The sequence below is a fragment of the uncultured Winogradskyella sp. genome, assembly GCF_947498345.1.
Taxonomy (GTDB): domain Bacteria; phylum Bacteroidota; class Bacteroidia; order Flavobacteriales; family Flavobacteriaceae; genus Winogradskyella.
On the sequence record NZ_CANMJY010000003.1, the window covers coordinates 57,672 to 115,342 of the forward strand.

Genomic DNA, 57,671 nt, shown 5'->3' on the forward strand with positions numbered 1-57,671 from the left:
TATATAGTATCATCGTTTATCGTGGCACCAAGAGCACACGGAGCGTAAATATCCATAGGCTCACTATAAATATCATCACCGCTATATATATGAGCCCCATATTTTGAGCGCACTTCCTCTAATCGTTCTTGATTGATATCTGAAATGGTAACCTTAGCTCCTTCATTAACTAAGTGCTCTACCAAAGCTTCACCAACATGACCAATACCTTGTACAAATACGTTTCTATCTTCAAGTACATCAGAACCATACTGAAATTTAGCCGCAGCCTTCATTCCCATAAACACTCCATAAGCAGTAATTGGAGACGGATTACCTGCACCACCTCTGCTTTCTGAAATACCAGTGACATATGGTGTCACTTCTCTTACGGTATCCATATCTGCAGTAGTCATACCAACATCCTCAGCAGTAATATATTTACCACTCAAAGAATGTACAAATTCACCAAATCGCTTCATTAATTCTGGTGTCTTCTGCGTTTTGGCGTCGCCTATAATTACAGCTTTACCACCACCAAGATTTAAGCCTGTGATTGCAGATTTAAATGTCATACCACGAGATAAACGTAATACATCATTAAGCGCTTCCCATTCGTTGTTATAATTCCACATTCTTGTACCTCCAAGCGCAGGACCTAATATCGTATTGTGAATACCAATTATTGCTTTTAAACCAGTATCTTTGTCGTTGCAAAAAACGATTTGCTCGTGATTGTCAAAAGAATTTTGACCAAAAACCGGATCTATTTTTGAAAGTTCCTTAGAACTTATTATTTCTGAAGTCATTATTGATTAAGATTTAAGGCTGTTTGAAGATTATCTAAAAACAACGAGCAAAAATAAATTATTATTGGAGGATTAGCAAAATATTAACGCCAAAATAAGATTATCGTAATATTTTTGTCTGCCTAAAACCTTTATGAAAGCACTAAAACATCTAAATAAATACTTCTATAAATACAGATACCGATTAATTATTGGCATTATTATTACCATAGTTGCAAAGATTTTTGCACTTTTCACGCCAAGGTTTGTTGGTGATGCAATCAATATAATTTCTGATAAGAATAATGGAAATATTACTTACGAAGTATTTAAAACAGAATTAATCACTATTGTACTCTATATTATCGGAGCAGCAGTCATTGCAGGATTATTTACGTTCTTGATGCGCCAAACAATTATTAATGTTTCTCGCCATATAGAGTATGATCTTAAAAATGAGATTTACCACCATTACCAAGTGCTCTCTTTAAATTTTTATAAGTCTAATAGAACTGGTGATTTAATGAATCGTATCAGTGAAGATGTTGGTAAAGTGCGAATGTATGTTGGTCCTGCTATAATGTATACTATGAATACTATTACATTATTTACTGTAGCAATTATATATATGGTAAATACTGCACCAAAGCTAACGCTATATACATTGTTACCACTTCCAATACTATCTGTAGCTATTTATAAATTAAGCAAACTAATAAACAAACGTAGTACTATTGTCCAACAATCACTATCAACACTTTCAACATTTACACAAGAAACGTTTAGTGGTATTTCGGTAATAAAATCTTATGGTATAGAGCCTAGAACCAATGCTGAATTTGATACGCTTTCTGCAGAAAACCGCCAAAAGCAAATCAGCTTAACCAAAGTACAAGCTTTGTTTTTTCCAATGATGATACTACTTATCGGAGTAAGTAACCTTATTGTGGTATACATAGGAGGTATGCAATATATGAATGGTGAAATCAAAGATATTGGTACCATTGCTGCATTTTTAATTTATGTAAATATGTTAACTTGGCCAGTAGCCATTGTAGGTTGGGTAACATCTCTAGTACAACAAGCTGAAGCTTCACAAGAACGTATCAATGAATTTTTAAAAACTGAGCCAGACATAAAGAATACGGTTAATGAGCTTACACCTATAAAAGGAGACATAGAGTTTAAAAACGTATCTTTTGTATATCCAGACACTAATATTGAAGCTCTAAAAAACGTGAGTTTTACATTAAAATCCGGACAAACACTTGCAATACTTGGAAAAACTGGTTCGGGAAAATCTACAATTCTAGATTTAATTGGTCGATTATACGACGTTGAAAATAATGGGGTTCTGGTAGACAATACTTCAGTTTCAAAATTAAACTTATATAGTTTGCGTGAAGGCATTGGTTATGTACCACAAGATGCTTTCCTGTTTTCAGACAGTATTAAAAACAATATTAAATTTGGAAAAGAAGACGCCACCGATGATGAAGTTATTGAAGCTGCCAAAAATGCAAGGGTCCATAAAAACATTATCGATTTTAAAAAGGGGTACGATACTGTTCTTGGAGAACGCGGCATTACATTATCTGGTGGGCAAAAACAACGTGTTTCTATAGCTAGAGCTATTATTAAGAAACCAGATATTTTACTATTTGATGATTGTCTTTCTGCTGTAGACACCGAAACAGAAGAAAAAATCCTTAAGAATCTTGTAAAGCTTACAAAAGACAAAACAACAATTATTGTAAGTCATCGTGTATCTTCGGCAAAGAACGCAGATCAGATTATTGTTCTGGATGATGGTAAAATTATTCAATCTGGGAACCATGAAAATCTAATAAATGTTGAAGGTTACTACAAAGAACTTTACACAAAACAACTCTCTGAAAAAGAAATGCAATAATTTGTTTGTTAGTTTAGATTTTTTTTAGATTTTTGATTTGAATTTTAAAAAAAATATTAGCTATGGGTGATTATGGAATGATGGACAAGGAAGAAATATACTCTAAAGTATTACGCGCCGGAAGACGAACTTATTTCTTTGATGTAAGAGCAACTAAAGCAGGTGATTACTACTTAACCATTACCGAAAGTAAAAAGTTTACCAATGATGATGGGTCTTACCATTATAAAAAGCATAAAATCTATCTCTACAAAGAAGACTTCGCTGAGTTTAGAGAAATTTTAGCCGAAATGACAGACTATATCATTACAGAAAAAGGTGAAGAAGTCATTAGCGAGCGTCATCAAAAAGATTTTAAACGCGATGATGATTTTGTAGCTCAAGAAGCAAAAACATCAGAAGATACACAAAGTACAGACAACTTTACAGACATTAGTTTTGATGATATTTAAACTTTAACTTCTGTTAAATTATAATAAAAACTGTTACGCTTCGTAACGGTTTTTTTATTTTTAGGCTTTAACCAACTAGAATATTTATGCAACGTATTGCTCTACTAGTATTTATAGCAACCTCTACACTTTTTTCCCAGACAAAAACCGACCTGTCTTATTATTTACCTCAGGATGTTTCATATAACTCAGCTATACCAACACCAAAAAGTGTTATTGGGCATGAGGTTGGTGAATGGCACATTACACACGATAAGTTAATGCAATATATGTATACACTGGCAGAAACTTCAAATCGTATTACCATAGAAAATAGAGGTAAAACTTATGAGGATAGACCTTTACTATTATTAACCATAACATCACCAGAAAATCATCAGAATATAAATGCTATTCAGTCAGCACATATCCAAGCCACTGAAAATGATAGTGCTAATTTAGATAGCAGACCCATAGTAGTTTACCAAGGGTTCTCTATACACGGTAATGAACCTAGTGGCTCTAATGCAGCTTTGGTTACAGCTTATTATTTGGCTGCTGCACAAGGTCCAAAGATTGATAACCTATTAAACAATACTGTTATTTTATTAGATCCTTCAATGAATCCTGATGGCTTACAACGTTTCGCTTATTGGGCAAATACTAATAAAGGTATAAATCTTAATCCTGACCCAAACGATAGAGAGTATAGTGAGATTTGGCCAGGAGGACGCACCAATCATTACTGGTTTGACATGAATAGAGACTGGCTACCTGTACAATTACCAGAGTCTAGGGCTCGAATCGGAACTTTTCATAATTGGATGCCAAATATCTTAACTGATCATCACGAAATGGGCACCAATTCCAGCTTCTTTTTTCAACCTGGCATTCCTTCACGCACGCACCCATTGACACCAAAACTAAATCAAAAACTAACTAAGGGAATTGCCAGGTATCATGCTAAAGCTTTTGACAAAATTGGGTCATTGTATTATTCTGAAGAAAGTTTTGATGATTTTTATTATGGTAAAGGCTCTACCTTTCCTGATATTAATGGAGGAATAGGAATTTTGTTTGAACAAGCGAGTTCTCGTGGTCATATTCAAGAAAGCGAAAATGGTATATTAACCTTTCCCTTTACAATAAAGAATCAATTTACTGCCACATTATCTACACTTGAAGCCGCTAATAGTATGCGAAAAGAGATTTTAGAATACCAATACATTTTTTTTAAGAATGCCCGCAATGAAGCTTTAAAAGAAAGTAATAAAGCCATTGTATTCGGAGATGAAAAAGACGCTGCAAAAACATATCACCTAGCTGAGATATTAAAGAGGCATCAAATTAAATTTCATAATATAAAATCAGACTTCTCAGCTGACGGAAAGAATTATAAAAAAGGTTACAGCTATATTGTTCCAAAAAATCAGAAGAATACAAGATTGATAAATGCTATGTTCGAAAAGCGTACTCAATTTCAAGATAGCTTATTCTATGATGTCTCTGCATGGACTTTTCCATTAGCATTTAATCTCGATTATACAGAAACTACAACTGCCAATGCTGGCAACGAAATTAAAGACCTAAAACATTTAAAAGGCGGTATAATAACTAAAAGCAATTATGCCTACCTCTTTGAATGGAACGAATATTATGCACCAAAGCTTCTGAATCAAATTTTAAAGAAAGGCTTGAGAGTTAAAGTTAGTATGAAGAACTTTAAAGCAAATGGTAAGTCTTATGATTATGGTACAATAATGATACCTGTAAAAAATCAAGATATGCTCTCATCAGATATGTATTCGTTTTTAAATACTGTTGCACAAGAAAGCCATATTAATATTGATGGAGTTTCAACAGGACTTAATGATGGTATTGACTTAGGGAGTCGTAATTTTAGAGCTTTAGAATTACCCAAAATAGCACTCTTGGTTGGCGATGGTATCACCTCTTATGATGCTGGTGAGATTTGGCATCTACTAGACACACGTTACAATATCATTGCTACAAAATTAGATGTTAAGAATTTTAAACGTACAGATTTAAGCAGGTATAATACCATAATTATGGTAAACTCAAATTCTGGACTAAATGAAGATAACACTAAAAAGCTAAAATTCTGGATAGAAAGTGGTGGTACTTTTGTGGCTTACAGAAATGCTTTACGCTGGTTGAATTCTAAAAAATTAATGAAAATAGATTTTAAGAAAAATAATATCACCGCTAAAAATATTAGTTATGAGCAACGTGGAAATTTTAGAGGTGCTCAAGTTATTGGAGGTGCCATTTTTGAAACAGAATTAGACCGTTCTCATCCTATCAATTTTGGATATAAAAACACTACTTTGCCCGTTTTTAGAAATACAACACTATTTGTAAAACCAAACAAAAACAGTTATAATAACCCAATAAAATATACAAAAAACCCTTTAATGAGTGGTTATATTTCTGAAGAAAATCTAGATAGCCTAAGTCTCTCTGTGCCTTTAAAAATTAGCAGTGTTGGTCGAGGAAGCATTATTGCTTTTACTGACAATACTAACTTTAGAGCATTTTGGTATGGTACCAATAGATTGCTGATGAATGCGATTTTCTTTAGAGAAGAAATGTAATGATTTAGTTGTGTAATTAATAAAATCAGCCATTCATTAAGACACCTGAGTTCCATTTTTAACCTTAGCCTCAGGGTGTAAAAGAAACACATCATTATCTTTAACAACACCCATCACTAAGCATTCGCTCATAAAGTTAGCAATCTGTTTTTTGGGAAAGTTAACAACCGCCACAATTTGCCTATTCACTAAATCTTCTTTGTTATATTGAGTAGTGATTTGAGCTGAAGACTTTTTAATACCCAAATCTCCAAAATCAATAGTGAGCTGGTAAGCTGGTTTTCTGGCATTTGGAAAATCACTAACGTGAATAATAGTGCCTATACGTAAATCTACCTTTGTAAAGTCTTCAAATGTTATTATCTTTTCCATATTTCTTGCCACAAGAGCGTGGTAGCATTAATTGAATTTTAAAAATACTAAAATATAATGGCATTAACACCATCAAACATGTTACCCTTGGGCACTAAGGCTCCTGGTTTTAGTCTAATTGACACCAAGGATGATCAAATAAAATCTCTAGATACATTAAAAGGAAATACAGCAACCTTAATAGTATTTATCTGCAACCACTGCCCTTTTGTAATTCATGTCAACCCTGAGCTAGTAAAACTAGCCAATGACTATAAGACCAAAGGTATTAATTGTATTGCTATCTCTAGCAATGATGTAATTAACTATCCACAAGATGGACCAGACAAAATGAAACAACATGCCAAAGCCAATCACTACCCTTTTCCATATCTCTATGACGAAACCCAAGATGTAGCAAAAGCTTACGATGCAGCATGCACACCAGACTTCTTCTTATTTGATAGTAATTTAAAACTAGCCTATGCAGGACAATTAGACGATTCCAGACCAGGAAACGGCATACCGGTTACAGGAAAAGATTTAAGAGAAGCTATAGATGCTTTGGTTAGTAACAAAACGGTAAACCAAATTCAAAAACCAAGTATGGGTTGTAATATTAAGTGGAAGTAATTTTTTATGCTGACTGATGAAGAAAAAATATTGAGAAAAGAAAATCTATTCCGTTAACAAAATCAGAATCACTCACTTTCTTTTTTATACCTTTTGCTTTCTTTGGAAATAGCGATAAAAAAACAACGATTTTAATGAATCTGAATTAGAACGTTTTAGGCGTTATGGATTTGATTTAAAATTGAAACAAGCTAATGAATTGGCTATTTATGGTAGAATTTTTTATATATCACTAATAATTATTATTACATATCTGATAAACTATTAAAATGAGCGCACTTATTGAAACCAACCGTCTTTTCCTAAGACCAGTAACTATAGATGATACCTTGGATTTCTTTGAAATGGACTCCAACCCTAAGGTTCATATGTATTTGGGTAATAACCCTGTAACATCTATTGAACAATCAAAAGCATGGATTAAGGATATTTTAGAGCAATACGAAGACTTTGGTATCGGCAGATTGGCTATGGTAAAAAAAGACACCAATGAATTTGTTGGCTGGTCTGGTCTAAAGTTTGAGCGTCAGGTCCGTAAAGCGTTTGATTACTATGACCTTGGTTATAGATTAAAAGAGCAATTTTGGGGAAATGGTTACGCTACAGAAGCTGCTATAGCTTCATTGAATTATGGTTTTAAGGATTTAAAATTCAACGAAATTTGTGCCGCGGCTGAAGTTGGTCATATCGCTTCAAACCATATTCTTAAAAAAATAGGCATGCAACCTTCGGGTACTTATACCTATGAAGATGATTTATGTAATTGGTACACTTTAAAAAACCCATATGCATAACAAAACCTCTCTTACGAGAGGTCTTATTATCAATCAAAATCAGTCTAAGTTAAGTATTATAGTTCATTGATGTTTCAGTTTAAAACTTATAGGAATACTATAAGGCACTCCGACTGGTCTATTACGTTGCTTACCAGGCACCATTTCTGGAAGCAAACTTATAATACGTTCTGCTTCGACTTCTAATAACTTATCTGGTCCTCTGGTTTTAATTCTTGTCACCTTACCAGTTTTATCAATTAAGAAATATACAAATACTTTACCTTGTATATTTAACTCTTTAGCGGTTTCAGGATATCTAAAATGCTTTTGCAAATGCGCTTTCATTTTTTGTTCAAAACACGCCTTTAACTCAGCATTATTACCAGTACAACCAGGAAATTGAGGTACTCTTTCAATTACTGTAAAAGGCACTTCAATATCTTCCTCTACTTCTGCAACTCCAACATCCTCTATACTAACTACTTGAGCACGTACTTCTATGACATCATCTTGTCCTACTTCAGAGCTTTCAACAAAAGTTTCTTCTATATCTGCTACGTCTTCAACAATCGTTATGGCTTCTGTTATCAAAGGTTTAGGAGGTGGCGGAAGTGGAATATTAATCTTAGTAATAGGTATATCTTCCTCTATTTGCTCATTTACCATTAAGACATCTATTTTGGTAGCTTCTTTTTCGTAAGTCTTATGTTCTAATCCTATATATGTTAGGACTAACATTACGTTTAAGCCAACAGCAAAATATAAACTGCTGTTTCGACCTACATTGGCTCTTGGGTTTTTCTTGAGTTCCATGACATTTAATTATATATCTTAAAGTTAAATATCAAAAAGCAAAAAAAGTATGATATTTATCATGTTCACCTCAAAACCAATGATTTAACTAATACAAGTCAATTGATAAGTCTCTAAAAGATCTCGTCATTATATAAGAAAATTGTCAATAATGACACTGTCAATGGAATTAGAATCGGTTACTTCTGGTATAAACAATAGGATTTCTATTAGTGATACTATTGAAAATTTATTACTATATCCTAACAGATGTGATTGATAAATCTTATACATTCTGCAATCAGTTAGATATTTTTATAAATTATCTAACTGATTATCTTGCCCATCTTCACTTATAGTCCAAAAGAAACCTATAAAAAAGAATTGATCAGTGGCTGGTCTTAAAGCTCGTCTATTAAATTGCCCATTAAAATCTGGTGTGTCGGCATATTGATAACCATTAACGTTTCTAATACCAAGTACATTATTAATCGAAAAGTATAATATTTTTTGTTGGTCTAACAAATAAGCCCAATTAAGACTTAAGCTGTTAAAAGCTATTGTGCGCTCTCCTAAGAACTCATTAGTGTTTGGATTAGTATAAGGTCGCCCTGAAGAATAACCATAGGCCACACCTACTTGACTTTTCCAACTATCAATCCAGTACTTACCTACTACAGAAAGGTTATGTTTGGTAGCAAAATTAGGTTGTGCGGATTTTTCGAAATTTCTGTGATTACGCTTTGTGTCTAAATACGAGTAGCTTATCCAATAATCTAAGTTTTTAATACCTGTGTTATCGCGCCAAAATAGATCAATACCCTGAGCATAGCCATCACCAGATGAGTCAAAATTACTATCAAAACTTGTAAACTCAGTATCAAACTTTACTAGATTATCATAATCTTTTCTATAAGCTTCAGCTCTAAATATTTTACCATTATTAACATATTGGTAATTGAGAATGTAATGTGATGTTTTTTGTGCTTCAAGATCTTGTTCAAACTTTAAAATAGAACTATTTGGGTTTTGAAAAAAGTTACCATAAGCTAACGAAACTTGTCCTTTTTTTGAGGTTTTATATGCCAAAGCAGCTCTAGGTGCTACATTACTAGCATTAAATATTGAGCTATAGTCTGCTCTTAATCCTACTTTTAATGCCAGATCTTTTGAAAAAATCAGATCGGCTTCCATAAAGCCTGCGGTAATGTTATTATCAAAACCATAAGTCACGTCATTGGAATTATCGTTAAAGTTTTCATCAAAATCGGTAATGAATTGCTCTGCACCAAAACTTAACTTAAATCTACTACTGAATCGCTTTTTCAATTTTAACTTAATATGTGCAGAATTTTCTTTATTATTAATATCATCTGCCATAATTCCCACTTCATTTTTAGCATAAGTATAACTCAGTCCTGTATTAATAGTCCAGCCATTTCCAAAGACACCTTTATAAGAGGTATTTAAGTAAAAGTTATTGTTATTTAATTTAAAATTTACACCATTTTCAAAATTAATGTCTTCTTGAGTCAGTTCAAGGTTTGTAACATCGAAAGCTGCATAAAACTTTAACATACCATTGTCTAGACGCTTTCTGTAAACGGTTTCTCCCTGGGCAGCCTGAAAAGGTTTTTCCCAATTATTACGATTATTAAAAATTTCGAAATAAGGTCCTAAATTAACATAGGAGGCACTAAAACTTAATGATGACTTTTCCCATTTTTGAGTGTTTCCTACGGTTGCACCAACTGTCATAATACCAATATCTGTTTTTTCCTGATCTGGTTCATCAATAGTATTTAGCAATAAAACACTCGATAAAGCTTGCCCAAATTCTGAAGAATATCCGCCTGTAGAAAAAGTGATACCATCAAACAAAAACGGAGAATAGCGTCCTCGAGTTGGAGTATTATTTGGTGTTGGGGAGTATGGTGTAAACACACGAATGCCATCTATAAAAATTTGTGTTTCTTCAGCATCACCTCCCCTAACGAATAATCGTCCATCTTCTGCAACATTAGAGGTTCCTGGTAAGGTTTGCAAAGCACCTACAAAATCCCCTAATGCACTTGCTGTTGTAACAACGTCTAGAGGTTTTAAAACTGAAACTTTACTATTGTCATTAGCTTCAAATGTACCTGCACTTAACACTACAGCATCCAAGGATTCTACATCGTCACGTAGTTTTATAATAAGATTAGATAGTTTTGCAACATCGTTGACTATGGTTTTAGTTTCAAAGGACAAAAATGATATAATCAGAGATTGTGTACCACTTTCTTCTGTAGTAAAGCTGAAGTTACCTGTATCGTCTGTAGTCGCTCCGTCATAAGTACCATCGAGATACACATTGGCTCCGATTATGGGTTCATTTTTATTATCAACTACCTTACCTGAAATGGTAGTTTGAGTATAGCTTAAGTTGATGAGAAATAAGCTGATAATTGTGATTAACTTGTTCATTTTTTAATTTTATGCTCCGAAGTTTAGACTAAGGAAGGTTGGTTTACAAGGCAAACATCCTTGTTTTAGCACATTTTGAAAATTCTATTTTACCGAACTGTAAAATTTAAATGATGAATTGAATATCTTTAATTATAATGACCGTTTGAAAAAACAAATTATGCGTACTCAAATAGAGAAGTGGTTTTCAATATTATTTTTTATAATCGTTCTACTCGAACTTATTACAGCAAATACAAAATCCTTACTACATGTTCACTACATTGTAAAACCAGCAATTGTAATAAGTCTTATATTTCTATTTACTAAAACCTCAGGGCAACTTTCCAAGCCCATAAAACGGGTTACACTTTTAGCCTTAATCTTTTCTTTGTTAGGAGATGTTCTACTCATGTTTGTAGATATGTTTCAAGAATTTTTCACCTTTGGCCTAATCGCTTTTCTACTGGCGCATATGATGTATATCTTAATATTTCTTAAACATATAAACAGGAAGGAATCTAAGTTAGGATTTATAGCACTACTTTTAATATATGCCTTGGGCTTATTTTATTTTTTAAAAGATGGTTTAGGAGATATGCTTATCCCTGTTGTTGTGTATATGATTGTAATTTTAACCATGGCAACCACAGCATTCTTAAGACAGAGAAATGTGAATCGATTAAGTTATCTCCTTGTTTTTATAGGCGCCATATGTTTTATGGTTTCTGATAGTATATTGGCGCTTAATAAGTTTTATCATCCCATACCATTATCTAATATTAGTATAATGATCACTTATGCTTTAGCTCAATACTTGATTGTATTAGGCATTTTAAAGCTTAAAGAGAAGTGAAATTTACTTTTTAAAAGGCCTAATGATAAGCCTGGCAGCTTTATCAAAATTGATATAATTATAGGTCCAGTTAAACAGTACAACTATACGATTTCTAAAACCTACTAAAGACATTAGGTGTATAAACATCCAAATAAACCAAGCAAAAAAACCGCCAAACTTATAATGTTTTAAATCCACAACAGCTTTATTTCTGCCTATGGTCGCCATTGACCCTTTATCTTTATACTCAAAAGGTACCATAGCTTTTTTGTTTATAAGCTTTATTAGATTCTTACCCAATAATATTCCTTGCTGAATTGCTGGCTGTGCAACTTGCGGATGGCCTTTAGAATACGATTTGGTTTCCATAAGTGCTATGTCTCCAATGGCAAAAATGTTATCATAACCTTCGACCTGATTAAAATGATTAACACGATAACGGTTTGCATTTTCCATTAAAGTATTAGCATTCAAACCTTTTATTGGAGCACCTGTAACACCAGCAGCCCATATTAAAGTTTCTGATTGCATTATTAAACCAGAATTTGTAGTTACAGAAATACCATCATAATCCTTAACAAAAGTGTTACAATGCACTTCTACACCTAAAGCTTTCAAAAACTGTTGTGCTTTTTTAGACGCATGGAAACTCATCGGAGGTAACACCCGATCTGCTCCTTCCAAAAGATGGATGCGCATATCCTTTGTATCTAAATCATGATAATCTCTTGGTAGAATATGATTTTTAAGCTCTGCGATAGCTCCTGCAAGTTCAACACCAGTAGGTCCAGCACCAACAATAACAAAGTTTAAATACGCCTCACGCTCTTCTTTTGTACTAGCGATTGCAGCCTTTTCAAAGTTCTGCAAAATAAGACTTCTTATATCCAAGGCCTGTGACACAGTTTTCATTGGCATACTATTAGATTCAATAGTTTTGTTACCAAAAAAATTAGTCTTTGTTCCAGTAGCTATAACCAAATAGTCATAGTTTAAATCTCCGATAGTAGTAACAATTTTGTTTTGCTTAGGTACAATCGTTTCTACTTCTGCCAAACGAAAAAAGGAGGTTTTATGTTTTTTAATAATTTTTCGAAGTGGATATGCAATAGAATCGGGTTCTAATCCTGAGCTAGACACCTGATAAAGTAGCGGTTGAAACGTATGATAATTATGCTTGTCAATTAAGACAATCTGAATATTTTTATTTGCTAATTTTTTAGATAAACTAACACCTGCAAAACCCCCACCAATAATTACAACTCTGGGAAGATTAGATTTAGGAATATTCATTTGGGATAGATAAAATTTCTTATGCAAAGATACGCATTACCTATACTAAAATTTTATTTTTGAACAATTATGTAACATAACTTATGTTACAACTACTAATGTGGTAACTAACCATTATATCAATTGAACAAAGAGCTCGAACATAGTTTTGTTGAACAGTTGCAAAAGCATCAAAACATTGTACATAAGGTATGTCGCTTATATACCAATAATGCAGATGCTCATAATGATTTGTTTCAGGAAATAACAATTCAATTATGGCGTGCATATCCTAAATTTAGAGGAGACTCAAAATTTAGCACATGGATGTATCGTGTAGGCTTAAACACAGCTATTACACTTTATAGAAAATCTAAGCGACGTATTAACACGCAAGAGTTTGACAGTGTTGAGTTTAAAATAAAAGCTGAAGAGTATGATGATACTGAAGAAAAGCAATTGAAGCTTTTATACCAAGCAGTACATCAGTTAAATGATATTGAAAAAGCGCTGGTGTTCTTATACTTAGAAGACAAAGACTATAGAGAGATTAGCACGACATTGGGTATTACAGAAGTAAATGCCCGTGTAAAAATGAATCGTGTAAAAAAGAAATTAAAAACAATATTAAATCCGTAAGATTATGGATGAATTAGAATTATTAAAGAAAGATTGGAATAAAGAAAAGGCAACCTATAAAAGCTTTTCAGATTCAGACATTTATCCAATGTTACAAAAAAAATCATCTTCTATTGTAAAGACCTTATTTTATATAAGTATTGCAGAACTTGGATTTTGGATTTTGGTAAACACTTTACCTTATTTTATCTCAGAAGCTTATAGAGAAAAATTAAATACTAGTTATGAAAACCCGTTATTTATGGCTTTATCTATTTTAAGCTTTGTAGTAATTTTGGTATTTATCTACTTACTCTTTAAGTCCTACAAATCCATTTCTATTACCGATAATGCAAAAAAATTGATGGAGAGTATTTTAAGAACGCGTAAGGTTATTAAATACTATGTTATCTATAATCTAGTGATGATTTTTATTTCAATTCCATTATCACTCTATTTTGAATTTAACCAAAATACAGTATTTCACGATCAGGTGGCGTCTATGAACTCTACACAAACCATAAAACTCTATGTAGTTACTGTATTTATAACTGGTATATTCTTATTGGTATTTTGGCTATTCTATAAATTATTATACGGTATACTTTTAAAACGCCTCAATAGAAATTACGACGAACTTAAAAAGCTAGAAGTTTAAATGTAGATTTAAGGCTAAACCTTTTTACCAATCCCTTAGTTCTTTATTTAGACGCTCTTTCTCTTCTAATTCTTCTTGCGAAATTACCTTTAAAAATGATGGATGCTGCTCTATAGCAAATTCAATTTTTTCAACGATGTCAGCTATAGATTCATTTTCATAATCTATTTCCAGAGGTGGTTTTACTTCAAAAGATTGATAGATATTTTTCTTTTTAATTCTAAGCCCTTTTTTATCAAACGAACGTCTAAAACCGTCAATAACTATAGGTACAACTATTGGTTTGTAAGTTTTTATAATATGAGCAGTACCTTTTCTAATCGGCTTAAACGGTGTTGTTGTACCTTGCGGGAAGGTTACCACCCAACCATCATCTAAGGCCTTTTTTATGGCAGTAATATCACTCATTTTCACTTGACGATTCACATCTTTACCTTGAGAACGCCATGTACGTTCAATACTAATAGAACCTGTATATGCGAAAATTTTAGGAATAAGACCAGATTTCATAGTCTCTTTGGCAGCTACATAGTACATGTTTAACTTGGGGTTCCAGAGATAACCTACATTTTTAATATTATCTAACCGACCACTTAAACTGGCATTAAATACATGAAACATAGCTATAACATCAGCAAAATAAGTCTGGTGATTAGAGATAAACAACACATTAGTATCTGGTAAGTTTTTAATGATTTCAGAACCTTCAATTTGTAGGTCGTTAAAACCTCTAAAGCGTCTGTGTGTAAGCAGACCTAAGATTCTAATCAACCATTTTTTTACCCAAAGTATATGTCCGAAAGGATTTTTTTTAAATAATCCCATAGTTAGTATTCAGTTTTAGTCAATCACAAAAGTAACAAATAAGGAACGTTACAAAACTTGTTTTAACAAGTCTTTTACTTCGCCAAGCATCATAGCAGTGGCTCCCCAAACGATATGTCCATTTAATTTAAAAGCTGGTACATCTACCTCAACCCCAAAAGAGGTTGACACTCTGGTCGTTGTCGTATTTATATCATGTAAAAAATCTTGAAGCTTAATCTCAATAATAGCTTCAACTTCTTCATCTTGTTTTATAAAATTTGGTGTACTTTCAGAAACGGCTACAAAGGGATGCACCATAAAGTTACTTGGAGGAATGTATAATGGTGACATGGTTTTAATCACCCGAACCATATGTTCTGGCACACCAACCTCTTCTTCAGTTTCACGAATTGCAGTTATCATCAAGCTTTCATCTTCATCTTCAAATTTTCCACCTGGAAAACCAACTTGTGCAGAGTGTACACCTTTATAAGTTTTGCGAAGAATTAAAACCAAATAGGTTTTACCTTCAGTATTTGGATAAAACAATGCCAAAACACCTGCTTTTTTTGCTTGTTTTGCTCTTTCTTTCATTCGTTCTGCTAGCTCTAACCTATATGGTGGAGACATTTTTGCATGCGATGCTTCTCCAAAAAGCTCGAGGTACTTAATTTTTACTACAGATTCTAAAAATGTTTCAAAAAGCATTTATAATTCAAAATTAAATAGGTGTCAAGTACTTATTATTTAACAAAAATACGTTTTAAGTTTTATATAATTTTTCTTACTTTCACAAAGCTTTAGATTTAATTCTTGTTGACTACAAGATTGCAAGCTCCCTTAAAGTTGCAATGTTTATAGTGTGTTATTATTAATAATTAAATCTAAATACGATGAACTACAAGAATTACAATTTAATCTTGCTATTGTTTATAGTTTTTTGCTATAAAATTAATGCACAAGCAAGTATCACTCTCACAAATACGGACTATGTCATTTGCGACATGCAACCTATTGATGTTACCGGAGTATATTCTATTCCTATTGGTAACTCTGCAAATGTTTCAATCGTCTTAATTGAACAAGGCTGTGGATCAGGTACAGCGACACTAACTAATACATTTAGTAATAATAGCTTTTCATTTACTATAGATCCAGTAGCAATGGGGCTTAACCAAAATTGTTCTTACGAAATAGCAGCTTCGTTAAGCGGGTACGGTGTTGGAGATAATGATACTGCTAATAACACATCGTTACCAGATATTGTCTTTAATTCTCAATGTACCAGTATAGCTTTAACTAATACAGATTATATAATTTGTAATATGCAACCTATTGATATAACGGGTAGTTTTTCAGTTCCGAATCCAAACTCCGTTAGCATTTCAATAGTTTTAATTCAACAGGGTTGTGGGTCAGGCACAACAACAATAACACAAACATTTAGTAATGGCAACTTTTCATTTAATATAGACCCAATTGCTTTAGGATTAAATCAAAATTGCACATACGAAATAGTAGCCTCATTAAATGGGTTCGGCACAACAGATAGCGATACTGCTAATAACACTTCTCTCCCGGATATAATCTTTGATACTGACTGCAATATTGTAGATCCTTGTTCTCTTGAAGGCCTGGAGTTAGTTGTTGATCCATTTACTCGTATACTATCGTGGAATAATATTGCCAACCGTTATCGTATAGAATTTGTAGTAGATTACAAATGTATTGGACCAAATCCTAACCCATTTCTAGACGGAAATACAGAACTATATTCTACAGTAAATAATTTCATTGATTTAGACAATGTTCTAACTGACACTGGTGGAAGATCATGGAGGTTTAGAATTAAAGCTGGTAGAGGCTGTCCATGGTCAGATTGGTGTTGCATCACCTTAGTACCTAATCCAATTAATACAGATTACTATTCGGCTTGTGTTTCTAGTCAAGAAAGACTCTTGCCTAATAAAATAACTACAAATATTGATGATGCGAAAATATCTGTTTCTTCAGAAAACTTAAATATAGAATCATTTACACTTTATAACATCCACGGGAAAATTGAAAATAGAACGAATAAAGCTCGTAAAAACAATCATTATTTATATACAGATAACTTAAAACAAGGTATTTACATACTAAGAATTAGATTAGAAGATAATTCAATTGTAACTAAAAAAGTTTATATAAAATAATCTTCTATTAAAAGTTCAAACGAAAGCTGATTAAACATATTTAATCAGCTTTTTTTTATTTTTGGCTTTATGAAAAGAAGTCTATTCGTTATTCTAATCTTGCTTTTGTGGAACTGTGAAGATAAATCATCTTCAAAACAAACCGATAACACTACTGTCAAAGATTCTATAGTTAATAAACCTAAGGCAACAGCAGAGAAAAAACCAGAGCCTATGTTTCCTCCGCTCACGGACAATAATGCTATGGATTTTTTTTTAAACTACGAAAAAGAACACAAGGAGAATAAAATACGGATTGTTACTGATTTTGGAAATATAGATATTTTACTTTACGACAAAACCAAGTTCCATCGTGCTAATTTTATTTACCTGACCAAACGTAAATATTTTGATGGCACGCAATTTTATAGGGTGGTAAAAGACTTTGTAATACAAGGAGGAAGTAGTGATGATGTTAACTTATACAAAAAACGTCGAAAAATAGGAAGATATTTATTACCTCCAGATACCAAACGTGGTTATACCCACAAACGCGGTGCCGTTTCTATGCCAAGCAGTGAAATAGAAAATGCTTATAAATTGGCATCTCCTTTTCAATTTTTTATCATTCAGCGACCGGATGGTGCTACTTATTTAGACAAGGAATATACTGTTTTTGGTGAAGTGATTTCTGGCATGGATGTGGTCGATAAAATCAATATTGTAAAGACAGACGATGGAGATTGGCCATTGAATAATGTATATATTAGGACTGTAGAAATTATAAAATAATTAAGACTTCCTTTTTTTAGTTTTTGTACCTTGTTTTCGTAATCTCGAAAAACTAACACATCATGATTTTTAAATCAATCAAAGCTGTTGCTCTAGGCAGTATTATCTTATTGGCAAGTTGTAAAGAAGAACCAAAGACTGAAGATAAATTAATGACAGATAATATCTTATTACAAGAATGGGGAGGGCCATTTCAAGGAGTTCCTGCTTTTGACAAAATGGATGTAGCCGATGTAAAAGAAGCTATAGAAAAAGGTATGGAACATCAATTAAAACAAATTGATGCTATTGCTAAAAATGAAGAAGATCCAACTTTTGAAAACACCATCGTTGCTATGGAAAGTGCTGGCAAACCTCTTAATCGGGTATTTGCATATTATGGCATTATGAGTAGTAATATGTCTTCTCCCGAGTTTAGAAAAGTTCAGGCAGAACTAGCACCAAAACTATCTGATTTTAGATCTAAAATTTCTCAAAACGAAGCGTTATTTAAACGCATTAAAACGGTATATGATGCATCTCAAAAAAATCCTCTTGAGCCACAAGCCCAACGTGTTGTAGATTTAACGTATAAACAATTTGAAATGAATGGGGCCAATCTGGATGCCGAAAAGAAAAAACGTTATGCAGAAATCAATAAAGAGTTATCCACACTTTACACTAAGTTTTCAAATAATGTACTGCATGATGAAGAAAACTATGTTACCTACTTAACTAAAGACCAGCTCGGTGGTTTATCCGAAGGTTTTATAAAATCGGCTGCTAAAATAGCATCTGGCAAAGGGCAAGATGGCAAATATGCTATTACAAATACAAGATCATCAATGGATCCTTTCCTTATCTACTCTACAGAACGTGAGTTGCGCAAACAAGTATGGGAAAATTATTATTCGAGGGGAGATAACGGAGACGAATACGATAACAATAAAATTATCGCAGAGATTTTAAAACTTCGTAAGGAGCGTGTTGGTTTATTAGGATACAATAATTATGCACAATGGAGATTACAAGATCGCATGGCAAAGAATCCTGAAAATGCAATGGATTTAATGCTCAAAGTATGGCCAGCAGCAACCGCGAGAGTAAAAGAAGAGGTTGTAGATATGCAAGCTGTTGCCAATGAGCTTGGTGATAACATTACTATTCAACCTTGGGATTATCGCTATTATGCCGAAAAAGTTAGAAAAAAGAAATACGATTTAGATAGTGACGAAGTAAAACAATATCTGCAGTTAGATAAGTTAACCGATGCTATGTTTTTTGTGGCTGGGGAATTATTCAATTATAAGTTTACTCCAGTTGAAGAAGGTTCCGTTCCTGTATTTCATGAAGATGTAAATGTTTGGGAAGTTACCGATAAAGATTCTGGTAAGCATATTGGTCTTTGGTACTTAGACCCATACGCACGTGAAGGAAAACGCTCAGGAGCATGGGCCACGACTTACAGGAGTTCAACAACTTTTGAAGGCGAAACTAACGTCTTGGCCTCAAACAATTCTAACTTTGTAAAACCTGCACCAGGAGAAGCCGTTTTAGTCTCCTGGGATGATGCCACAACATTCTTTCATGAGTTTGGTCATGCACTACATTTCTTTGCTGCTGATGTTAAATATCCAACACTTCAAGGCGGTGTTAGAGATTATACCGAATTTCAATCGCAGTTATTAGAACGTTGGTTATCAACAGACAAAGTGATCAATCAGTTTTTAGTACACTATAAAACTGAAGAACCTATCACAGCTGAATTGGTTGAAAAAATTAAAAAAGCATCTACATTCAATCAAGGCTTTGGAACTACCGAATATTTGGCATCTGCATTAATCGATATGAAATTACATTTAGCAGATCCTACAGATATTGACATTGACAAATTTGAACGTGAAACTTTAGATGAATTAGGTATGCCTAAAGAGTTGCCTATGCGTCATCGCACACCACATTTTGGCCATGTCTTTTCTGGCGAAGGTTACGCAACAGCCTATTACGGTTACATGTGGGCAGATGTACTTACCAGTGATGCTTCTGAAGCGTTTAAAGAAGCACCTGATGGTTTTTACGACAAAGATGTGGCAGATAAATTAGTAAAGTATTTGTTTGCTCCACGTAATGCTATGGATCCAGCAGAGGCTTATAGAAAATTTAGAGGTCGTGATGCAAAGATTGAAGCTTTGATGAGAGATAGAGGCTTTCCTGTACCTTAAACAGAATAAATAGATTACACATATAAATTCTCGTTATCAGATAAAATATTTGCTGACGAGACTTTTTTATTGAACATGTACAAATGTTTCTAAAATTTATATAACTAAATGTTGTCAATTGAATATAGAAATTTCAAAAATAAATTCTCAATCTATATCGCTTTCAAATTCATCCATAGTGTCTGGTGGAGGTAATAAACCCAGAAAACGAGCAAATACAACTAATGTCATAAACAATCCAATTATTGCTTGAGCTGTAAATACTGCAAACCCCATATTAGTAGTTGCTACATATTGACTTGGACTAAATGAAAACATCAATAGCATACTTTCATGAAATACTTGTAAAAAAGTTAATTCAGGGCTATTAGGAGGTAATGATATATGACCACTTCTATAAAACCACATATAAGCCACACCAAACCAACAAATAATCTCGATATAGTTATGCAATAATAGCAAAACCATTCTTCTGTAACTTCTTACTGCATACTTATCTTCATTTAACTTGGCTCTATATTCATCAAATAATAATACATTGATTTGATAGATAATAATTTCAAAAGTTCTAAAAAAACCAAAACACATTACAAAGAATAGCAATAGATTTTTGTCATATTCTCTGCGATAGGTTACGATAAGTAATGTAATAATCGATAATAAAGTATTAAAAGTAACGTAGTATTCAACAAATGAATATGATTTTGACTTTTTAGGAGCTAGCCTTCTAATAATTGTAAATATCGATATATAACTCAGAACTCTAAATACTTGTGACCAAAAATGCACAAGCCAACTTTTATTCTTTTTTTTCTTTTTCTTTTTTGGCATAACTAAAAATATTATTATTCGGTGTCATTCTTATACAAAGTAGGTAAACTAATTTTAAACTTTACAGCTATTAAACGTATAGTTATCACCACCAAACCCGCAATAACAAAAAGATAGTTTTGGTCTTCTAAAAAATGACGCAGTAAGAAATAGGTTAATCCCCCCAAAATACAAGCTGTAGCATAAACTTCTTTTCTAAATATTACTGGAATTTCGTTACATAAAATATCTCGTATTACACCACCAAAACAAGCAGTCATGGTTCCTAATGCGATGCAAATAATGGGGTGTAAACCTGCAACCAACCCCGTTTCTATTCCAACTACAGTGTAGAGTCCTATACCAATTGTATCAAATAAAAATAAAGAGCGACGCAAGTGTTTTAAATAATCTCTAAATACTACAGCAAACACTGCAGATCCTATAATTACATAAACAAACGTCATATTCTGCATCCATGACACAGGCTCTACTCCAACCATAATATCACGTAAAGTGCCTCCACCAACAGCTGTTACAAATGCAATAATGAGAACACCAAATGGGTCCATACGCTTATTCATGGCAACCAAAACCCCAGAAATAGCAAAAGCTATGGTTCCTAATATGTCTATAGTTTGGAAAAACATTACATGTTCTGGGTATAGTAGTTATAATCCTTCAAAATGGTATCTATAAACTGTACATCATATAACTTAGTTTCAATACCTAAGGTATCGCAAATCTTTTTCTTTAATGCCGTTAAGGTCTTAAAATCATTATTTTTTTTCGAAATGGTAAAAGCCTCTTTAATGATTCTAACATCTTTATCTGTAAGTTGTGTAACGTTACTAAATACAGGCTGGTAATCATCATTAATATCTTCGAGAATTGTACTCGAAATTTTATGCTTTTTCTTTACACTAATAACTACTGTGCCAGCAGCAGAATCACCTACACGTTGTTTTTTATCTGATAATAAAATACTTAATATTCCAATTGATGAAAAAAACAACCAAATATCTATAATTCTCAGCATCCAACGTACCATAAAATTATACCATTGCGTTGGTGAACCGTCAAAACGCACTACTTTAATTTTCATTATCATTTTCCCAACGGTTTGTCCACCAAAAATGATATGACACAACACAGAGTAAAACAACGCTGGCAAGGTGAGCAGGCCTAAAAAACCACGTCTTGTCCAACCGTCAGTATCAAATATCTCTGATAGGTTTACAAGATTTTCCATAATGGTCATATAGGTAATCAAAATGACACCATCAATTAAGAAAGCCACCATGCGTTCACCCAAACCTATCAGCTTATAATCTAGGTTAACATTTTGTGCCGTGTTAATTGCTAATTTGCCCATGGAAATGTATATTCGTTTTAAATTAAATGATTTATGCGCGAAGCGTCTTTCGTGAAGCAAAATAAGGAAAAATGGATTGGTTTTGAAAACGCATTAGATAATAATGCAAAAATAAATCCAGACGACTTAGCTTCTTACTACATACAACTTACCAACGACTTATCTTATGCCCAAACCTACTATCCAGGGAGTAAGACTTTGTTGTATTTAAATTCTTTAGCTTCGCAAGCGCATCAAAAAATATATATTACCAAAAAGGAATCTAAAAACAAGATTATTTCGTTTTGGAGACATGAATTCCCTTTATTCTTTAAACAGTATCATAAAACATTACTTTATAGCTTTCTCATTTTTATGACGGCAGTTATTATAGGTGTTGTTTCTACATTAAATGATGATTCTTTTTTGAGACTTATTTTAGGTGATGCTTATGTAAATATGACCATTGAGAATATTGAAAAAGGTGAACCCATGGCTGTCTATAAAAGTGGCAGTGAAATAGGTACATTTTTAGGTATTACCATTAATAATATCAGAGTAGCTATTGTTGCATTTGCTTTGGGTGTGTTTTTTAGTGTAGGTACAATTTGGGTGCTTTTTAGTAATGGTATAATGCTGGGTGCTTTTATTACGTTCTTTTATAACTATGGTATTTTAGAAAAAACTTCAACGGTTTGGTTGCATGGCACTATCGAAATTTCAGTAATTGTTATTGCTGGTTGTGCTGGTTTGGTAATGGGTAATAGTTTTTTATTTCCAAAAACCTACTCGAGACGTATCGCCTTTATGAAAGGTGCTAAGGATGGACTTAAAATTGTGGTAAGTACCATTCCGTTTTTCATTATAGCTGGGTTTATAGAAGGTTTTATTACACGCTATGGTGAACAAATGCCATGGTTTTTAGCTTATGGTATCATTTCTATTTCCCTTTTTATTATCATTTATTATTATATCATATATCCAATATTATTAAATAAAGCTGTCAATAAAGAGCTTACCAAAGTAAATTCTGGATTAATACCCAAACCATATATATCGTGAACGAAAAGTATATTGAACTGAGGACAAGAAGTACATTTGGAGATATTATTAACACTTACTTTTTATTCTTAAAACATAATTTTAAAGCTTACACCAATTTATATTTAAGGTATAATGCAGTAAGTATTATATTAACACTTATATGTTCATACCTTTTGGTTACTGGCTTTATGGGTTTAGCTAGTCGCGATTTTAGGTTTGGTATGGGAAATAATATAGCTTCTGACAGTTATCTTATAGCTGGAGCAATTATTCTATTTTTAATTGTTTTTATCACCTCATTAATAAATTATAGTTTTTCCAGCGCTTATATAGCAGAATATGTTAATAATGAAGGTAAAATCGTCTCTAAGAATGTATGGAAAAGCATTTTAAACAATATTGGCACCATCATAATATTTATTCTCATTGGTGGCCTTTTATATGTAGTCTATCTTGTTATTTCTGGCCTATTAGCATTTATTCCCTTCTTAGGAATGTTAATTCAATATGGTTTAAGTTTTACAATGACTGCCATTTTTGGATTAACATTTATGTCTATTTTTTCGAATAAGAAAGGATTTGGAGAAGCAATTTCTGAGGGTTTTGATTTTACGTTCTCTAATTTTTGGAGAGTTATACTATATGGTTTAGTAATAGGTATACTAAATCTTATGATTACTGTTTTAATTATATCCATACCTAGTTTTATAGTTGGTATTTACACCTATTTTTCGGTAGAAAGTAATGTTGACCTTAGGACTAGCACCTTTGCAACATTAGTCTTTACTTTTGGTTTTGCTGCATTTTTATTGTCATTTATCTACACACAAGCCTTATCACAATTATCTTACGGGATTCTTTACTACAACTTATACGAAGTAAAGCATAATGTATTTCTTCAGAAGAAAATAGATCAAATCGGTATTAATGAGTGAGTTAAATTTAAGACATATTAATACTTGCATCTTTACCTTTTTAAGTTCAGTTGCTTTAAGTGCTCAAGATGCTATTATAAAACGTGATTCTAGTGTTCTCGAAGTGACTTACTTTAAAGATAATTTTAAAGATAATTACTCGGGTAACGATTTTAATTACTCTATTAACGATACAGGAGGTATTAATTTAATACAACGTGTTCTTAGATCATTTTTTAACTGGTTAGGTGATGTTTTTGGGTTTGATATTGATTGGTTAGATTATCAAACCATGGAATATATAGTCTATGGTTTATTAGGAGTTATTGTGCTTTATCTTCTCATAAAATTCTTATTACAAAATCCTGTTAGTTCGGTATTTAAAACTGAAGATAAAACTATAGAAGGTTTTAGTTATGTTGAAGAGCATATTGAACAAGTCGATTTTGATAAGCTCATAAGACAAGCGCTTAAAGAAAAGAATTACAGATTAGCAACACGCTATATGTATCTAAAATCCTTAAAGGTTTTAGCTAACAAAAAAACAATTGAATGGCATTACGATAAAACTAATTCAGACTATCTCAATGAAATAAAAGACTCGAAACTAAAAAACTTATTTAAAAGAGTTTCTTATATCTACGACTATGTATGGTATGGAGAATTTCCTATAGACGAAGTAAGCTTCAATAAAAATAAAGACGATTTTAATCAACTTATAAAAACAACTCAGCATGGATAAGCGTTCAAAAATAGCGTTCTATATTATTGGTGCGGTTATTGTTTTTATGATGATAGCCGAGGTAACCAAACCCAAAGCACTTAATTGGAGAGACTCCTACTCTGCTGCCGATAAAATTCCATTGGGTTGTTATATTCTTTTTAACGAGTTAGACACATTTTCTTCTGGAAAAGTCTTAACCTCAGAACGTTCTATATACGAATACTTAAAAGATATTGACACCTCTACCTCGAAATCTTTAGTTTTTATTAATAACTACATCAGTTTTGATAGCGAAGAATCTAAAGCAATAATGGACTTCGCCGAAAACGGAAATACAGTTTTTATAAGTGGCAATTATTTTTATGGTAATGCCATAGACTCACTAAATGTTGCAGTACAAAGGCAATACGCTAATCTTTATAAAAAAGAATCAAATCATAAATTTACCAGCCCAAGCCTCCAAAAAAACAATCGTAAGTTTAAAGATGTTATAGAGAACAGCCACTTTAGTTCTTTAGATACTTTAAAAGCTACAATCTTAGGTACTATAACAACAAAAGATGAAGATGACATACAAGAAGTCCACCCCAATTTTATAAAAGTCGATGTAGGTGAAAAAGGAGGGCAATTTCTATTGCACACTAACCCTTTTGCATTTACCAATTACCATCTCATGGCTGACAAAGAAGATTATGCAGCTACTGTTTTATCTTACCTGCCCAAACAGCAAATCATATGGGATAACAACTATAAGAGTGGTCGAAAAACAGTAACTAGTCCATTGCGTTACATACTTCAAAATACTGCCTTAAAATGGGCTTTCTATATTAGTATGTTTGGTCTCATCTTATTTGTAATCTTTAGAGGGAAACGTACACAACGTATTATTCCTGTCATCGATAAGTTAGAAAATGCAACGGTAGATTTTACAAGAACCATAGGAGAATTGTATTATCAACATGGAGATTTCACCAATATTATTGAAAAAAAGATACAGTACTTTTTAGAATATGTGCGTAGAAATTATTACTTAGACACCAATCAATTAAATCAAAATTTTATTGAAAAACTAGCCGTAAAATCAAGCAACCCAAAAGAAAACACTAAAACATTGGTAGATTATCTGGTTTTTTTAAAATCTAAAATAAATCATACCGAACAAGAACTCATAGAACTCAATAAAAAAATAGAACACTTTACAAAACATACACAATAATGGAAGAACAACATACACCATCTTCAGAAAATATAGAGGATTCTAACACTACTTCACCTAATAATGAAGCTAACGAACAACCCACTGAAGATTTTAAAAGTAGAATAGACCTTAAACCTCTTCAAGATAGTGTTGAGCAAATAAAGCAAGAAATTGCAAAATTTATTGTTGGCCAAAATGAAATGATCGAATTGTTAATCATTTCTATTCTTACTAATGGTCATTCATTAATAGAAGGAGTGCCAGGTGTAGCAAAAACGGTTACAGCCAAATTACTGGCTAAAACCATGGATGTGGATTTTAGCAGAATTCAATTTACTCCAGATTTAATGCCAAGTGATATTTTAGGCACTTCGATTTTCAATGTTAAAACCAGTGAGTTTGAATATAAAAAAGGACCTATCTTTTCTAACATTGTTTTAATTGATGAAATAAACAGAGCACCAGCAAAAACACAAGCCGCTTTATTTGAGGTTATGGCTGAGCGCCAAATTACAATGGATGGCACACGCTATGATATGGAATTACCATTTTTGGTGTTTGCCACCCAGAATCCTATAGAGCAAGAAGGCACATACCGTTTACCTGAAGCGCAATTAGACCGTTTTTTATTTAAAATAGAAGTAGATTATCCATCATTAAAAGATGAAGTTCAAATTTTGGTAGACAACCACCATAGACAAGACACTATGGATTTTAATACTATCGTACCTGTATTATCATCAGATGTTATTAAGAAATATCAAGATGTCATAAAACAAATCGTTGTAGAAGACAATCTTTTAAATTATATCGCTTCAATAGTAAATAACACACGTAATAACGCTAATCTTTATCTGGGAGCCTCCCCAAGAGCCTCTATTGCTATCTTAAATGCCGCAAAAGCAAATGCAGCAATAAACGGAAGAGATTTTGTAACTCCCGATGATATAAAACGTTGTACAAAAGCTGTTCTTAAACATCGTTTGGTTTTAACTCCTGAGCGTGAGATGGAGGCATTTACTGTAGATAAAGTTGTAGATCAAATCCTTGAAACTATTGAGATACCAAGATAGTGAAACGCTTTTTTAAACATACCTATTTAACCTTTCGGTTTTTCCTTGTAGCAATGGTGTTTGTAGTACTGTTTATCCTTTCCTATATATATCCAGGTTTGCTAAGCATTATCACTTCTATGTTTTTTGTAGCTGTTGGATTAGTGGTTATAGACCTTATTCTATTATATAAACAAAAAGGTATTTCAGCTTCAAGAGTATTACCAGAAAAACTGAGTAATGGAGATGATAACCCTATAGAATTAACGTTAAAAAATAACTACAATTTTAAGACCTATTTGTTATTAATTGACGAACTACCGTTTCAATACCAAAAGCGCGATTTTGAAATTAATGCCCAACTCAATACGCATCAAAAAAAGAAAATCACCTACACGTTACGACCTCTAGAACGCGGTGAATACTATTTTGGTAACCTAAATATCTACGTCAACTCACCTATTGGCTTAGTAACAAGACGTTATCAATTTGCTAAAGATGCCATGGTACCTAATTACCCCTCTTTTTTACAGCTTAGAAAATACATGCTTATTGCATTTTCTAACAAACTTTTTGAGTACGGGTTAAAAAAAATTCGCCGCATTGGTCATACAATGGAGTTTGAACAGATTAAGGATTACGTTACCGGAGACGATATTAGAAATATTAATTGGAAAGCTACAGCTAAGCGTAATCAATTAATGGTTAATCAATTTCAGGATGAACGCTCGCAGCCTATCTATAGCGTTATTGATAAAGGCAGAGCCATGAAAATGCCTTTTGAAGGTTTAAGTCTTTTAGATTATGCTATTAACGCTACACTAGTTATTAGCAATGTAGCATTAAAAAAACAAGATAAAGCTGGTATGTTTACCTTTTCAAAAAAGGTTGAAAATAAAGTTGCGGCTGAGCGTAGACCTTCGCAAATGCATAAAATTCTTGAAACCTTATACAATGTAAACACAGATTTTTCCGAATCTGATTTTTCAAGATTATATATAGATATAAAACGAAGTATTACGCAACGTAGCCTACTCCTTCTCTACACTAATTTTGAAACCTTAGATGCTTTGCATCGCCAACTGCCATATCTACAAGCTATGGCTAAAAATCACCTTTTAGTTGTTATATTTTTTGAAAATACAGAATTAGAAAAACTCACCAATGTTGAAGCCCATAATACTTTCGAAATTTTTCAAAAAACCATTGCTGAAAAGTTCATGTACGAAAAGAAACTTATCGTAAATGAACTTCAAAAACATGGTATACAGTCTATTTTGACTGCTCCAGAAAACTTAACAATTAACACCATCAATAAATATTTAGAAATTAAAGCCAGAGGATTGATATAGTTAAATGCCAATAGCAAAAATTACAATTCATCCTGTTTAAATCACAATTCGGTAATGTCATTTATTTTTTTTTGAAATTTTACTTGATATTTGAATCATCTATTCGACTACATCTAAAATCTGTTGAATTCAGATGAATAACCATTAAAACAAGATATTATGAAACATTTATTTTTAACTTTCGCTTTAACCTTAACCACTTTATTTGGGTTTTCTCAAGAAGAAAAAGGTATTACCATTACAGTGACCATAGATAACGTAAAAAATGACATTGGTAAGGTATTAATGTCATTACACAGTTCGGAAACATTTATGAAAGGGAGAGGTATTCAAGATGCTGAAACTGAAATTAAAGACGGAAAAGTTAGTATTACTTTTAAAAACGTCTTACCTGGAGAATACGCTATAATGGCCTTACATGATGAAAATGGAAACCAACGCATGGATTTTAGAGAAAATGGCATGCCATTAGAATCTTATGGAACCTCTAATAACGCTATGGCTTTTGGACCACCTCAATATGACGACGCAAAGTTTAAAGTAGAAGAAAAAAATTTAGAAATGATTATCCGTTTCTAAAGCATCTATCATTAATCAAAAAACAAAAGACTGAGTATATTCTATATAAAATTGCTCGGTCTTTTGTTTACAATCCTAGGTTATATTTTACCAATAAAGTCTCAGCATAAAATTTGGCGTAATACCAATAGAATAACGCTCAATAAGCTCAACAGAGTCATTTAAACTATTATTACCTCTGTACTCTCTTGAAATCAAATTATTTCTATTATAAAGATTACGTACAGAAACACCTACTTTACCTCTTAATTTATTATGCTTGGATAGCTTAAAACTATAAGTAGAAGATAAATCTAAACGATGATAAACAGGTAATTCTGCAGTGTTAATACCTTCATTAAAACTATAACTTCCATCAGTTTCATTAGCCACGGTAAATGGTCTCCCTGTTTGCCATTTCCAACCTAATGCTATTTGAAAACCATCTAACTTATAACTCAATGCTGTAGATATAGCATGTGTAACATTAGATTTAGACTTAAAAGATTTATTATTATTAAGATTTTTAAAGCGACTACGTGCACGATTATACGAGTAGCTTGCCCAGGTTGTAAATCCATTAAATCGTTTTCTTAAAAAAGCATCCACTCCAAGAATATTCTGATCACCAATATTAAAACCACCTCCTTCGGGGTTTAAGAAACCTAATGACAAAGCTGTAACATTTTTTAATTTTTTATAATAGGCATCTGCATCAATATTCCATCCGTTTTTTGAAAAAAGAAATCCCGCGGAAACATGTTTACTGTTAATTATTGGAAAATCGTTATTGTTTGCCAAACGCCAAACCCTGTTTTCTAAGGAGAGGTCACTAAAAACGGTTTCATCAATCTCGCTAATAATCTGGTTCTTAATTTCTCCACTGGCCTGAAACTTAAAATGCGTATTAAGCGCTTTAAAAATAATTAGTCTTGGCTCAAATCGTGTTGCATCTAACTCTTGAAAATAAGTACCTCTTAAACCAAAAGAAAAATCGAATAATTTAGGATTCTTATAGTCAAAATTACCATATACACTATGTGATTGCACAATCTCTTGTTCTGTATCCAAGATAATTCTTAAGTCTGCAGTATTAACAAAAGCATAGGACACATCCTTTAATGTGTATTGATATCCAAATGTGTAATTATTTTTATGCGATGGATTGTAGTTAATCTCTGTAGAAATACCAGAGTCGAATACGGCATTCCGTTTTTCAAAATCAGAGATTTGCTCATTATTTTCTGTAGTTATGAAATTATAATTAAGTGTGTAATCCGAGAAAAAAGCTTGTGTGTCTTGGTTAAGTTTTTCATTCCATTTATGATTCCACCCCAAACCATAACCTCTATTTTCAATAGTCATAACATCTTGAAAAAACCTATTGTTTTCATCATCATTAGACACATAATCAAGTTGATTATCTATCACAATCATACTCGCAAAAAATGTATTGTTATTATTGGGTTTATAATTCAATTTTACATTATAATCTAAAAATGAAAAATCGTTATCCCCATCTTCATCTTGACTAATTTTAGTGCTATCAAATACTTTATCAGATAGCTGATTAAATGTAAATGTTTCAAAAATATCGGTATAACTTCGTCTTAGTGATGCTTGCAAATTGAGTTTATCTTTAATAAGCGGCAAGTTTATAATAGCATCCGCATTTACTCCATTAACACCCATTTCTGCTTTTAAAGTATTATCAATAACAGCGCTTGATCTTATATCTGTAACACTAGACAAACGTTCACCATATCTAGCATGAGAACCTTTATTAACAAATTTAATCTCTGAAGCCACATTTGGGTTTAACGGAGATATCATGCCAAATAAATGTCCTTTATGGTATATATTGATGCCATCCCAAATTAATCGGTTTTGATCTGAAGCCCCACCACGGACAAAAAAACTTGAAGCGGTTTCGTTTGGACTTAATACGCCAGGTAATAATTGAATACCTTCTAGAACATCAGGTTCTATAAGTCCTGGCAAAATGCCTAATCGCGAAGGGTATAATTTATAAGCTCCATCGCTGTTCTTTTCGATACCTTTAGCTAAATAACTTCTAACTATAACTTTACCTAATGTTTCTGCTCTAGTGCTTTTATCATTAGATAAACTTATAATTATGTATCGGTTGTCTAAGACTTTGTAGTATAAATTTGTATTTTTTTGAAGCTCAATAAGCACATCAGATAAGGTTCTTTTTTCTCTATCTATTGTTATGCTTTTACCAGTTATATAATCATCTTTATATGAAAAAAGTACTTTATATACATCTTCTATATGTTCTAATGCATCATATAAAGGTACATCTTCAAACTCAATGTAAAAAGCCTCTTCTTGAGAAAAGGCTAGTGTAGGAAGTAACATTAAGACAAAGATATAGATCAACCTCATTCCTTATATCTAAGTTTAATGTTACGGTTTTCTTTTTCAGTATATATTATATTAAGTGTCTCAAAGACAGTCTTTAAAGCAATGTTTAAGTTGTTATACGGAAAACTACCTGTATAAACATCTGTATCATTTATAGCCTGAGCATCAAAATTAATTTCATATTGGTCTTCTAAAGCTTTGATAACATAACGTAATGGTACGCTTTTAAACGTACTTTCACCATCTATCCATGTTGGTTTTTTTAGCAAATTTTTGGTTTCTTCAGATGGATAGCCATTTACTTTTCTAACAGCGTTATTTGGTAAGAGTATATGCTCAGATTCAAAGGTTTTTACACCTACCTTGCCTTCGTAACATACCACATCAAAAAAATCATTTTTAGAAATCACATTAAATTGTGTCCCTAACACAGTAACTGAACCATTATCGGTTTTTACAGTAAACGTCTTACCCTTTGCGACTTTAAAATAAGCTTCACCATTGAGACTCAATGTGCGCTCAGTTTCCCATAAATCTTCATCATACGAAACTCTAGATTTTGAATTTAATATAACTTCAGAGCCATCTAGAAGAACAATGGATCTACTTTCTCCAAAACCTGTTTCAATGGTAATCTTATTATCATCTAATAAGATAAACAAACCAAATAACACAACAATAGATGCTGCAACACCAATTACCCAATTGGTATAGAGTGGTCTAACACTTGGCTTTTTATTCTCTATTTTATTTTGAATTTTGGCAAAAGTATCATCAATGGGAGCATTAAGCTTTTCGCTAACATCAAGCCCTTTTCTAATCTTTAAATAGACAGTATATTCATCCTTGCTTACTAAGGTCATTAATTCCTTATCAGTAAGTTCACCATCTAGCCATTTTGCTAAAAATGTGTTTGAATCGTTATGTGTATTATTTGTTTCCATGCTGTTCTATAGTTAATACAACTTAATGATAAAAAACCCTACTTTTAATTTAAAATTAAACATTTCCTATCTCTTTTCGCATTATAATCAAAGCTTGATGCATACGCTTTTCTACAGCTTTTACAGAAATGTCTAACTGTTGAGCTATGTCTTTATATTTTTTCTTTTCAATTCTATTCATTAAAAAAACTTCGCGTTGTTTTTCTGGTAAGCCAGCAATTGTTGCTTCTAATTTTTGCATAAACTCTTTTTCTAGCATAATAAATTCTGGCGATTCATTGGTACGCTCTTTAACATTATGCTTATTAAAGTTTTGCACTACTTTTTGATGCTTAATATCATTTAAAAACATGTTATTGGCAATACTATATATGTAACTCCTTACTTTATCATAATCAACATTACTACAATTATCCCAAAGTTTAATAAAAACATCTTGTAATATATCCTCTGCCTTATCTATGCTTTGTGTTTTAAAAAATAAAAACCGCCTAATCTCTTTTGCATAAGTATTATAGATGTTCTCAAAGGTTTTTGAGTGACAGATATTACGAGTATCTTTGGTCATTAGTAGTTTTGAAGTTGATACGTCAAAGCTATGAAAAAAAAAACTTGAGAAAAAAAGTAGGGTTTTTATTTTATAGGTTGTCTTACTAACGATTAACCTCGATAAACTAATTTTAAACCTAAAAATTTATTTGAAATGAAAAATTTAAAGTTTGCATTCTTTAGCATGTTCATGGCATTATTCTTAGTAACAGCCTGTACCAATAACGAACCTGTAGGAGAAGACCCACAACAACAAACCGAGGAGAGTCAATCCATAACGACTTCTTTAGATCAGTTACGAACACAGTTTGATGCCAATGGAAATGTAACACAAACTGATAACCCTTCTGGGAATATTGTTTTAGATTTCTGTTTTGACTTTGTATACCCATTAACATTATCGTATAACAATGGAGCTACAGTGACTGTTGAAGATTTAGATGACTTAATTGATGTGATGTTAGCGTCAACAGATGAGTTGTATATCGATGGTATTGCATTTCCTTTTGATGTAGAAACATTTAATGATGATACCGATTCTATAGAAATAGAAACAATTAACGATGAGGAAGAATTCATTGACTTATTAGAAGATTGCGATTTTGATGAAGAATATGACGAATGTGAAGATGAATATGATCCAGTTTGTGTTGAAGTAACTGGACCAGACGGCGAAACTTTTATTGTAACGTATCCAAATGAATGCTATGCAGAATGTGACGGATTTGATGAGGATGATTTCTTAGATGATTGCGAAGATGATTACTATGTCGGTGGCTTTGAGTGCTTCTCTTTAAACTTTCCTATATCAGTAGTTACTGAAGATGGTGATGTCATAACTGTAAATTCTGAAGAAGAATTAGGAAATGCGCTTTACGATGTATATGTTTTTGATTTTGTTTATCCTTTTACAGTAACAGTTTATGAAGATGATGATGATGATGACGAAGAAGAAATTGTAACGATCAATAGTGCTGAGGATTTTGAAGATGTATTAGAAGATTGTTATGATGACTATTATGATGATGATGACTATGAATGTGAAGAATGTGAAGATGAGCCTGTAGATCCGGTTTGTATTGAATATACAACACCAGCAGGTGAAACTATAGTCACTGTTTTCCCAAATATGTGCTTTGCAGAATGTGAAGGATTTACTGAGGATGATGTTGTAGAATGTGATGATAATGTCGATAATTGTACAAATGAAGGAGTAGCAGAAATTTTAACTGAATGTCCTTGGGAGGTTGAATATTTTAATGGTGAATATGCCTACATATTTAATGAAGATGGAACATTTGAAGTTACTGCAGAAAATGGTATCATTACAACTGGCACATGGTCTGTTGTAGAAGGAAATACTGGATATCCAACAGTAATTTTAGATGCTACTTCAGGAAATTTTGACGATGAATGGGCTTTTATTGATTGCTACTTTGACGAATTAATAGTGCAAAGTTTAAATGACAATGATGCTGAGATTGAAATTGAATGTAATTAATAAAGTCAATAAATTGATTAAAGACTTTTAAAATAATAGAGTTATAGAAATTAATATTGATTTTTAATAGCTTGCCCCTAAAAACCTTCAGAGTAATTCTGAAGGTTTTTTTATTTAAATTACATTAAAAGTTCAAAATAGTTTATTAATAAATTATAGTTTTTATAAATAGTTTTTTGTAATTTTATAGTCTAAATCAATCACAATGACAATTACACAACTCAAATACGCTCTAGCTATCGCAGAGCATCAAAATTTTACTAAGGCTGCAGAAAAGTGTTTTGTAACACAACCCACACTTAGTACGCAAATACAGAAATTAGAAGACGAACTTGACGTTATCATCTTTGATAGAGGAAAAAAACCTATAGAACTTACTGATGTTGGGAGAAAGATAGTATTTCAGGCAAGAAATATCGTTAATGAAGCCGAGCGCATTCAAGATATAGTAGATCAACAAAAAGGTTTTATTGGAGGAGAATTTCGTTTAGGTATTATACCAACTATAATGCCTACACTTTTACCTATGTTCTTAAAAAACTTTATAAAAACATACCCTAAAGTAAAACTAAAAATTGAAGAACTTACCACAGAAGAAATCCTAACAAGAATAAGAGATGGTCATTTAGATGCTGCTATAGCGGCTACACCTCTTGAAAGTGAAAATATTAAAGAACGCGTATTATATTACGAGCCTTTTGTTGCATATATACCAGATAATCACAGACTAAAAGATGAAAAAACCATTGAGGTTGCCGATCTACAGATTGAAGATATGCTCCTTCTAGAAGATGGTCATTGTTTTAGAGATGGAGTCATCAATCTTTGTAAAACTTTTAAGGACCAAATTGATGATAATTTTCAGTTAGAAAGTGGTAGCATAGAAACCTTAATTAAATTATCTAATGAGGGGATGGGAATGACACTTCTTCCATATTTACATACCTTAGACATAAAAGAAAAGTTAAACCCAAATCTTAGACATTTTGCAGAGCCTTCACCTGCAAGAGAAGTGAGCATTATTTTTCATAAAAGTGAATTGAAAATGCAGATTATTGATGCGTTACATAATTCAATATCGGGCATTATACGTGGGGCAATAGCATTTAGTAATGTTGAGATTATAAGTCCATTACCTAAATAAAAAATCCCTCAATTGAGGGATTTTTCATAATTATATGCCATAATTAAAATGCGTACTGTAATCCAACAGTAACTGTTTCTTTTGTTTTTAATTGTACAGCATTAACATCTTGTACTAAAGGTGTTGCAAACTCAAAGCCTAGCCTTAAGTCCTTTAACACACCTTTTGGAGCATAAAGGTTAAAACCTAATCCAGAGTTTACAAATGTTCCACCTGAGTTATCTGTATCCGCAGTTATCACCATATTTGGATTTAATTCTGGATTGTCTCCATCAATTTCTCCAACAATAACTCCTTCTATTCTCGCTGAAAAACTCAACCAACCCGTAGCTTTAATAGCTAACCAATTATTAAGCGTATAGCGATTTCCCAGACGATAGTCATTGTCGTTTTTTCCTAATCTAAAAATGCCTCGTAATTGAGAACCAAAGGAGAATAAATCTCCTTGCGATAGATATGTTAAGGCAATCTCGGGATCAAAAGTACCACTACCTATTTGCATAGGATAAGGTAAAATAACATCCTCCCCATTAGAAGCAGGGGTTACATCTTCATTTTCGATTGAACCTGTAGGAATTGACAAACCTAATTGTCCATGTAACTGCTGTTTGTTTTTATTAAAAAAGCGATACAACGTTGATACTTTTGTATCTCCAAAACCTCTAGATTCAGTTGTAAATCTTCCACCCATTCCTGTAAGATGGTCCATTTCCATACTCAAATAGCTTAACATGGCCATTAATGTTATCTTATCACTAGTCGCATACATAGCCCCAAGCATATGCATGCTCATTGGCATACGTGTTGGAGTTACCATATAATCACCCCCATTAGGCACTAAGACATCTGCAAAATCTTCATCACTATCACCTCTGCGTAAATCTTCCATGTTCATATACATATAGCGATAAGAGAACATCCAACCTCCTTTGTTATGCATATGATCACCCATTACAGAAATAGGTGCGTGACCATCTGGTCGCTTACTTTTCCAATGTTCTAAACTTTCTTCCTTTTCTTGTGCATATAGCACTAATGTTGCCATAAGTATTATGGCAATTATATAATTTTTCATTTTAAGATTTTAATACTGTTATTAAAGTATAGACATAGAGAGGTATGGCATTTAGTCATTTACGCTATGCCTTACTTTAAAATTGAAATGTTAATTAAGCCAAAAGGCTTATCAAAAAAATGGAAGTATACCTTGGAGGGTGAAAACAATTATATAAAAAAGTGGATTTTAAATTCGATTGGTACTTCCAGTTGTTTAAACCATCTATTGGAGAATTACCTTTTAGTATATCTTGAGCGGTAATTTGAAAATACAATGGGTAGAACGCTTCGTAAACTAAACTAATACTAGACTTTTCAATGGATGTATTATTATCTACAATTTGAAGCTGTTTGGCAAGATGGCATTTCCCATTACACTGAAGTTCTGGTTTGTCTTTGTTTACACAATAAGCTTCGATGATATAATCAATATTCAATTGATAATAAAGGACGTTACCGACATAGTAAATCGGACGTATAGCAAATGATAAAAGCAATATGAAAACGACTAGCTTTTTCAGCTTTAAAAATTTTATGCAAAGATAAGTTTAGGAATTAAAAAAAGCGACTAAAACGTCGCTTTTCTTTATGCTTTTAAATAGATTAAACATTGATTTAATTCTGGGTTTTGATTGATTAGGGACTGAATAAATATTCTTAATTCTTCTAGTTCGTGAGGCAGTAAACGCTTTACTGCTTTTTGCACTTCCTTACAGAATAATGTCGCATCAAAACTAACCTTGCTAAGTACAGTTTTTGTGTACTCATACATTGCTCTCGCCATAGGTAATTTTAAGTTTAAGGTTTAAAAAAAAGTAATTTTCTCTATAGGCTATTGTTTCAATTCTGAATTAAAGTTAGAAAAAAAACATGTAAAAATTAAAAAACATATAAAGTTTAACAGCATATTATGTTAAAAGTTTATAATTACTCGATTACAATACAACATTATAAAAGTAAATTCTCACAAGCCAACACACTGATTTACTTATATTTAAAACTAAAACCGATTGTCTCCATCCAACAAATCACCTAAACCTCCAAGTATACTCCCTTCTCCTTTAGAGCTACCTCCAGACTTAGGGGCAGATGCCAATATACGATCCGCTAATCTACTAAATGGTAAAGATTGTATATATACTTTACCTGGTCCACGTAATCTTGCAAAGAACAAGCCTTCGCCTCCAAAAATGGAATTTTTAATACCTCCCACAAATTCAATATCATAATCTACTCCTTGTGTAAAACCCACAAGACAACCAGTGTCTACCCTAAGCGTTTCACCAGCTTGCAATGTCTTTTCAGCCATAGTGCCACCTGCGTGAACAAATGCCATACCATCACCTTCTAGTTTTTGCATGATGAAGCCTTCACCACCAAAAAGTCCTCTTCCAAGTTTTTTAGAAAACTCAATACCTACACTTACTCCTTTAGCCGCACATAGAAAAGCATCTTTTTGGCAAATAAACTTGCCTCTAAATTCGTTAAGATCAATAGGAATAATTTTACCAGGATACGGAGAGGCAAAAGATACATTTCGTTTTCCTGTAAGGTCATTATAGAAAGCTGTCATAAATAAGCTTTCACCAGTTAATATACGCTTACCTGCACCTAATATCTTACCAAAAAAGCCTTTGTCTTTTTGAGAACCATCACCAAATATGGTATCCATTTTTATACCATCGTCCATCATCATAAAACTACCCGACTCCGCAATTACTGCTTCTTGTGGATCTAATTCTATTTCTACATATTGCATTTCTTCACCGTAAATGCGATAATCTATTTCGTGAGCATTTCTATCTGTAAAATCTGGTAATTTTTCCATTGTTAAGTATTTAAATGTTTTTGATTAATTCGTTTATTGGTTGGATAAAACTAACTTTTGTTACATAAAGTTATTATTAAAACATTACCGCGCATAGCTAGTAATAATTTTATTTAACTTTCAAAGTCCATTCAAAATTAAAAGAAGACACTTGTACTCCATCACTATTTATACCGTTTGAATTTAACCAAACTGTTTGTCCTTTGCCAGTTTCAATAGCTCTAGTAATAGCTTCATCTATTTTTGAGCCTTCATCACATTTAAAAGTAATTCTTCCTGTAGCTTTTTTTGTAAAAGAAGCATTATTATTTGCGACAAGCATAGATATCCTTTTACCGCTTTCTCTAATCTTTTTAATTACTAAAGCACCAGTAGTTAATTCAGCAGCCATACCTTGCACTGCCCAAAACATAGAATTAAATGGATTTTGGTTTATCCAACGATGTTTTACAGAAACTACACAAGTGGTATCATTAATTTGTTTTGTTCTCACACCCGTAAAATAAGCTGCTGGCAATTTAAACATTAGAAATGTATTGAGCTTAGATGGTGATATCTTCATACTAAATAATTATAATTTTCACTAAAATAATTGAAATATTTCATCCTGACTAATGTTAAAAAAATGTTAATTTTTAGTACTATGTGTAACATAATACCTTCCAAAAGACATATATTTGTATAAGCAACTATTATATACTTTTAAAAATGGTAGACAATCATCATAAAAATTTAGCGACATTTATACATCTTTCGACGTTTTCAAGATTTATAATTCCGTTTGGCAACTTTATTGGTCCAATAGTATTATGGGCAGCTAACAAGGATAAATCAGAATTTGTAGATCAACATGGTAAACAGGCTATAAATTTTCAAATTAGTGTTTTACTCTATGCAATTATTATAGGCACCATTAGTGTTCCATTTTTTATTTTTAAATTATTTGATGGTATGGATGTTATAAACTTTCATGGCTTTAATAATTTTCATATAAATGTAGGAGAGCCTTCTCCTTTACTCTATATAGGTGGCGGACTTGGGGCTCTGGCTATTATAGCTTTTATAGTAGAATTAGCGCTTATCGTAAGAGCAAGTTTATCTGCTAGAGATGGAAATATATACAAATATCCATTAACCATTAATTTCTTAAAATAAATCAAAGTATTCATCAATAATCAATCAAAAAATGAACAGTTTAATCGAATTTAAGACACTAATAATATGAAGATAGAAAACACAAAAGCACAAATGCGTAAAGGAGTGCTGGAATATTGCATCTTATCCATCTTAAAAGATGAAGATGCCTATGTTGCAGAAATTCTGGGCACACTAAAAGACGCAAAAATGCTTGTTGTAGAAGGAACCATATATCCACTATTAACAAGATTAAAGAATGCTGGGTTACTCAATTATCGTTGGGAAGAATCCACATCCGGGCCACCAAGAAAATATTATGGTCTTACCGAAACAGGTAAACTGTTTCTTAAAGAGTTAAACACTACTTGGAGTGAATTACAAAATGCAGTTAACCTAGTAACAAGTACAAAAACAACAAAAAAATGAATAAAACAGTCAATATAAATTTAGCAGGTATATTCTTCCATATAGACGAAGATGCATATCTTAAATTATCACGCTATCTTGAGGCTATAAAACGTTCATTTACAGACTCTCAAGGTCGTTCAGAAATTATAGCAGACATAGAAGCGCGTATCGCAGAGTTATTCTCTGAGCGTATACAAAATGAAAAACAAGTTGTAGGTATTAAATTAGTTGATGAAGTCATCACCATAATGGGACAACCAGAAGACTACCTGGTTGATGATGAAATCTTTGAAGATGAGCCACGAACTAAAAAATCTTACGATTCTAGACCTACAAAAAAACTATATAGAGATACAGATAATTCATATATAGGTGGTGTAGCAGCAGGACTAAGTCATTACTTCGGTATAGAATCCATTTGGATGCGACTCATTTGGTTATTATTGGCAATCGGATCTGGTGGTACATTTGTATTTATATATCTTATCTTTTGGGCTCTGGTACCAGAAGCCAGAACTACAGCTGAAAAACTGACTATGACAGGTGATCCTGTTAACATCAGTAGCATTGAAAAAAAAATTAAAGACGGCATTGATTCAGTATCAGAAACTGTAAAAAATGTTGATTTTAAAAAACACGGAGACAAGCTAAAAGAAGGCTTTGACAATGTTTCAGATAACATCTCAGAAACCGTAAAAAGTGTTGATTTTCAAAAACAAGGTAATCGTATAAAATCGAGCTCACAAACGTTTTTCGATTCTATTGGAAACATTATGATGTTTTTCCTTAAAGTTATCGCTAAGTTCATTGGAATTATATTAATTATAGTTGGTATTAGTACTCTACTAAGTTTAATTGTAGCATTCTTTACTGTTGGAGTTACTGATGTTGTTTATTTTCCTGGAATGGATTTCATAGACGCAGCAAATGCCGCAGACATACCTAAATGGCTAATGTCTATGTTATTATTCTTTGCCATAGGAATACCTTTCTTTTTTGTATTCTATCTGGGATTAAAAATTCTGGTAAATAACTTAAAATCTATAGGTAATGTAGCAAAATTCACCTTATTAGGCCTATGGCTAATGGCAATTATTGGGTTGGTGATTATAGGAGTTAAGCAAGCAACCGAACATGCTTTTGATGCCAAAACTACTATAAAAGAACAATTAAACATCAAAGAAAATGACACCTTAAAGCTAAGCATGTCTAGTGATACTTACAACGACTACTATTACAGACGAAACAACTATTATAAATTAATAGAAGATGAAAATGGTCGTATTATTAAGTCTACTGATATAAGACTTGTGGTTAGGTCTACCAAAGATTCACTGGCATCGATTGTATTAGAAAAACAAGCACGAGGCAGTAGCTATAATGCAGCAAAATCGAGAGCGCAGAATATCAATTACAATTATAAGTTAAGCAATGGTAAACTTTTGTTAGATCCTTATTTAACAACAGATATTGAAAATAAGTTTAGTGATCAAGAAATCTTAGTGATGCTTTATTTACCAGAAGGCACAGTTCTTTATGCAGATGATAATACATATAGTTTTCATAGAAACTCAAGCTATTTCAATGATATTTTAGATAATGGCATGGAAGAACATTACCTAAGAATAATTGAAGATGATACTGAATGTCTGGATTGTGAAGAGAAATTAAATGAAAATGAAGATAATTTTGAAACCTCAGTAGAAAAATTGTCGTCTAATGAAGAAAAGCCAGAGGTTAGCCTCAAAATAGACGAGGATGGTGTAGATTTAGAAGTCAACGACAATTGAAGCCTAAAAAATGACAGTTCAGTAAAATTAAATTTATATCAATCAAAAACCTACAGACATTTGTAGTGTATTTATCAATCAAAAAATGAATCAATCAATCAAATTATTTTTGCTATGCAGTATCGGATTCCTTATGGCTTCTGGTATTGCATCAGCACAAATAGACAAAAAATCCGAACTTTTCAATACGCTTAAAGCTAAAGATAGTATTCTTTTTAAAATTGGATTTAACAAATGTGAAGTTGAAAAAAGTGCGGCATTAATGTCTAATGATTTAGAATTCTACCACGATAAAGGTGGTATCACAAATTCTAAAGAGGAATTTGTAAAAACAATGAGGAATGGGATTTGTAGAGAAAACAATCCTGAAAAAATTTATAGGTTTCTTGTTGAAGAAAGTTTAGAAGTATTTCCGATGTACAATAATGGAAAATTATACGGAGCATTACAAAACGGTAAGCATTTTTTTTCACCAGATAAAAACATGACCTATGATAAGACTAACAACTATGCTTTGTTTTCGCATTTATGGATTATTGAAAATGATAAATGGAAGCTTAAACGTGTTATAAGTTATAATCATGTAGCAAAGGAGATTAATAATGATACTGTTAAGTATTCTGTATCCGAAGATATTTTAGAAACTTATTCAGGGAAATACATGACAAAAACTGGTAAAGCAACAATTTCTGTAAAGAATAATACTTTGCAACTTCATGCAGGTGAAATGGTAGTTCTACTAAATCCCATATCAGAAAATATATTTGCGCATCCTAAAGCACCATTAACTTTTGAATTTGCAAAGAATATCAAAGGAGAAATAATTAAAATGGTTGTTAGAGAAAACGGTAACATTGCTGAAGAAGTAAAAAAAATAAAACATTAAATATCAATCAAAAATAAATCATCCTGAAACGGTTATACTGAGCACAGTAAAGATAGGTTTCAGATTAAAACGTTAAAAATCATGAGTACATTAGTAAGAGTAATAGTAACAAGTATTATAAGTATCCTTATGCTTTCCTGCAATTTTCCACTTGGAACAGGAATAGATGGTAATAGAAATGTAGTAACCCAAGACAGAACTATTTCAAACGACTTTGAGTCCATCAAAGTGAGTCAAGGTTTAGATCTTTACATTACGCAAAGTAATGATGTTGCACTTAATATTGAAGCCGATGAAAACCTACACGAGCTTATAATGACCGAAGTAGAAGACGGAGTATTACGTATCTATACTACAGAAAACATTAGAAGAGCAGCTTCAAGAAAAATTAACCTTAGTATTTCTAATATTTCAGCTATTAAAGCGACAAGCGGTAGTGACGTATTTTCAACAAATACTATAGAAGTTGATGACTTAGAGCTAAATACTACTAGTGGTGCAGATATGAAATTAGATGTAAAAACCGAAACATTAAATGTTCACTCTACAAGCGGAAGCGATATAAGACTTAGCGGAACTACCACTATGTTAATTGCAGAGGCAACAAGTGGTAGCGATATCGAAGCATCAAATTTAAAAGCCGAAACCTCTAAAGTAAAAGCGACGAGTGGTGCAGATATTTCCGTTAACACATCTAAAGAACTAATAGCTAGAGCTACAAGTGGCGCAGACATTAGATATTCTGGAAGTCCAGAAAAAATAGATAAATCCGATAGTTCTTCAGGTAGCGTTAGAGGAAATTAAACACATACTGACTTATTATAAACATGTTTATTTATAGCACATAAACAACTTATAACCAATCAATTATAAACCGTTTTAAATTCTTTATGGAGTTTGGGACGGTTTTTGTATATCTTTGTTTAATAGCTTTAAAAGTGACATTATCATTGATTTGTGTCTTATTAATAGCGAAATAAACAAAATACATGAAAAAATTATTACTTATTCTAATGGTATTTATGGTTGTAGTACCAACTATAATAGCACAAGAGAAAATAAAGGGTGATAGAAATGTAACCATTAAGCAAACGTATATTGATGATTTTGAATCGATAGTTGTCGATGGAGATTTTTCTATTGAAATTGTCTACAATAGTAAACCTTCTGTAAATGTTGAAGCCGATGATAACCTACATGAAGTTATACAGTTTGATGTCGTTGATGGCGTTCTCACATTTGTAGAGACTATGCGTATCACTTCAAAAAAGAAACTAAATATTACGGTAAATTATGGTGATGCCTTAAAGCATATTGAAACCAAAGGCGATGGAGAAATTAGGTCACTAACTTCAATGGAGCTTGGTGATGCTACTTTAACCACCTCAGGTAACTCAAGAGCGTATTTAAATATTAGAGCAAAGAATTTTTTGTATAAAAGCTCGGGGAAATCAAAAACACGATTAAATTTAACTGCAGATTCTACTAAAGTTGAGCTTAGTGATAATAGTAAACTAGACGCTTTAATAAATAGTACAGTTGCAGACTTTGACTTGTACTTACGCTCTGATGCCGTAATTGAAGGTCAAGCAAATAATGCCATAATTCGATTAGACAACTCAACTAATTTTAACAGTCCTAGGTTTGATGTTAAATCTGTAGATGCCATTTTAGAAGATAATAGTGATCTAACAATTGCCTCAACTGAAAGTATTACAATAGCAGCTTCTGGTGATAGTGAAATTTATTTATATGGAAATCCGGCAATTACCATCACTAAGTTTGAAGATACTGCAAAACTACAGAAAAAGAAGCGCTAATCAAGGTCTAAAAATCAATAACTAAAAAAGCCGAAGTTTCTCACTTCGGCTTTTTTATTCTTTTATATCCTAATTAATTATAAGTAGATGTTGCTACTTCAAAATCAGCATCTTTAGCTGCCAAATAACGTTCGGCATCTAAGGCTGCCATACAACCTGTTCCTGCTGCAGTAATAGCTTGTCTATAAACATGATCTGCAGCATCACCACTTACAAATACACCTTCAACATTAGTTTTACTAGTACCTGGCTCAGCGTTAATAATATAACCTGTTTCGTCTAAATCTAAATAATCCCTAAATATATCTGTATTTGGTTTGTGACCAATAGCAACAAAAAATCCTGTAGCAAGAATCTCATGTTTCTCATTAGTTAGGTTGTTAAACACTCTAACTCCAGTAACTACTTGACCATCACCTAAAACTTCTTCGGTCTCAGTATTATATAAAATTTCTATGTTCTCGGTATTTTTAACACGATTAGCCATAATCTTAGATGCTCTAAACTCATCACGTCTTACCAACATAGTAACCTTCTTACAAAGTTTAGATAAATAATGTGCTTCTTCACAAGCTGAATCTCCAGCTCCTACAATAACAACTTCTTGATTTCTGTAAAAGAACCCATCACAAACTGCACATGCAGAAACACCACCTCCGAGCTTCAAGTATTTTTGCTCAGATGGTAATCCCAAATATTTTGCAGATGCTCCTGTAGAGATGATTATTGTAGATGCATGTATCTCGGTTTCACCATTAACCCAAACTTTATGTATATCACCAGAGAAATCTACCTTAGTAATCCAACCATGGCGCACATCTGTACCAAAACGTTCGGCTTGCTTTTGCAGCTGAATCATCATTTCCGGACCAGTAATACCATCTGGGTATCCAGGGAAATTTTCAACATCATTAGTTGTTGTTAATTGACCACCAGGTTGCTCCCCTTGGTAAAGCACAGGAGCCATGTTAGCTCTGGAAGCATATATAGCAGCAGTATAACCTGCAGGTCCCGAACCTATTATTAAACATTTTACGTTTTCAATTGTATCTGACATATCTTGCATTTTATTACATAACAAAAGTAGGTTTTTTGGTTAAATCCTTACACAGAAGTTATCAACACTTGTTATCGTATCATAAAGATTCTTAATTACTTCATTTTCTCAATTTAATTTCTTAATTTTTAGGTGTTTAATGGCAAAATCTAACCTGTTATGAAATCTAAAACCTTAATCTTAAGCATAATATTGTCACTTACGTTTTCGTGTAAAGACAAACCAAAAAGTAATGTTGACACTCCAGAAGTAAACACAACGCTAGAAGAACTTAATAACAATCTAAAAGGGACCTGGGAACTTACTGGATTTTATAATTATAAGGATAATGTTATTGTGGATTCTTTTAAAATGAATCCCGAATTTAGACAACTCAAAATGTATACAGACACCAAAGTGATGTGGTGTAAGCATAGACCCGCAGACTCTTCAGAGTGGTTTGGCTATGGTACATATAACTATAATGGTAATAAGCTTACTGAAATCTTAGATTTTGGCTCAACCGTAATGGATGAAGTCATTGCAGAAAATAAAGAATTTACATTTGAATTATCCTTGTCAACCAATAAATTTCAACAAATAGAACTTGATGAAGATGGCAATAGAATCTACTCTGAGAACTATGTGAGGGTGGAATAAAAAAAGCTCAGTAAAAACTGAGCTTTTTTGTCGGGGTGGCAGGATTCGAACCTGCGACCTCCGCGTCCCAAACGCGGCGCGATAACCGGGCTACGCTACACCCCGAAATGGTTATCATTTTAGGATTGCAAATATAGAGTTTTTCTTTACAATCCAACAACATTTTTTTAACTTTAAAAATTGGTTCATTATCCTTTTTAATCATGAAATTAAAACTTCCTATTCTCGGGCTAATCCTTATAAGTATATTGACTTGTGCTCAAGACAAAAACCCAATCAATACCAAAAATGGTTATGAAATTGCAGTACCGAATTTAGATATTCCGTGGGCTTTTACATTCCTTCCAGATGGTTCAATGTTAATAAATGAAAAAGCGGGTCAACTTATTCATTTTAAAAACGACAAGAAGATTCAAATTTCTGGATTACCCGAAATATACGTTAGAGGTCAGGGTGGATTGATGGACATAACACTCCATCCAAATTACAAAGATAATGGCTGGATTTATTTTTCATATGCATCTTCAAAAGGTGAAGGGTCTGGAGGAAACACCACTATCGCAAGGGCCAAATTAAAAGATAATACCCTAATAAATGTTGAAGTACTATATAAAGCTGAACCAAATTCCAGAAGAGGTCAACATTTTGGATCACGAATAGTTTTCGATAAAGATGGTTATCTGTTTTTTACCATTGGTGATCGCGGAGATAGAGATACAAACCCACAAGACCTCACTAGAGATTGTGGCAAAGTATATCGTCTCAATACTGATGGGTCTATACCAGATGATAATCCTTTCTCAAATAGATCGAACGTAAAAAAAGCGATTTACTCATATGGTCATCGCAACCCTCAAGGCATGGCGCTTCATCCTAAAACAGGAAACATTTGGACGCATGAGCACGGACCAAAAGGTGGGGATGAAATTAATATTATCGAAGCTGGCAAAAATTATGGCTGGCCAGTTATAAGCTATGGCGTAAACTACAGCGGAACAAAGTTTACAGAAATTACAGAAAAAGAAGGCATGGAACAACCTATTCATTATTGGACACCTTCCATTGCACCAAGTGGAATGGCATTTATTAATAGTGATAAATACGATAATTGGAATGGTAACCTTTTGGTAGGATCACTAAAATTTCAATATCTAGATATGTGCACTTTAGAAGGTAATAAGGTGATAAAGGAAGAGCGTTTGTTAAATGGATTGGGAAGAGTAAGATGTGTCGAACAAGGCCCTGATGGTTATATTTATGTTGGTATTGAGAATTTAGGAATTGTAAAACTCATAAAAAAATGATAAAAGCATCTAAATATATATTACTGTTAGTAATAATAGTATCATGCAATTCAAAAGAAAAAACAACTAATAGCGTTGACTATCCAGAAAAAACATCATTAACCCAGTTCTCTCCAGAATTAAAAAAAAGTATGGAACGTGGCAAATTAGTTTATGATGATATGTGCATCACATGCCATATGAACAATGGCAAAGGTGTGACAAAAGCCTTTCCACCATTGGCAGATTCTGACTATTTAAGAGAAAATCAAAATGAAAGTATTTTAGGAATTAAAAACGGAATGTCTGGAGAAATAATCGTCAATGATATAACTTACAATAGTGTTATGACACCTCTTGGGCTTTCTAATGAGGAAGTTGCAGATGTAATGAATTACATCAACAACAGTTGGGGGAATAAGATAGATAACTTTGTAACCTCAGAAAAAGTTTCAGAATTATAGGTTAGCAATGTGCTTAAATAATTAAATTTGTGAGACGCAACTAAATCAAAATTAAAATATGCTCATTATAGGAATTGCTGGTGGAACAGGATGTGGTAAAACAACGGTAGTCAATACCATTCTAAACGAATTACCAGAAGGCGAAGTTGGCGTAATTTCCCAAGATTCTTACTATAAAGACACCTCTCACCTTAGCTACGAAGAGCGAGTAAAAATCAATTTTGACCATCCGCGCTCTATAGACTTTGAATTGTTAGAGCAGCACCTCAAAGAGCTTAAAAAAGGAAACTCCATAGACCAACCTATTTATTCCTTTGTAAAACATAATAGAACAGGAGATACCATTTCTACAAAACCAAGAAAGGTTATGATTGTAGAAGGTATTTTAATTCTTACAAATCCAGAAATCAGGGAACTCTTTGATATCAAAATATTTGTTCATGCCGACTCAGATGAGCGATTAATTCGTCGACTAAAACGTGATATTTCTGAACGCGGAAGAGATATTGATGAAGTACTTACAAGATATCAGAACACTTTAAAACCTATGCATCATCAGTTCATAGAACCCATGAAAGAATATGCCGATATCATTATTCCAAACAATAAATACAACACAGTTGCTGTAGACATCGTTAAAACTATAATCAACGAACGTTTATAATGGGAATTTTTGACAACAAATACCTTAAACCTTTCAAGAATATATACCTTATCGTATTTATTGTATTTGCCATTTGGATGTTGTTTTTTGATGCGCATTCCCTAATATTTCATCACGAGTTAAATTCTGACATCGAAGAATTAGAATATCAAAAAGAGCATTACAAAAATGAAATGACAAAAGACAACAAAGCCATTAAGGAATTAAGTACAGAAGAAGGCGTTGAGCGTACAGCGCGCGAAACTTACAATATGAAAAAGTCCAACGAAGATATTTTTATAATTGAATACGAAGATAGCATAGCCAAACAAAAACAAGATGAGTAAATCTTTATTTAGCGAATTTGAAAGGGTATCTGCAAAAGCCTGGAAACAAAAAATACAAGTCGACTTAAAAGGTGCAGATTATAACGATACCTTAATCTGGAAAACTAATGAGGGCATAGATGTACGACCATTTTATCATTCTGATGAATTTGATGCATCACCCAAAATTTCTGCAAGTGAAGGTAAATTATGGAAGATATGTCAAATCATTGACGTAACTGATGTTGAAAAAGCCAATAAAAAAGCTATTGATGCTATTGAGCGAGGCGCTGAACACATTACGTTTGTTATTCATTCTAAGGACATACAAATGAAATTCCTAATGCAAGATATTAACTTTGCAAAAATTGATGTTAGCCTTAAAATGATGTTTTTATCAGCTGACTTTGTAAGTCAAAATGAAGTTAAACATACTCTTGGCTCAAAATTATTATTAGAAATTGATATTATACATCATTTAGTAGCTTCAGGAAATTGGTACACCAATCTAAAAGAAGACCACCAACACTGGGAAAAGATTGTAAAAAGCTCTGGACAATTACATATCAATTTACAAACGTATCAAAATGCAGGTGCTAACATTGTACAACAATTAGCCTATGCATTAGCACATACTAATGAGTATTTAAACCATTTAGAGAACTTCTTAAACACTGAAGACAAAGAGGATCTTATAACTGTGTTTCATGTCTCAGTAGGAAGCAATTATTTCTTTGAAATCTCAAAATTAAGAGCATTACGTTTACTATGGAAAACTTTAGCTCCAGAATTTGACCTCAACGGAGATTGTATAATTGTAGCTACCCCAAGTAAGCGTAATAAGACGATTTACGATTATAACGTGAATATGCTGCGTACCACCACAGAATGCATGAGCGCTGTTTTAGGAGGAGCAAATGTAGTTTCAAATTTACCTTACGACAATCTTTACCATAAACCCAATGAATTTGGAGATCGCATATCTCGAAATCAATTATTGGTTCTTAAAAAGGAAAGTTATTTTGACAAGGTAAATAACCCAGCAGATGGAGCCTATTACATTGAAAATTTAACACAACAATTAGCAGAAAAAGCTTTAAATCTTTTTAAAGATATCGAAGCAAATGGTGGTTTTTTAAACCAGTTAAAAGAAGGCACAATTCAACGAAAAATAAAAGAAAGTGCAGCTAAAGAACAAGCTGATTTCGATGCTGGAATATTAGTACTTTTAGGCACAAACAGACATCCAAATCCTGCTGATAAAATGAAAAATGAGTTAGAAATTAATCCATTTGTCAAAAAAGAAAAGCGCAAAACAATAATTGAACCAATTATTGAAAAAAGATTATCTGAAAAATTGGAAATCAATAGATTAAACAATGAATAAAGTATGGTATTGAGAAAATCTATAGTAACTTTTTTATGCATTATCTGCATTCTTTTCGCGTCATGTATAGAAGTGGTAAAAGAGATTTCTAATTGGACACAATCTGAAGATATAAATAATATCGAAGGCAATACACATTACCTGGGAGATGATGGTATAAAATTATTTCTTCCAAGCAGTTTTAAGCAATATACATCAGTTGAATATATTTCATTAATAGATTCTTTGATTACGGATAATAAAGAATTAGAAATTGAACGCGCAAGATTTAGAAACATCAGAGAAATGGAAGGGAACCATTACATCTTTTTTGACCATTCTATCAGTGCAACTTACACTATCAATGTTCTTCCACACACACCTATCTCTCGTCAAGATGCCAAATATTTATTAGGTATTATTAGACAAAATCAGGAAGAATTATCAAATAAAACAGATTTAGGTTATACCAAAATTACAGCTAAACATAATGATAATGGCAGAACCCAAGTCTTTAAAGCCATATTTAAGATTGAGAATCAAAAACTAAACCAACAAGCTTTTCAGCATGCTTACTTTATTTCTTCAAAACAGAAAACAGTATTAATAAACCTTATGGCACCCTTTGAAGTCAATTTTGATCCGTTTTTAGAAAAAATGAAATTATGAGTCGAAAAAATGTTCAACATATTACTATAACGCAAAAACCTAAAAAGCAAAAACCAAAAGGTAATAGTCATTTTCAAACTGCTGAAGATATTACTGTGAAATCCACCTATTCAAAAGATGATGCTTCAGACCTTGAACATTTAGATTTTGTTGCTGGCATTGCACCAAACCTTCGTGGCCCATACTCAACCATGTATGTACGAAGGCCTTGGACCATTAGACAGTACGCTGGCTTCTCTACAGCCGAAGAAAGTAACGCCTTTTACAGACGTAATTTAGCCGCTGGTCAAAAAGGCCTATCTGTTGCATTCGATTTAGCAACACACAGAGGTTATGACTCGGATCATGAGCGTGTTGTCGGTGATGTAGGTAAAGCTGGAGTTGCTATTGATTCAATTGAGGATATGAAAATCCTTTTTGATCAAATTCCATTAGATAAAATGTCTGTGTCAATGACTATGAATGGGGCAGTACTTCCAATTATGGCATTTTATATTGTAGCTGCTGAAGAGCAAGGAGTAAAGCCCGAACAATTAGCTGGCACAATTCAAAATGATATTTTAAAAGAGTTTATGGTGCGTAATACCTACATTTACCCACCTACTCCATCTATGAAAATTATTTCAGATATTTTTGAATACACAAGTAAACACATGCCGCGATTCAATAGTATCAGTATTTCTGGTTATCATATGCAAGAAGCAGGAGCCACATGTGATATTGAATTAGCATACACACTTGCCGATGGACTAGAATATATTAGAAAAGGGCTTGAAGCTGGTATGGATATCGACACCTTTGCCCCTCGCCTATCTTTTTTCTGGGCAATTGGCATGAATCACTTTATGGAAATAGCTAAAATGCGTGCAGCTCGCATGTTATGGGCTAAATTGGTGAAACAATTCAATCCAAAAAACCCTAAATCTTTAGCTTTAAGAACCCACTGCCAAACCTCTGGTTGGAGTTTAACCGAACAAGACCCATTTAACAATGTTGCCAGAACCTGTATTGAAGCTGCTGCCGCTGCTTTTGGTGGCACACAAAGTTTACATACCAATGCCCTAGATGAAGCTATTGCCTTACCTACAGATTTTTCAGCGCGTATAGCTCGTAATACGCAAATCTATCTGCAACAAGAAACCCATATTACTAAAACGGTTGATCCATGGGCTGGCAGTTATTATGTAGAAAATTTAACAAATGATATCGCTCAAAAAGCATGGCAACTTATTGAAGAAGTTGAAGAACTTGGAGGTATGACTAAAGCCATTGAAGCTGGTATCCCTAAATTAAGAATTGAAGAAGCTGCTGCACGTAAACAAGCACGAATCGATTCTGGACAAGATATCATCGTTGGAGTTAATAAATATCAACTCAAAGAAGAAGACCCACTACATATTTTAGAGGTAGACAACCAAACCGTAAGACATCAACAGATAGAGCGCTTAAACAAAATAAAGTCTACTCGTAATAATGAAGATGTTACCTCAGCACTATTAAAATTGACAGAAGCTGCTAAGACAGGTGAAAATAATTTATTAGCTTTAGCAGTAGATGCAGCACGTAAACGTGCAACCTTAGGTGAAATCAGCGATGCATTAGAAGTCGAATTTGGTCGCTATAAAGCGCAAATAAAATCATTTAGCGGAGTGTACAGCAAAGAAATAAAAGACGATAAAAGCTTTCAGAAAGCAAGAGACTTAGCAGATCAATTTGCGGAACAAGATGGTAGACGCCCACGTATAATGATTGCCAAAATGGGACAAGATGGTCATGACAGAGGTGCAAAAGTTGTTGCTACTGGTTATGCTGATGTTGGTTTTGATGTAGATATAGGTCCATTATTTCAAACACCAAAAGAAGCGGCAAAACAAGCTGTAGAAAATGATGTACATATTTTAGGTGTATCCTCACTTGCAGCTGGCCATAAAACTTTAGTCCCACAAGTCATTGAGCAATTAAAAGCCTATGGCAGAGATGATATTATGGTTATTGTTGGCGGAGTTATTCCAAAACAAGACTACCAATACTTATTTGATGCTGGTGCCGTTGCCGTTTTTGGGCCTGGCACTAAGATCAGTGATGCAGCTATTCAGATTTTAGAAATCTTAATAGATTGATATCATTTCACTTATAAAATTCAATGATAAATAAAGTCTTTGTATTATTTGGTGTAGTAGTATTATCTGTAGTAATTGCTAGTGCATATGGCGCTATTCATAATCAGATTACTTACTCTATTTCTGAAGAATATTTCACAAAATTAAAATTTAATCAATTTGGTTTATGGAACGGAGCATTTGGCAATAATGGATTTAAGAAATCTGCATTTGTAGGTGTTTTAGCAACATGGTGGTTTGGTGCTATCATAGGTTTAATAATTGGTATACTAACAATATTTATATTCAACTTTAATAAGAAATTAAAGATAATTCTAAAACAAGTATTTTTAGTACTTGTATTTGCTGTTTTAGCAGGTATTATAGGTTTTTTAGTTGGAAAGTTATTTATCAATGATTTAGGAATGAATTCAAACTTTATTTCAAATTTAGATGACCCAAAAGCTTTTGTCATAGCTGGAAGCATTCATAATTTTAGTTACCTAGGTGGCTTAGTAGGGCTTTTTTATAGCGTATTTCACCTTTTTAAATTAAATAAAGTTAAGTTCAACTAAAAATTTAGTTAAAATAATGTTATTCCTTTTTACTACAATTTATAATCCGTAAATTGGAGGAATTTTCTTATAAATTTTTAATCGATAAAACCATCAATCAATGACAACAAAACTTTCTCGAGTGTTTAAAACACTTTTTGTGTGCTGTTTACTAGTCACTTTTACTGCCAATGCGCAAACCACAACTTTAGAAAAACAGACTACAGGTGCTGTACCTTCTGATGCTCTGCCAATAACATCAGAAGTAAAAATTGGTAAACTATCTAACGGACTCACCTATTACATTCAAAATAATGGAAAACCAGAAGATAAAGTAGAATTGCGTTTAGCGCTTAAAGCAGGTTCTATTGTAGAGACTGAAGATCAAAGAGGCTTAGCACACTTTATGGAGCATATGAATTTTAATGGCACCAAAAACTTTAAAAAAAATGAACTGGTAGATTACCTACAAAGCATTGGAGTAGAGTTTGGCGCTGACCTCAATGCATATACAGGCTTTGACCAAACAGTTTACATTCTTCCGATTCCTAGTGATGATCCAGAAAAATTAGATAAAGGTTTTCAGATTCTTCAAGATTGGGCAGGTAATGCACTACTAACAGATGAAGATATTGATGATGAACGCGGTGTAGTTATTGAAGAGTATAGAACGCGTTTAGGTGCAGCTACAAGAATGCGATCACGATACTTAGATAAAATTGCATACAAATCTAAGTATGCTGATCGTTTACCTATTGGAACAAAAGAAAACCTTGAAAACTTTAAATATGAAAGTATACGAAACTTTCAGAGAGATTGGTACAGGCCAAATCTTATGGCAGTCATCGCTGTGGGCGACTTAGATGTTGAAACTTTAGAAAAGAAAATAAAAGACAACTTTAGTGGTTTAAAAAACCCTAAAAACCCAAAACCTAGAGAAGAATATTATTCAGAAAGTCACGAAGGTACTTTTGTTGCCGTAGAATGGGATGAAGAAGCCACAGGTAGCCAAGTTCAGATTTTTTATAAAGACAAAGACAAGCCAAAAAAGACAAAAACTGTAGCAGATTATCAGGATAACATGGTAGAAGGTCTTTTTTCGCAAATGATCAATAACCGATTAAGAGAATACAGTAATAAACCTAACCCACCATTTATTTATGGATTTTCATACCATGGAGGTACTATTGGCAATCAAGACGCCTATCAGTCCTTTGCTCAAACTAATGAAACTGGTCAGTTAGAAGCGCTTAGAGTATTACTAGAAGAAAATGAGCGTGTAAAACGTTTTGGTTTTAAAGCCTCAGAATTAGAGCGTGCTAAAAAAGATTATTTAGCAAGATTAGAGCGCCAATTTAAAGATAAAGACAAGCGTGAATCTAATAGAATTGTTGGCCGTTACGTTCAGCACTTTTTACAAGAAAGCCCTATCCCTGGAATTGAATGGAGTTACGCTTTCGCTCAGAAAGAGTTGCCAAAAATTAAGTTAGAAGATGTTAATGGTTTAATTTCAGACTTTTTGCACGACGATAATAGACTAGTTATCCTAACAGGTCCTAAAAAAGAAGGTCTCACCAAAGTAACCGAACAAGAAGTTATCGACTTGTTAGAAACGGTCAAGAAAGCAGATGTTAAAGATTATGAGGATGAAGCCGTTAGAGAAGAATTGATGCCTGTTAAACCTGCAAAAGGTAGTATTGCCAAAAAAGAAGTGAACAACGAAGGGAAGGTTAACGAAACAACTACATTGACGTTAAGTAATGGAGCCAAAGTCACTTACAAAAAAACAGATTTTAAAAATGATGAAGTTTTATTTGAAGCATTTAGTTACGGCGGAACATCATTATACACTGCTGAAGAATTAAAAGAGACCTCAAGCGCTAACAGAGGTTTATTTGAAGCTGGTATTGATGGTATTGATAAGAATGAAATGACCAAAATGACTTCTGGTAAAATCGTAAGAGTAAGACCATTTATTAGCGGTAATTCTGAAGGCTTTAGAGGCTCTGCATCACCAAAGGATATGGAAATGATGTTTCAGATGATTCATTTATATTTTACAAAATTAGATAAAGATCCTGAAGCATTTTCTTCTTTCATTAATAAACAAAAAGCATTTCTAGGTAACATATTATCTAATCCTAACATTTCATTTTCTATTGCTTTAGGAGAATTTTTAAACGAAGGCAATCCAAGATATACAGGTTTCCCAGATGAAGAAGCTTTAGATAATGCTAATTACGATTTGGCTTACGAGAAATATAAAGAACGTTTTGCTAATGCCGGAGACTTCCATTTCTACTTTGTAGGTAACGTAGATGAAGACAAAATTAAAAACTACGCTGAGACTTATATTGCTTCTCTATCAGGTAATGGAGAAAAAGAGATGTATAAAGTCCACGATTTTAGACCAAAATCTGGATCGCATGAGTTTACATACTATAAGGGTACCGAACCTAAAAGTCAAGTGAGACTTACATATTCTGGAGAAACTGAATATAACAAAGACGAAGCACGAGCAATGAATGCTCTGGGAGAGATTTTAAGCATTAAACTCATCGAAAAGTTACGAGAAGAAGAAGGTGGAGTTTATGGTGCAGGAGCAAGAGGCTCTATAAGTAAATTACCTTATAGCCGCTATAGCTTTAGTATTTCATTCCCTTGTGCACCAGAAAATGCAGAAAAACTAATTGCTGCATCTCTTGCAGAAGTTGAAACTATTATTAAAAATGGCCCAACAGAAGTTGATCTAGATAAAGTAAAAAAGGCCTTATTGCTCTCAAGAAAAGAAGATTTAGAGCAAAATCGTTTTTGGTTATCGACCATTAAAGATGCAGATTATAATAAAAGTGATTTAAACGGCGTAGTTAATTATGAAGCTAATATCAATGCATTAACAACCAAAGATATTCACAATGTAGCTAAGAAGTACTTAACTAACGGTTACATCAAAGCAGTCTTAATGCCAGAAAAAGAATAAACTTAAATAAGAAATATCTCAAAGAACAAGTCGTCTGAATATAAAACTTTAGACGACTTGTTTTGTTTACGCTATGTTAACAACTTCCATTTTCAAAACCCATAATAAATCGTATTTTTAAACCCTTAATAAACCAAATCATTTAATGGGTAAAATCATTGCAATTGCTAATCAAAAAGGAGGTGTTGGTAAAACGACAACCTCAGTAAATTTAGCAGCTTCTCTAGGCGCATTAGAGAAGAAAGTCCTACTTATAGATGCTGACCCACAAGCCAATGCGAGTTCTGGCTTGGGTATTAATGTAGATGCTGTTGAAGTCGGTTCGTATCAGGTTTTAGAGCATACAAAATTGGCAAAAGAAGCTATTGTTGCATCAAATGCACCAAATGTAGATGTAATTCCTGCGCATATAGATCTTGTGGCTATTGAAATAGAATTAGTCGATAAAGATGAACGCGAGTATATGCTTAAAAAGGCTATTACAGAATTAAAATCTGAATATGATTATATTTTAATCGATTGTGCTCCTTCATTAGGATTATTAACATTGAATGCTTTAACAGCCTCAGATTCAGTGATTATTCCTATTCAATGCGAGTATTTTGCTCTCGAAGGCTTAGGCAAACTGTTAAATACTATTAAAAGTGTACAAAAGATACATAATGAAGCGTTAGATATTGAAGGTATGCTCCTTACCATGTTCGATTCGCGTTTACGCCTATCTAACCAAGTGGTTGAAGAAGTTCAGAAGCACTTCAGTGATATGGTATTTGAAACGATTATTCAGCGTAATGTACGATTAGGTGAAGCGCCAAGTTACGGTGAAAGCATCATTAATTATGATGTAAGTAGCAAAGGAGCAGCTAATTATTTAAGCCTAGCAAAAGAGCTTATAAAGAAAAATGAATTTTAATGGCGAAGGCAACTAAAAAACAAGCTTTAGGAAGAGGGCTTTCAGCACTGTTGAAAGACCCTGAAAATGATATAAAATCTGCAGAAGATAAAAATGCAGATAAGGTAGTGGGTAACATTGTAGAACTCGATATTGAGAG

Annotated in this window: 57 protein-coding genes and 1 tRNA gene (2 of these 58 cut by a window edge); 38 read left to right on the forward strand and 20 right to left on the reverse strand. The window is 32.8% G+C overall.

Annotated elements, in window-relative coordinates:
• Positions 1-788 carry the 5' portion of a Glu/Leu/Phe/Val dehydrogenase gene (locus tag Q0912_RS05100; protein WP_299112697.1) on the reverse strand. It extends 316 nt beyond the left edge of the window, so 788 of the gene's 1,104 nt are visible here — the first part of the coding sequence; its start codon is at positions 786-788; the stop codon falls past the left edge of the window.
• 133 nt (positions 789-921) lie between these two features.
• On the opposite strand from Q0912_RS05100, the gene Q0912_RS05105 reads away from it, so the two are divergent.
• The 3 genes from Q0912_RS05105 (at position 922) to Q0912_RS05115 (ending at position 5,725) form a co-directional block, all read left to right on the forward strand.
• Entirely contained in the window at positions 922-2,679 is a 1,758-nt protein-coding gene (locus tag Q0912_RS05105; protein WP_299112698.1) for an ABC transporter ATP-binding protein, read from the forward strand.
• A gap of 62 nt (positions 2,680-2,741) precedes the next feature.
• Positions 2,742-3,131 carry a PUR family DNA/RNA-binding protein gene (locus Q0912_RS05110; protein ID WP_299112699.1) on the forward strand — a complete coding sequence of 130 codons (390 nt, stop codon included), beginning with the start codon at positions 2,742-2,744 and terminating at the stop codon, positions 3,129-3,131.
• 86 nt (positions 3,132-3,217) lie between these two features.
• Positions 3,218-5,725 carry a M14 family metallopeptidase gene (locus Q0912_RS05115; RefSeq protein WP_299112700.1) on the forward strand — a complete coding sequence of 836 codons (2,508 nt, stop codon included), beginning with the start codon at positions 3,218-3,220 and terminating at the stop codon, positions 5,723-5,725.
• A 36-nt stretch (positions 5,726-5,761) separates the two neighbouring features.
• Here Q0912_RS05115 and Q0912_RS05120 read toward each other — a convergent pair whose 3' ends face one another.
• Positions 5,762-6,097: a tRNA-binding protein gene (locus Q0912_RS05120; protein ID WP_299112701.1), complete on the reverse strand. Its 336-nt coding sequence runs from the start codon at positions 6,095-6,097 to the stop codon at positions 5,762-5,764.
• A gap of 57 nt (positions 6,098-6,154) precedes the next feature.
• On the opposite strand from Q0912_RS05120, the gene Q0912_RS05125 reads away from it, so the two are divergent.
• Both Q0912_RS05125 and Q0912_RS05130 read left to right on the forward strand, forming a co-directional pair.
• The gene (locus tag Q0912_RS05125) at positions 6,155-6,709 is read left to right on the forward strand and encodes a thioredoxin family protein (RefSeq protein ID WP_299112702.1); all 555 of its coding nucleotides are present in this window, start codon (positions 6,155-6,157) and stop codon (positions 6,707-6,709) included.
• A 269-nt stretch (positions 6,710-6,978) separates the two neighbouring features.
• On the forward strand, positions 6,979-7,503 hold the full coding sequence (locus Q0912_RS05130; protein WP_299112703.1) for a GNAT family N-acetyltransferase: 525 nt from the start codon (positions 6,979-6,981) through the stop codon (positions 7,501-7,503).
• A 63-nt stretch (positions 7,504-7,566) separates the two neighbouring features.
• Here the strand turns inward: Q0912_RS05130 and Q0912_RS05135 are convergent, their stop codons facing one another.
• Entirely contained in the window at positions 7,567-8,298 is a 732-nt protein-coding gene (locus Q0912_RS05135) for an energy transducer TonB (RefSeq protein ID WP_299112705.1), read from the reverse strand.
• Positions 8,299-8,592: 294 nt separating this feature from the next.
• Entirely contained in the window at positions 8,593-10,743 is a 2,151-nt protein-coding gene (locus tag Q0912_RS05140; RefSeq protein ID WP_299112707.1) for a TonB-dependent receptor, read from the reverse strand.
• 160 nt (positions 10,744-10,903) lie between these two features.
• On the opposite strand from Q0912_RS05140, the gene Q0912_RS05145 reads away from it, so the two are divergent.
• Positions 10,904-11,578: a lysoplasmalogenase gene (locus Q0912_RS05145; RefSeq protein WP_299112709.1), complete on the forward strand. Its 675-nt coding sequence runs from the start codon at positions 10,904-10,906 to the stop codon at positions 11,576-11,578.
• 3 nt (positions 11,579-11,581) lie between these two features.
• On the opposite strand, the gene Q0912_RS05150 is transcribed toward Q0912_RS05145, so the two are convergent.
• On the reverse strand, positions 11,582-12,853 hold the full coding sequence (locus tag Q0912_RS05150; RefSeq protein ID WP_299112710.1) for an NAD(P)/FAD-dependent oxidoreductase: 1,272 nt from the start codon (positions 12,851-12,853) through the stop codon (positions 11,582-11,584).
• A 123-nt stretch (positions 12,854-12,976) separates the two neighbouring features.
• On the opposite strand from Q0912_RS05150, the gene Q0912_RS05155 reads away from it, so the two are divergent.
• Together Q0912_RS05155 and Q0912_RS05160 are read left to right on the forward strand one after the other, a co-directional pair.
• The gene (locus Q0912_RS05155; RefSeq protein ID WP_299112711.1) at positions 12,977-13,471 is read left to right on the forward strand and encodes an RNA polymerase sigma factor; all 495 of its coding nucleotides are present in this window, start codon (positions 12,977-12,979) and stop codon (positions 13,469-13,471) included.
• A 4-nt stretch (positions 13,472-13,475) separates the two neighbouring features.
• Entirely contained in the window at positions 13,476-14,108 is a 633-nt protein-coding gene (locus Q0912_RS05160) for a hypothetical protein (RefSeq protein ID WP_299112712.1), read from the forward strand.
• Between the two features lie 24 nt (positions 14,109-14,132).
• On the opposite strand, the gene Q0912_RS05165 is transcribed toward Q0912_RS05160, so the two are convergent.
• Together Q0912_RS05165 and Q0912_RS05170 are read right to left on the reverse strand one after the other, a co-directional pair.
• The gene (locus Q0912_RS05165; RefSeq protein WP_299112713.1) at positions 14,133-14,933 is read right to left on the reverse strand and encodes a lysophospholipid acyltransferase family protein; all 801 of its coding nucleotides are present in this window, start codon (positions 14,931-14,933) and stop codon (positions 14,133-14,135) included.
• Positions 14,934-14,981: 48 nt separating this feature from the next.
• On the reverse strand, positions 14,982-15,623 hold the full coding sequence (locus Q0912_RS05170; protein ID WP_299112714.1) for a CoA pyrophosphatase: 642 nt from the start codon (positions 15,621-15,623) through the stop codon (positions 14,982-14,984).
• A 185-nt stretch (positions 15,624-15,808) separates the two neighbouring features.
• Here Q0912_RS05170 and Q0912_RS05175 point away from each other — a divergent pair, with 185 nt between their 5' ends.
• From Q0912_RS05175 to Q0912_RS05185, 3 genes are all read left to right on the forward strand, one after another.
• Positions 15,809-17,110, forward strand: a complete 1,302-nt coding sequence (locus Q0912_RS05175; RefSeq protein ID WP_299112715.1) for a T9SS type A sorting domain-containing protein — start codon at positions 15,809-15,811, stop codon at positions 17,108-17,110.
• Positions 17,111-17,179: 69 nt separating this feature from the next.
• Positions 17,180-17,881 (forward strand): peptidylprolyl isomerase, encoded by a 702-nt coding sequence (locus Q0912_RS05180; RefSeq protein ID WP_299112716.1) that lies wholly within the window; start codon positions 17,180-17,182, stop codon positions 17,879-17,881.
• A 62-nt stretch (positions 17,882-17,943) separates the two neighbouring features.
• Entirely contained in the window at positions 17,944-20,082 is a 2,139-nt protein-coding gene (locus Q0912_RS05185; protein WP_299112717.1) for a M3 family metallopeptidase, read from the forward strand.
• Positions 20,083-20,229: 147 nt separating this feature from the next.
• Here the strand turns inward: Q0912_RS05185 and Q0912_RS05190 are convergent, their stop codons facing one another.
• Genes Q0912_RS05190 through Q0912_RS05200 form a run of 3 tightly spaced genes read right to left on the reverse strand, consistent with a single transcriptional unit; the run spans position 20,230 to position 22,267 of the window.
• The gene (locus Q0912_RS05190; protein WP_299112718.1) at positions 20,230-20,913 is read right to left on the reverse strand and encodes a hypothetical protein; all 684 of its coding nucleotides are present in this window, start codon (positions 20,911-20,913) and stop codon (positions 20,230-20,232) included.
• A gap of 14 nt (positions 20,914-20,927) precedes the next feature.
• Positions 20,928-21,542, reverse strand: a complete 615-nt coding sequence (locus tag Q0912_RS05195) for a trimeric intracellular cation channel family protein (RefSeq protein ID WP_299112719.1) — start codon at positions 21,540-21,542, stop codon at positions 20,928-20,930.
• The gene (locus Q0912_RS05200; protein ID WP_299112720.1) at positions 21,542-22,267 is read right to left on the reverse strand and encodes an RDD family protein; all 726 of its coding nucleotides are present in this window, start codon (positions 22,265-22,267) and stop codon (positions 21,542-21,544) included. Before Q0912_RS05200 ends, Q0912_RS05195 begins: the two co-directional genes overlap by 1 nt.
• 33 nt (positions 22,268-22,300) lie before the next feature.
• Between Q0912_RS05200 and Q0912_RS05205 the strand changes: the two genes are divergently transcribed.
• From Q0912_RS05205 to Q0912_RS05235, 7 genes are all read left to right on the forward strand, one after another.
• Positions 22,301-23,308: a stage II sporulation protein M gene (locus tag Q0912_RS05205; RefSeq protein WP_299112721.1), complete on the forward strand. Its 1,008-nt coding sequence runs from the start codon at positions 22,301-22,303 to the stop codon at positions 23,306-23,308.
• Positions 23,305-24,225 (forward strand): hypothetical protein, encoded by a 921-nt coding sequence (locus Q0912_RS05210; protein ID WP_299112723.1) that lies wholly within the window; start codon positions 23,305-23,307, stop codon positions 24,223-24,225. Before Q0912_RS05205 ends, Q0912_RS05210 begins: the two co-directional genes overlap by 4 nt.
• Positions 24,218-24,946, forward strand: coding sequence for a hypothetical protein (locus Q0912_RS05215; RefSeq protein ID WP_299112724.1), 729 nt, complete (start codon positions 24,218-24,220; stop codon positions 24,944-24,946). Before Q0912_RS05210 ends, Q0912_RS05215 begins: the two co-directional genes overlap by 8 nt.
• Positions 24,939-26,144 carry a DUF4350 domain-containing protein gene (locus Q0912_RS05220; protein ID WP_299112726.1) on the forward strand — a complete coding sequence of 402 codons (1,206 nt, stop codon included), beginning with the start codon at positions 24,939-24,941 and terminating at the stop codon, positions 26,142-26,144. Before Q0912_RS05215 ends, Q0912_RS05220 begins: the two co-directional genes overlap by 8 nt.
• Positions 26,144-27,199 carry a MoxR family ATPase gene (locus tag Q0912_RS05225; protein ID WP_299112728.1) on the forward strand — a complete coding sequence of 352 codons (1,056 nt, stop codon included), beginning with the start codon at positions 26,144-26,146 and terminating at the stop codon, positions 27,197-27,199. The genes Q0912_RS05220 and Q0912_RS05225 overlap by 1 nt, the downstream gene beginning before the upstream one ends.
• On the forward strand, positions 27,199-28,530 hold the full coding sequence (locus Q0912_RS05230) for a DUF58 domain-containing protein (protein ID WP_299112729.1): 1,332 nt from the start codon (positions 27,199-27,201) through the stop codon (positions 28,528-28,530). The genes Q0912_RS05225 and Q0912_RS05230 overlap by 1 nt, the downstream gene beginning before the upstream one ends.
• A gap of 159 nt (positions 28,531-28,689) precedes the next feature.
• The gene (locus tag Q0912_RS05235) at positions 28,690-29,109 is read left to right on the forward strand and encodes a DUF2141 domain-containing protein (protein WP_299112731.1); all 420 of its coding nucleotides are present in this window, start codon (positions 28,690-28,692) and stop codon (positions 29,107-29,109) included.
• 87 nt (positions 29,110-29,196) lie between these two features.
• Here Q0912_RS05235 and Q0912_RS05240 read toward each other — a convergent pair whose 3' ends face one another.
• The 3 genes from Q0912_RS05240 to Q0912_RS05250 are packed head-to-tail and all read right to left on the reverse strand — an operon-like array spanning position 29,197 to position 32,988.
• The gene (locus Q0912_RS05240; RefSeq protein ID WP_299112732.1) at positions 29,197-31,470 is read right to left on the reverse strand and encodes a TonB-dependent receptor; all 2,274 of its coding nucleotides are present in this window, start codon (positions 31,468-31,470) and stop codon (positions 29,197-29,199) included.
• Between the two features lie 23 nt (positions 31,471-31,493).
• A complete protein-coding gene (locus tag Q0912_RS05245) occupies positions 31,494-32,420 on the reverse strand; it encodes a FecR family protein (RefSeq protein WP_299112734.1) in 927 nt (308 codons plus the stop codon).
• A gap of 55 nt (positions 32,421-32,475) precedes the next feature.
• Positions 32,476-32,988 carry an RNA polymerase sigma-70 factor gene (locus tag Q0912_RS05250; protein ID WP_299112737.1) on the reverse strand — a complete coding sequence of 171 codons (513 nt, stop codon included), beginning with the start codon at positions 32,986-32,988 and terminating at the stop codon, positions 32,476-32,478.
• Positions 32,989-33,123: 135 nt separating this feature from the next.
• Between Q0912_RS05250 and Q0912_RS05255 the strand changes: the two genes are divergently transcribed.
• Positions 33,124-34,470 carry a hypothetical protein gene (locus Q0912_RS05255; protein WP_299112739.1) on the forward strand — a complete coding sequence of 449 codons (1,347 nt, stop codon included), beginning with the start codon at positions 33,124-33,126 and terminating at the stop codon, positions 34,468-34,470.
• 205 nt (positions 34,471-34,675) lie between these two features.
• On the forward strand, positions 34,676-35,614 hold the full coding sequence (locus Q0912_RS05260) for a LysR substrate-binding domain-containing protein (protein ID WP_299112741.1): 939 nt from the start codon (positions 34,676-34,678) through the stop codon (positions 35,612-35,614).
• 43 nt (positions 35,615-35,657) lie between these two features.
• Here Q0912_RS05260 and Q0912_RS05265 read toward each other — a convergent pair whose 3' ends face one another.
• From Q0912_RS05265 to Q0912_RS05285, 5 genes are all read right to left on the reverse strand, one after another.
• Positions 35,658-36,689 carry a transporter gene (locus Q0912_RS05265; RefSeq protein ID WP_299112743.1) on the reverse strand — a complete coding sequence of 344 codons (1,032 nt, stop codon included), beginning with the start codon at positions 36,687-36,689 and terminating at the stop codon, positions 35,658-35,660.
• Positions 36,690-36,783: 94 nt separating this feature from the next.
• Positions 36,784-37,167: a hypothetical protein gene (locus Q0912_RS05270; protein ID WP_299112745.1), complete on the reverse strand. Its 384-nt coding sequence runs from the start codon at positions 37,165-37,167 to the stop codon at positions 36,784-36,786.
• 89 nt (positions 37,168-37,256) lie between these two features.
• The gene (locus tag Q0912_RS05275; protein ID WP_008270989.1) at positions 37,257-37,454 is read right to left on the reverse strand and encodes a hypothetical protein; all 198 of its coding nucleotides are present in this window, start codon (positions 37,452-37,454) and stop codon (positions 37,257-37,259) included.
• 216 nt (positions 37,455-37,670) lie between these two features.
• Positions 37,671-38,498 carry a TIGR00266 family protein gene (locus Q0912_RS05280; protein ID WP_299112748.1) on the reverse strand — a complete coding sequence of 276 codons (828 nt, stop codon included), beginning with the start codon at positions 38,496-38,498 and terminating at the stop codon, positions 37,671-37,673.
• 109 nt (positions 38,499-38,607) lie between these two features.
• Positions 38,608-39,060, reverse strand: coding sequence for a DUF4442 domain-containing protein (locus tag Q0912_RS05285; RefSeq protein ID WP_299112750.1), 453 nt, complete (start codon positions 39,058-39,060; stop codon positions 38,608-38,610).
• Positions 39,061-39,206: 146 nt separating this feature from the next.
• Between Q0912_RS05285 and Q0912_RS05290 the strand changes: the two genes are divergently transcribed.
• The 6 genes from Q0912_RS05290 (at position 39,207) to Q0912_RS05315 (ending at position 44,539) form a co-directional block, all read left to right on the forward strand.
• Complete coding sequence (locus Q0912_RS05290) at positions 39,207-39,653, forward strand: DUF4870 domain-containing protein (protein WP_299112752.1); 447 nt, start codon at positions 39,207-39,209, stop codon at positions 39,651-39,653.
• Between the two features lie 66 nt (positions 39,654-39,719).
• Entirely contained in the window at positions 39,720-40,061 is a 342-nt protein-coding gene (locus Q0912_RS05295; RefSeq protein ID WP_073081563.1) for a PadR family transcriptional regulator, read from the forward strand.
• Positions 40,058-41,833 carry a PspC domain-containing protein gene (locus Q0912_RS05300; RefSeq protein ID WP_299112755.1) on the forward strand — a complete coding sequence of 592 codons (1,776 nt, stop codon included), beginning with the start codon at positions 40,058-40,060 and terminating at the stop codon, positions 41,831-41,833. The genes Q0912_RS05295 and Q0912_RS05300 overlap by 4 nt, the downstream gene beginning before the upstream one ends.
• Positions 41,834-41,918: 85 nt before the next feature.
• On the forward strand, positions 41,919-42,719 hold the full coding sequence (locus tag Q0912_RS05305; RefSeq protein ID WP_299112757.1) for a DUF4440 domain-containing protein: 801 nt from the start codon (positions 41,919-41,921) through the stop codon (positions 42,717-42,719).
• Positions 42,720-42,800: 81 nt separating this feature from the next.
• Positions 42,801-43,523 carry a head GIN domain-containing protein gene (locus Q0912_RS05310; RefSeq protein WP_299112759.1) on the forward strand — a complete coding sequence of 241 codons (723 nt, stop codon included), beginning with the start codon at positions 42,801-42,803 and terminating at the stop codon, positions 43,521-43,523.
• A 185-nt stretch (positions 43,524-43,708) separates the two neighbouring features.
• Positions 43,709-44,539, forward strand: a complete 831-nt coding sequence (locus Q0912_RS05315; RefSeq protein WP_299112761.1) for a DUF2807 domain-containing protein — start codon at positions 43,709-43,711, stop codon at positions 44,537-44,539.
• Positions 44,540-44,612: 73 nt separating this feature from the next.
• Here the strand turns inward: Q0912_RS05315 and trxB are convergent, their stop codons facing one another.
• Positions 44,613-45,596 (reverse strand): thioredoxin-disulfide reductase, encoded by a 984-nt coding sequence (gene trxB / locus Q0912_RS05320; protein ID WP_299112763.1) that lies wholly within the window; start codon positions 45,594-45,596, stop codon positions 44,613-44,615.
• Between the two features lie 159 nt (positions 45,597-45,755).
• Here trxB and Q0912_RS05325 point away from each other — a divergent pair, with 159 nt between their 5' ends.
• Positions 45,756-46,235 (forward strand): hypothetical protein, encoded by a 480-nt coding sequence (locus Q0912_RS05325; RefSeq protein ID WP_299112765.1) that lies wholly within the window; start codon positions 45,756-45,758, stop codon positions 46,233-46,235.
• A 30-nt stretch (positions 46,236-46,265) separates the two neighbouring features.
• Here Q0912_RS05325 and Q0912_RS05330 read toward each other — a convergent pair.
• Positions 46,266-46,340 (reverse strand) — tRNA-Pro (locus Q0912_RS05330).
• A gap of 98 nt (positions 46,341-46,438) precedes the next feature.
• Between Q0912_RS05330 and Q0912_RS05335 the strand changes: the two genes are divergently transcribed.
• The 11 genes from Q0912_RS05335 to Q0912_RS05385 form a co-directional block, all read left to right on the forward strand.
• Positions 46,439-47,539 carry a PQQ-dependent sugar dehydrogenase gene (locus Q0912_RS05335; protein WP_299112767.1) on the forward strand — a complete coding sequence of 367 codons (1,101 nt, stop codon included), beginning with the start codon at positions 46,439-46,441 and terminating at the stop codon, positions 47,537-47,539.
• Positions 47,536-47,982 carry a cytochrome c gene (locus Q0912_RS05340; RefSeq protein ID WP_299112768.1) on the forward strand — a complete coding sequence of 149 codons (447 nt, stop codon included), beginning with the start codon at positions 47,536-47,538 and terminating at the stop codon, positions 47,980-47,982. The genes Q0912_RS05335 and Q0912_RS05340 overlap by 4 nt, the downstream gene beginning before the upstream one ends.
• Before the next feature lie 58 nt (positions 47,983-48,040).
• A complete protein-coding gene (gene udk / locus Q0912_RS05345) occupies positions 48,041-48,646 on the forward strand; it encodes a uridine kinase (RefSeq protein ID WP_299112770.1) in 606 nt (201 codons plus the stop codon).
• Positions 48,646-48,972, forward strand: a complete 327-nt coding sequence (locus Q0912_RS05350; RefSeq protein WP_299112772.1) for a septum formation initiator family protein — start codon at positions 48,646-48,648, stop codon at positions 48,970-48,972. Before udk ends, Q0912_RS05350 begins: the two co-directional genes overlap by 1 nt.
• Entirely contained in the window at positions 48,965-50,338 is a 1,374-nt protein-coding gene (locus tag Q0912_RS05355; RefSeq protein ID WP_299112774.1) for a methylmalonyl-CoA mutase subunit beta, read from the forward strand. The genes Q0912_RS05350 and Q0912_RS05355 overlap by 8 nt, the downstream gene beginning before the upstream one ends.
• 3 nt (positions 50,339-50,341) lie before the next feature.
• The gene (locus Q0912_RS05360; protein ID WP_299112776.1) at positions 50,342-50,986 is read left to right on the forward strand and encodes a hypothetical protein; all 645 of its coding nucleotides are present in this window, start codon (positions 50,342-50,344) and stop codon (positions 50,984-50,986) included.
• A complete protein-coding gene (gene scpA, locus Q0912_RS05365) occupies positions 50,983-53,106 on the forward strand; it encodes a methylmalonyl-CoA mutase (protein ID WP_299112778.1) in 2,124 nt (707 codons plus the stop codon). Before Q0912_RS05360 ends, scpA begins: the two co-directional genes overlap by 4 nt.
• Before the next feature lie 23 nt (positions 53,107-53,129).
• Positions 53,130-53,660: a hypothetical protein gene (locus Q0912_RS05370; protein WP_299112780.1), complete on the forward strand. Its 531-nt coding sequence runs from the start codon at positions 53,130-53,132 to the stop codon at positions 53,658-53,660.
• A gap of 100 nt (positions 53,661-53,760) precedes the next feature.
• On the forward strand, positions 53,761-56,619 hold the full coding sequence (locus tag Q0912_RS05375; protein ID WP_299112782.1) for an insulinase family protein: 2,859 nt from the start codon (positions 53,761-53,763) through the stop codon (positions 56,617-56,619).
• Positions 56,620-56,764: 145 nt separating this feature from the next.
• The gene (locus Q0912_RS05380; RefSeq protein ID WP_299112784.1) at positions 56,765-57,532 is read left to right on the forward strand and encodes an AAA family ATPase; all 768 of its coding nucleotides are present in this window, start codon (positions 56,765-56,767) and stop codon (positions 57,530-57,532) included.
• A protein-coding gene (locus Q0912_RS05385) for a ParB/RepB/Spo0J family partition protein (protein ID WP_299112786.1) crosses the window boundary here: on the forward strand, positions 57,532-57,671 show its beginning. 763 nt of this gene lie beyond the right edge of the window; 140 of the gene's 903 nt are visible here — the first part of the coding sequence; its start codon is at positions 57,532-57,534; its stop codon lies beyond the right edge, outside the window. Before Q0912_RS05380 ends, Q0912_RS05385 begins: the two co-directional genes overlap by 1 nt.

Bases quoted from the DNA above. Each gene is read 5' to 3' on its own strand.
- Q0912_RS05105 (WP_299112698.1), top strand. From the start codon at position 922: ATGAAAGCACTAAAACATCTAAATAAATACTTCTATAAATACAGATAC.
- Q0912_RS05110 (WP_299112699.1), top strand. From the start codon at position 2,742: ATGGGTGATTATGGAATGATGGACAAGGAAGAAATATACTCTAAAGTA.
- Q0912_RS05115 (WP_299112700.1), top strand. From the start codon at position 3,218: ATGCAACGTATTGCTCTACTAGTATTTATAGCAACCTCTACACTTTTT.
- Q0912_RS05120 (WP_299112701.1), bottom strand. From the start codon at position 6,097: ATGGAAAAGATAATAACATTTGAAGACTTTACAAAGGTAGATTTACGT.
- Q0912_RS05125 (WP_299112702.1), top strand. From the start codon at position 6,155: ATGGCATTAACACCATCAAACATGTTACCCTTGGGCACTAAGGCTCCT.
- Q0912_RS05130 (WP_299112703.1), top strand. From the start codon at position 6,979: ATGAGCGCACTTATTGAAACCAACCGTCTTTTCCTAAGACCAGTAACT.
- Q0912_RS05135 (WP_299112705.1), bottom strand. From the start codon at position 8,298: ATGGAACTCAAGAAAAACCCAAGAGCCAATGTAGGTCGAAACAGCAGT.
- Q0912_RS05140 (WP_299112707.1), bottom strand. From the start codon at position 10,743: ATGAACAAGTTAATCACAATTATCAGCTTATTTCTCATCAACTTAAGC.
- Q0912_RS05145 (WP_299112709.1), top strand. From the start codon at position 10,904: ATGCGTACTCAAATAGAGAAGTGGTTTTCAATATTATTTTTTATAATC.
- Q0912_RS05150 (WP_299112710.1), bottom strand. From the start codon at position 12,853: ATGAATATTCCTAAATCTAATCTTCCCAGAGTTGTAATTATTGGTGGG.
- Q0912_RS05160 (WP_299112712.1), top strand. From the start codon at position 13,476: ATGGATGAATTAGAATTATTAAAGAAAGATTGGAATAAAGAAAAGGCA.
- Q0912_RS05165 (WP_299112713.1), bottom strand. From the start codon at position 14,933: ATGGGATTATTTAAAAAAAATCCTTTCGGACATATACTTTGGGTAAAA.
- Q0912_RS05170 (WP_299112714.1), bottom strand. From the start codon at position 15,623: ATGCTTTTTGAAACATTTTTAGAATCTGTAGTAAAAATTAAGTACCTC.
- Q0912_RS05175 (WP_299112715.1), top strand. From the start codon at position 15,809: ATGAACTACAAGAATTACAATTTAATCTTGCTATTGTTTATAGTTTTT.
- Q0912_RS05180 (WP_299112716.1), top strand. From the start codon at position 17,180: ATGAAAAGAAGTCTATTCGTTATTCTAATCTTGCTTTTGTGGAACTGT.
- Q0912_RS05185 (WP_299112717.1), top strand. From the start codon at position 17,944: ATGATTTTTAAATCAATCAAAGCTGTTGCTCTAGGCAGTATTATCTTA.
- Q0912_RS05190 (WP_299112718.1), bottom strand. From the start codon at position 20,913: ATGCCAAAAAAGAAAAAGAAAAAAAAGAATAAAAGTTGGCTTGTGCAT.
- Q0912_RS05195 (WP_299112719.1), bottom strand. From the start codon at position 21,542: ATGTTTTTCCAAACTATAGACATATTAGGAACCATAGCTTTTGCTATT.
- Q0912_RS05200 (WP_299112720.1), bottom strand. From the start codon at position 22,267: ATGGGCAAATTAGCAATTAACACGGCACAAAATGTTAACCTAGATTAT.
- Q0912_RS05205 (WP_299112721.1), top strand. From the start codon at position 22,301: ATGCGCGAAGCGTCTTTCGTGAAGCAAAATAAGGAAAAATGGATTGGT.
- Q0912_RS05215 (WP_299112724.1), top strand. From the start codon at position 24,218: ATGAGTGAGTTAAATTTAAGACATATTAATACTTGCATCTTTACCTTT.
- Q0912_RS05220 (WP_299112726.1), top strand. From the start codon at position 24,939: ATGGATAAGCGTTCAAAAATAGCGTTCTATATTATTGGTGCGGTTATT.
- Q0912_RS05225 (WP_299112728.1), top strand. From the start codon at position 26,144: ATGGAAGAACAACATACACCATCTTCAGAAAATATAGAGGATTCTAAC.
- Q0912_RS05235 (WP_299112731.1), top strand. From the start codon at position 28,690: ATGAAACATTTATTTTTAACTTTCGCTTTAACCTTAACCACTTTATTT.
- Q0912_RS05240 (WP_299112732.1), bottom strand. From the start codon at position 31,470: ATGTTACTTCCTACACTAGCCTTTTCTCAAGAAGAGGCTTTTTACATT.
- Q0912_RS05245 (WP_299112734.1), bottom strand. From the start codon at position 32,420: ATGGAAACAAATAATACACATAACGATTCAAACACATTTTTAGCAAAA.
- Q0912_RS05250 (WP_299112737.1), bottom strand. From the start codon at position 32,988: ATGACCAAAGATACTCGTAATATCTGTCACTCAAAAACCTTTGAGAAC.
- Q0912_RS05255 (WP_299112739.1), top strand. From the start codon at position 33,124: ATGAAAAATTTAAAGTTTGCATTCTTTAGCATGTTCATGGCATTATTC.
- Q0912_RS05260 (WP_299112741.1), top strand. From the start codon at position 34,676: ATGACAATTACACAACTCAAATACGCTCTAGCTATCGCAGAGCATCAA.
- Q0912_RS05265 (WP_299112743.1), bottom strand. From the start codon at position 36,689: ATGAAAAATTATATAATTGCCATAATACTTATGGCAACATTAGTGCTA.
- Q0912_RS05275 (WP_008270989.1), bottom strand. From the start codon at position 37,454: ATGGCGAGAGCAATGTATGAGTACACAAAAACTGTACTTAGCAAGGTT.
- Q0912_RS05280 (WP_299112748.1), bottom strand. From the start codon at position 38,498: ATGGAAAAATTACCAGATTTTACAGATAGAAATGCTCACGAAATAGAT.
- Q0912_RS05285 (WP_299112750.1), bottom strand. From the start codon at position 39,060: ATGAAGATATCACCATCTAAGCTCAATACATTTCTAATGTTTAAATTG.
- Q0912_RS05290 (WP_299112752.1), top strand. From the start codon at position 39,207: ATGGTAGACAATCATCATAAAAATTTAGCGACATTTATACATCTTTCG.
- Q0912_RS05295 (WP_073081563.1), top strand. From the start codon at position 39,720: ATGAAGATAGAAAACACAAAAGCACAAATGCGTAAAGGAGTGCTGGAA.
- Q0912_RS05300 (WP_299112755.1), top strand. From the start codon at position 40,058: ATGAATAAAACAGTCAATATAAATTTAGCAGGTATATTCTTCCATATA.
- Q0912_RS05305 (WP_299112757.1), top strand. From the start codon at position 41,919: ATGAATCAATCAATCAAATTATTTTTGCTATGCAGTATCGGATTCCTT.
- Q0912_RS05310 (WP_299112759.1), top strand. From the start codon at position 42,801: ATGAGTACATTAGTAAGAGTAATAGTAACAAGTATTATAAGTATCCTT.
- Q0912_RS05315 (WP_299112761.1), top strand. From the start codon at position 43,709: ATGAAAAAATTATTACTTATTCTAATGGTATTTATGGTTGTAGTACCA.
- trxB (WP_299112763.1), bottom strand. From the start codon at position 45,596: ATGTCAGATACAATTGAAAACGTAAAATGTTTAATAATAGGTTCGGGA.
- Q0912_RS05325 (WP_299112765.1), top strand. From the start codon at position 45,756: ATGAAATCTAAAACCTTAATCTTAAGCATAATATTGTCACTTACGTTT.
- Q0912_RS05335 (WP_299112767.1), top strand. From the start codon at position 46,439: ATGAAATTAAAACTTCCTATTCTCGGGCTAATCCTTATAAGTATATTG.
- Q0912_RS05340 (WP_299112768.1), top strand. From the start codon at position 47,536: ATGATAAAAGCATCTAAATATATATTACTGTTAGTAATAATAGTATCA.
- udk (WP_299112770.1), top strand. From the start codon at position 48,041: ATGCTCATTATAGGAATTGCTGGTGGAACAGGATGTGGTAAAACAACG.
- Q0912_RS05350 (WP_299112772.1), top strand. From the start codon at position 48,646: ATGGGAATTTTTGACAACAAATACCTTAAACCTTTCAAGAATATATAC.
- Q0912_RS05355 (WP_299112774.1), top strand. From the start codon at position 48,965: ATGAGTAAATCTTTATTTAGCGAATTTGAAAGGGTATCTGCAAAAGCC.
- Q0912_RS05360 (WP_299112776.1), top strand. From the start codon at position 50,342: ATGGTATTGAGAAAATCTATAGTAACTTTTTTATGCATTATCTGCATT.
- scpA (WP_299112778.1), top strand. From the start codon at position 50,983: ATGAGTCGAAAAAATGTTCAACATATTACTATAACGCAAAAACCTAAA.
- Q0912_RS05370 (WP_299112780.1), top strand. From the start codon at position 53,130: ATGATAAATAAAGTCTTTGTATTATTTGGTGTAGTAGTATTATCTGTA.
- Q0912_RS05375 (WP_299112782.1), top strand. From the start codon at position 53,761: ATGACAACAAAACTTTCTCGAGTGTTTAAAACACTTTTTGTGTGCTGT.
- Q0912_RS05380 (WP_299112784.1), top strand. From the start codon at position 56,765: ATGGGTAAAATCATTGCAATTGCTAATCAAAAAGGAGGTGTTGGTAAA.